Genomic DNA, 57302 nt, shown 5'->3' on the forward strand with positions numbered 1-57302 from the left:
GAGACCTGCCCGCCGGCGAGGCACCGCTCACCCCAAGCGCAGATCCCACGCCCAAACCGCCAACACAACGACGCGAAATGCCAACACGGCGACGCAGAACGCCAACACGGCGACGCAGAATGCTGACACGGCACGAAACCGGGCCCGCGCCACCCCCAAGGGGGTTACTCCAGGCGTCGGGGGTGTCGGCGTCGCGGCCGGTGGCGATGTCGCCGCACTCGACGACCCGGACGTCGGTGCGCCCGCGTAACCACCCACGCGCACCTTGGTCACCAACAGCGTGTTCGGCGATCTCGCCCCACCACCGTCGCCCGAACAACACGGGATGCCCGGGAACCCCGTCGTAGGCGGCCCGCACGACGGCGTCGACCCCGGCACACGCCCGTATCCGCGACACAACTCCGGCCCCGACGTCGGGCAGGTCGACCAACTGCACGAGCACAGCTTCCACCGAGGATCCAGGGCTCCCCTCCCCGCTCTGCCAGGCCTCGAGCGCCGTGAGCCCCGTGCGGAGGGAGGCGCCCATGCCCTCGGCCCAGTCGTCGGCGACGAGCACGATGCCGGACTCCGGCACCAGTGGACGGGCCTCCTCGGCGCGTGCTCCGAGGACGACGAACACGGGGTCGCAGCCCCCCTCGGTCAGTACCCGCACGGCGCGGGCGACGAGCGGTTCGCCGCGGTGGGTGGCGAGGGCTTTCGGCATGCCGAAGCGCCGGCCCTCGCCGGCGGCCAGTACGAGACCCGCCGTCATGTGCCGGGCGGGGCGACGGACGTCAGGTCGGCCTCGATGCGCCGCGCCGCCTCCTGCAGCGGTGGCAGCAACCGCCGGCGCATCTGGTCGGGCGTGGTGCGGGAGGCGTGGGTCGACAGGTTGACCGCGGCGGCGACCCGGCCGTCGGATCCGCGCACCGGCACGGCGATCGACCGCAGGCCGTCCTCCAGTTCCTGGTCGACGAGCGCGTACCCCTGTTCCCGCACGGCCGACAGTTCGGCCCGCAACGCCGCGGCCGAGTCGGTGGTGCGGTCGGTGAACCGGTGGAACGTCGCGGCGTCGAGGTATCCGGCGAGGTCCTCATCGGACAGACCGGCCAGCAGCACGTGCCCCATCGACGTCGCGTGTGCGGGAAACCGGGTGCCCACGCTGATCGTCACCGCCATGATCCGCGACACCGCGACTCGCGCGACGTACGCAATGTCCGTGCCCTCCAGCACCGACATGGAGCTCGACTCGCTCACCTCGCCCGACAGCCATTCCAGGTGCGGTTGGGCGAGCTGCGGCAACGACAGGCTCGACAGGAACGCGTAGCCCAGTTCGAGCACCTTCGCCGTGAGCGAGAAGTGTTTGCCGTCGCTGCGCACGTATCCGAGGTCGGCCAGCGTCAGCAGGAACCGGCGCGCCGCCGCGCGTGTCAGCCCGGTTTCCTTGGCGACCTCGCTCAGCGTGCGCTGCGGGGTGTCCGCGCCGAACGTCCGGATCACCGCGAGGCCACGCTCCAGCGACTGCACGTGGTGCGTGGCGCGTTCCGACTCGTGGGGTGTGCTCATAGGACACTCAACCTACTGGCCGCCCGGCCCGTTCACCGTCAGGCTCCGCGCAGGTGCGTCGTGATGAGCTCGGTGAATCGCTCCGGCTGCTGGACGTTGCCCAGGTGCGAGGCGTCGTCGACGACCTCGAGCCGCGCGCCCGGGACGCGTCGGCGATGACGCTGCCGTGCCCGTCGGGTGGCGTGGCCGGGTCGTCGGCGGTCGCGATCACGAGCGTCGGTGCCGTGACGGCGGGCAGCCGGTCGAGCAGGTCCATGCCGCCGATGGCGTGACAGCACGCGGCGTACCCGGCGGCGGGTGTCGTGGCGACCATGCGGTGGTAGTACGCCCGCTGCTCGGGATGGTCGGCCAGCCAGCCCGCGGTGAACCACCGTCCGACGCTGTCGTCGGCGATCGTCGACATGCCCTGCAGCGCGGTCCGCGCGCGGTCGGCCCACGACTCGGGTGTGCCGAGCGCCGCCGACGTGCAGCACAGCACGAGGCTGCGCATCCGTTCCGGCGCGTGGACACCGAGCCACATGCCGGTCATCCCGCCGAGCGACAGGCCCACGACGTGCGCCCGTTCGGCGCCCAGGTCGTCGAGCAGGGCGACGGCGTCACCGCCGAGGTCGGCCAACGTCGCCGGATGCTCGGGAACCGGGGTGCGCCCGTGCCCGCGGTGGTCGTAGCGCACCACCCGGTATCCGGCGGCGACGAGCGCCGGCACCTGCGGGTCCCACATCTCCAGGCTCGAGCCGAGCGAACCCGACAGCACGACGACCTCACCGTCGGCGGGTCCTTCCACGACACTGTGCACGCGCATGGCTTCTCCTCGCCCGGCTCTCACGCTTCCAGCACGACGGCCAGGCCCTGGCCGACGCCGATGCAGATCACGGCGAGACCGTAACCGCCGCCCGTGCGCGCGAGTTCGTGCGCGAGCGTGCCCAGGATGCGGCCGCCGGACGCGCCGAGCGGGTGGCCGATGGCGATCGCCCCGCCGTTGACGTTGACGATCGCCGGGTCCAGCTCGGGCCAGTCGGCCAGGCAGGCGAGCGACTGGGCCGCGAACGCCTCGTTCAGCTCCACCGCCGCCAGGTCCGACCAGCCGATGCCCGCGCGGCGCAACGCGATCTCCGCCGCCTCCACCGGTCCGATGCCGAACACGTCCGGGTCGACGCCCGCGGCGCCGCGGCCCGCGATCCGCGCGAGAGGTGTCGCCCCGATTCGGTCGGCCGCCGCCCGGTCGCCGAGCAGCACGGCCGATGCGCCGTCGTTGAGCGGTGAGGCGTTGCCCGCGGTGATCGTCCCGTCGCCGCGGAAAGCCGGCCGCAGACCCGCCAGCTTGTCCACTGTGGAGTCACCGCGGATTCCCTCGTCCCGCGTGACATCGGTGCCCGGCACCGGTACGACGTGGCCGTCGTAGAAGCCGGCGTCCCACGCCCGCGCCGCGTTGACGTGGCTGGCAGCGGCGAACGCGTCCTGGGCCTCGCGCGTGATGCCGTACTTCTCGGCGAGCCGTTCGGTCGCCTCGCCGAGCGAGATCGTCCACCGCTCCGGCATCCGCGGGTTCACCAGCCGCCAGCCGAGCGTCGTCGAGTGCAACGTCTGGTTCCCCGCGGGGAACCCCTTCTCCGGTTTCGGCAGCACCCACGGCGCGCGGCTCATCGATTCGACCCCACCCGCCACGACCAGCGACGCATCGCCCGTCGCGATCGTGCGGCTCGCCTGCATCGCGGCGTCGAGGCCGGAGCCGCAGAGTCGGTTGACGGTGGCGCCGGGCACGGACGTCGGCCACTCGGCCAGCAGTGCGGCCATCCGGGCGACGTTGCGGTTGTCCTCCCCCGCCTGGTTGGCGGCGCCGAACAGCACCTCGTCCACAGTCGCCGGATCGAACCCGCCGCGGTCCCGTAGCGCCGCGAGCACGTGCGCGGCAAGGTCGTCGGGCCGTTGGCCGGCCAGTCCGCCGGAGTACTTGCCGAACGGGGTGCGGACGGCATCGAGCACGAACACGTCGGTCATCCCGACGCCTCCTTGAGGGTCCGAAGGGTGGTCAGTTCCTCCGACGTCGGCGCATCGGTGCGGCCCACGTCGGGTGCCACGGTGAGGTCCCAGCCGGTGGCCGCCCGCACGTCGTCGACCTCGACGCCCGGGTGCAGTTCGGTCAGGACGAGTTCCGAGGTGTCGGGATCCGGGCGCAGGATGCCGAGGTCGGTGATCACGAGCGTCGGACCCGCCCCGGGCAGGCCGAGGCGTTGCCGGTCGCCCTTGCCCGCACCGTGCCCGACCGAGGTGACGAAGTCGACCTTCTCGACGAAGCTGCGCGTGCTCTGCCGGACGACGACGAACACCTCGCCGCACGACGCGGCGATCTCGGGCGCGCCCCCGGCTCCGGGCAGCCGCACCTTCGGATCGGAGTAGTCGTCACCGATGACGGTGGTGTTGATGTTGCCGAACCGGTCGAGTTGCGCGGCGCCGAGGAAGCCGACGTCGATCCGCCCCGGTTGGAGCCAGTAGTTGAACACCTCGGGGACGCTGATCACCGCGTCCGCGGTCTCGGCGAGCACACCGTCGCCGATGGACGACGGCAACACGTCCGGTTTGGACCCGAGCGTGCCCGATTCGTAGATGAGCACCAGGTCGGGCGCGTGGGTGCGGCGCGCGACGTTGGCCGCCGTCGACGGCAGGCCGATGCCCACGAAACAGCGGGTGCCGTCGCGCAACGCGCGCGCCGCAGCGATCGACATCATCTCGTCGGACGTCCAGTCCGCCGGCGCGGTCATCGCGTTGCCTCCTTCACCGACTCCTGGCCCAGCTCCCGCACCCAGTTGCCGAACGCCTCCCGGTCGCTGCCGATGGAGTCCCAATGCCGGTAGTAGGCGTTGTCGCGGTCGTAATAGCCCTGCGCGTACGACGGGTGCGCGCCGCGCGGCACCTCGGCGACCGCCGTGACGGCCCAGCTCGGCAGGATCACCTGTCCCGCTACGGGATCCAGTTCGTCCACGACCTCCTCGACGGTGACGAGGCTGCGTTCGGCGGCGAGCACCGCCTCCTTCTGCACACCGACGAGACCCCACATCTGCACGTTGCCCGCACGGTCGGCGCGCTGCGCGTGAATGACGGTGACGTCCGGGTTGATCGCCGGCACCGCGGCCAGTTCCTCACCCGTGAACGGACACGTGACCCACTTGATCGTCGACGTGTGCTCGGGCAGGTCGGTTCCGCGGTAGCCGCGGAGCACCGCGAACGGCAGCCCGCTGGCCCCGGCCACGTAGCGGTTCGCCATCCCCGCGTGACTGTGCTCCTCGATCTCCAGCGGCACCGGCCAACCGCGCTGCACGGCGTCACGGAACCGGTGCAGCGAACCCACACCAGGATTCCCGCCCCACGAGAAGATCAGCTTCCGCGCACAGCCCGCACCGATGAGCTGGTCGTACACGATGTCCGGCGTCATCCGCACCAACGTGAGATCACGACGCCCCTGGCGGATGATCTCGTGCCCCGCCGCATGCGGGATGAGGTGCGTGAAGCCCTCCATGGCGACCGTGTCACCGTCGGCCACCAGATCGCCGATCCCCTCGGCGAGAGTCACGATGTCTGCCACGTTGCCTACCTCGCGTTCCGTGCGCAGTACGCACGATTGTTCTTGTAGTGAACATACGACTGGGGGTGGGTGGGGGTCAAGGTTTGGGGGTTGGATTGGGTGCCGGTTTGGGACATGGAGGGGGCGCCTCGCCGGCTCGGCAGGTCTCCGGGATGAAGGGGGCGGCTGCGCCGCTGTTCCGAAGTGTCATCCCGTCGACCTGCCTTACGGCTATCACGCTGATCCGAGGGCGCAAGGTTTGTGTTTCTGCGTTTCCGTTCTTGCTGTGGGTTGCACCTCGGATCAGCGCGATCGGGCTTCGCCCAGGTCGACGGGATGACACTTCGGGGCGGGTTACACGTTTGGGTGGTGCATTTCGTTGTCTTGTTCGTTATCATTGCGTTATGTCCGATGCGATGTCAAGGGTCCTTCTCGAGCTCGACGCGGTTCGTGCCGCTCGGGCTCGACTGGATGCCCGTGAGGCCTCAATCCTTGCTCAGGCGGCCTCGCTGGAGCGCTGCTCGGCCAGCTTGGTCGACGCGTTGCGGCCTGTGCTGCGAGTGTCGCGTGCGCAGGCCACTGCACGCGTTTCTCGCGCTGTGGCACTGAAAGACCGCCACCCTCGGGTGCTCCAGCGGATGTTCCACGGGGAGATCGACTCCTACGGGGCGCTCCGCATCCTCGCCGCCACCTCGGGGATGTCCGACTCCTCGGCACGGGCCGTCGACACGGCGCTGTCCGACAAACTCGCCGCCGCACCGGCCACCACATTCATGCCCGACAATCGCGCCGCACACACCCGGAAAATCGCCGACCGGCTCGACCCCGATTCCGCCGCCGCGCGCACACGGGCCGCACGCTCGGCACGGAAAGTGGAAATCGTGCACGACGAGAACGTCGTATCACGCATCATCCTGTCCGCGCCCACCGAATCCGCATCCGCGATCTACGCCCGCGTCGACTCACTCGCCCGCGCACTCCGCCGCACCGACCGCACCCGCACCATGGACCAGCTCCGCGCCGACGTCACCACCGACCTGCTCCTCGGCCGCTCCCTCGGCGTCACCGCACCCGACACCGCCGCCACCGTGTCCCTGCACCTGCCCGCGTCCACCGCACTCGGCATCACCGACACCGGCTGCCACCTCGACGGCTACGGAACCATCCCCGCCGCCGTCGCCCGCGACATCATGACCAACCCACGCAGCACCCGGCGCACAGTCCTCTGCGATCCCACCACCGGCACACCTGTCTCACTCGGACGCACGCGCCGACAATCCTCGGCCGCGATCCGCGACCTGGTCCGCATCCGCGACCGCGAATGCGTCGTGCCCTGGTGCCGCCGACCCGCCCGGCACTGCGACTGGGACCACGCCCGCTCCTGGAGCTCCGGCGGCAGGACGTCGGTGGACAACGGCAGCGCACTGTGCCGCCGTCACCACCGGCTCAAACACAACCCCCGCTGGAACACGCGCCGCTCCCCCCACGAACGGCACGACCACCGTGACCACACCACACGGCATCGCCTACACCGGACGCACCGAACCCGTCCTCACACCGCGACCGTCCACACCCGACTCAACGGGCGCACGATGACGGCGCCGCCGGCGGCAGTGCCGACAGCGACAGCAGCGTCAGCGGTTGCCCTCGGGCCGGTCCGACGTGTCCGAGGTCTCCGAGGTCTCCGAGGTCTCCGCCTGCTCGTGCGCACTCTCGTCCGCGCGCTCCGACTCGTCGTCCTTGGCGTCCCGGTCGTCCTTGGCGTCCGGCTCGTCGTCGATGTCGTCGTTGGAGCGCAACGTTTCCGGCGCCTCCCGGTCGCCCCGCGACCTCGCCAACACGAAGTAGGCCACCGCGCCCACGAACAGCAGCGCCGACACCCAGACGTTCACACGCTGGCCCAGGATCTCGTTCGCCGGGTCCGTGCGCATCAGCTCGATCCAGAAGCGGCCCGCCGTGTACCCCGCCACGTACAACGCGAACACCCGGCCGTGACCCAGGCGCAGCCTCTTGTCCAGCCAGATGATCAGCAGCGCGATACCGAGGTTCCACAACAACTCGTACAGGAACGTCGGATGCACGATCTCGATCGGCACATCGTTCAGCGCCACACCGTTCAGCGGGTCCTCGATACCCGGGCTGTCCGGCGACACCCGCCGGTAGATCTCCAACCCCCACGGCAGATCCGTCGGCCCGCCGTACAACTCCTGGTTGAAGTAGTTGCCCATCCGGCCGATCGCCTGGCCGATGATGATGCCCGGCGCCACCGCATCCGCGAACGCCGGCAACGGGATTCCCTTACGGCGACACGCGATCCACGCGCCCACCGCACCCAGGGCGATGGCGCCCCAGATGCCGAGTCCGCCCTCCCAGATGTACAGCGCCCGGATCGGGTCGCGGCCCTCACCGAAGTACAGCTGGTTGTCGGTGATCACGTGATACAGCCGGCCACCGATGAGACCCATCGGCGCAGCCCACACCGCGACGTCGACAACCGTGCCCTTGCTGCCGCCCCTGGCCTGCCAACGCCGCTCGCCCAACCAGATGGCGGCGACGATGCCGAGGATGATGAACAGCGCATACGCGCGCAGCGACAGCGGTCCGACCTCCCAGACCCCACGATCGGGACTGGGAATGGTCGCGAGGAAGACAGACGAGGCGATGCTCACACGGCCACCCTAACGTGGCCGATCAGTGCCGGCTCGGGCGCGTCACACGCGCGGGCGGCGCACACCCTCGGCGAGTTCCTCGGTCAACGCCGTCAGCGCCGCCGTGCTCTCCCCCGCCTTCGTGACCAGCGCCGAACCCACGATCACGGCATCCGCGAACCCGGCCACCTCGGCGGCCTGCTCACCCGAACGCACACCCAGACCCACACCGATCGGCAGATCCGTGTGCTGCCGCGTCCGCTCCACCAGGCCGTGCGCCGCCGCGCCCACGCTCTCGCGCGCGCCCGTGACACCCATGACCGCCGTCGCGTACACGAAGCCGGTCGCCGCCTTCGCCGTCAACGCCAGCCGCTCGTCCGACGAGGACGGCGCCACCAGGTAGATCCGGTCCAATCCGTGCCGCTCCGAGGCCTCGCCCCAGTCCGTGCCCGCATCCGGCGTCAGATCCGGCGTGATCAGGCCCAGGCCACCGGCGGCGGCGAGGTCCCTGGCGAACGCGTCGACGCCGTAGTGGAACACCGGGTTCCAGTACGTCATCACCACGGCCCGGCCGCCCCGGTTCGACACCGACTCGACGACCTCGAACAGATGCTTCAGCCGGAAACCGTTCCGCAGCGCCGTGTCCGCGGCCGCCTGGATCGTCGGCCCGTCCATCACCGGGTCCGAGTACGGGAAGCCGACCTCCACCAGGTCCGCGCCGGCGTCCACCGTCGCGGCCAACAGCTCCTTCGACTCGTCCACCGTCGGATACCCGGCCGGCAGGTAGCCGATCAGCGCGCCCCGGCCCTCGGCACGGGTCTGCGCGAACAGCTCGTCGATGCGGCTCACACGTCCTCCACGAGATTGAAGTACCGAGCCGCCGTGTCGACGTCCTTGTCGCCGCGCCCCGACAGGCTCACGACGAGCAGACCGTCCGGCCCGAGTTCCCGGCCCAGCTGCAACGCGCCCGCCAGCGCGTGGGAGGACTCGATCGCCGGGATGATCCCCTCGGTCTTCGACAGCAGTTGGAAGGCGTCCATGGCCTCGTCGTCGGTGACCGCCCGATACTCGGCGCGGCCGGTGTCCTTCAGGTACGAATGCTCCGGACCCACGCCCGGGTAGTCCAGGCCCGCCGAGATCGAGTACGCCTCGGTGGTCTGGCCGTCCTCGTCCTGCAGCAGGTACGACAACGCGCCGTGCAACGTGCCGGGCGTGCCCTGGCTCAGCGTCGCGCCGTGCTCGCCGCTCTCCAGGCCGTGGCCGCCGGGCTCGAGGCCCACCAGGCGCACGTCCGGGTCGTCGAGGAACCCGTGGAAGATGCCGATCGCGTTCGACCCGCCGCCGACGCACGCCGCGACGGCGTCCGGCAGCCGGCCCGCCTGCTCCAGGATCTGCCGGCGCGCCTCCTCGCCGATGACCTTGTGGAAGTTGCGCACCATCACCGGGAACGGATGCGCACCGGCCGCCGTGCCCAGCAGATAGTGCGTCGTGTCGACGTTCGTGACCCAGTCGCGCAGCGCCTCGTTGATCGCGTCCTTCACGTCCGCGACCCGGTGCCCACCGGGATCACCTCGGCACCCAACAGCCGCATCCGCGCCACGTTCAACGCCTGCCGCTCGGTGTCGACCTCGCCCATGTAGACGACACAGTCGAGGTCGAGCAGCGCGCACGCGGTCGCCGTCGCGACACCGTGCTGGCCGGCGCCGGTCTCGGCGATGACGCGCTTCTTGCCCATCCGCTTGGTGAGCAGCGCCTGCCCCAGCACATTGTTGATCTTGTGCGAGCCGGTGTGGTTCAGGTCCTCGCGCTTGAGGAAGACCCGGGCACCGCCCGCGTGCTCGGCGAACCGCGGGGCCTCGGTGAGCAGCGACGGCCTGCCCGCGTAACCGGACAGCAGCCGCGCGAACTCCTCGGTGAACGCAGGGTCGTGCTGCGCCTTGTCGTACTCGGCAGCCAGTTCGTCGAGCGCGCCCATCAGCGCCTCGGGCAGGAACCGGCCGCCGTAGGGGCCGAAGTGGCCGCGCGCGTCCGGGCCGTGCTCCGTCACGCCGTCGGTCGAGGTCTCACTCACTCGGTTCGGTTCTCCTCAGCGACTGGGTCGCGGGCAGGCCGGGTGGGACCCGGCGGTGACGAGCTGGACGAGCGCCGCCTTCGGGTCGTCCGTGGCGACCAGGCCCTCGCCGACGAGCACGGCGTCCGCGCCGTGCCCCGCGTAGGCCATCAGGTCGCCCGGTCCGCGTACCCCGGACTCGGCGATCTTGAACGTCTCCATCGGCAGGCCGGGCGCCAGCCGGGCGAACACGTCGCGGTCCACCTCGAGGGTGTGCAGGTTGCGCGCGTTGACGCCGATCACCGATGCGCCCGCCTCCAGGGCCCGGTCGCACTCCTCGGCGTTGTGCACCTCGACCAGGGCGGTCATGCCCAGCGACTCGACCCGGTCGAGCAGCGCGACGAGCGCGTTCTGCTCGAGCGCGGCGACGATGAGCAGCACCATGTCGGCGCCGTACAGCCGCGCCTCGTGCACCTGGTACGGGCTGACGATGAAGTCCTTACGCAGGAGCGGCACGTCGACGGCGGCACGCACGGCCGCCAGGTCGTCGAGCGAGCCGCCGAAACGGCGCTGCTCGGTGAGCACGCTGATGACGCGCGCGCCCGCGTCCTCGTAATCCTTCGCCAGCGCGGCCGGATCGTGGATGGCGGCCAGGTCGCCCTTCGACGGGCTCTTCCGCTTGACCTCGGCGATGACGCCGATGCCCGACTCCTGCAGGGACGCCATGACGTCCCGCGGAGCGGCCACGTCGGCGGCACGCTTCTTCAACTCGTCGAACGGCAGCGCCGACTCACGCTCGGCGAGGTCGGTTCGCACGCCCGCGACGATGTCCTCGAGAACGCTCACCGAATGACCTCACCGGGTGTCGGGACCGTTGATTCACTCGCAAGGTGGCTCACAAAAACCTTCCCCTTCCCGCTGAAACGATGCTAACCCGCAGGCTCGTCCAGACCGGGCGCGGGTCGGGAATCGCGTTGTCCACCAGTCGTTCTACCGCGCCTGGCCGGAACCGGAAGGTCCGTTCGGACCAACCCCGCCGGCATCGGTGCCCCCGCGCTCGTCCGTTCGCCCGTCCGTGGGGCCGTCGGTGGGGCCGTCGGTGGGGCCGTCGGTGGGATCATTGCCCTCGGACAGCGCGTCCCACAGTTCGGTGTCCGGGTCGCGCTTGACGCGCTGCGTGCCCGGCGCGGCGTATTTCGCACCCATGCGCGCCATCCGGTGTCCCTTGGCGGCGAGCAGCGCGCCCGCCACGGCGATGAGCGCCCCGCCCGCCACCGCGGCCGCGGGACCCCACACGGTGCGTTCCGGCTCGCCGGAGGAGCCCTCGTACCCGACGGCCCAGCCGGTCCACTCGGGGTCGCCGACGTCGCCGCCGAGCGCCAGGTACCCGGTCCACACACCGGCGGCCAGCAGCAGCACCCCGAGGATCCGGCGCAGCAGCCCCGGGGCCGCGGCGGCCGCCGCGACGGCCGCCAGCGCGAACAGCGCGATCGGCACGGGCCACTGCACGAGATCGGACCCGGCCAGCTCCTCGACCATGCGGCCGTCGACGGTGAAGCCGCGCGGCACGTCGATCCAGACCAGCGCCGATGCGCCCCACAGCGCGGCCGCGCCGAGCAGCAGCGCCACCACCGCGACCCACAGCGTCCGCCGGTCGGCACCGGCGTTCGGCGTCGCTGCCCGGTCGGACTGGTCGAGCTGGTCGGCCTGGTCTGGCTGGTCGCACACGGTCTGGTCGGCCTGTTCGGACGTGGCGGGATCAGACATGGCGGACGTCATCCGTCGCGGCGCGCAGCGTGCCGGCGGCGGCGACCGCCGACAACACCGTGCGCGCCTTGTTGAGCGATTCGTTGTCCTCGTACTCGGCCTCCGAGTCGGCGACCACACCCCCACCGGCTTGCACGTGCGCAACCCCGTCCTTGACGAGCGCGGTGCGGATCGCGATGGCGGTGTCGGCGTCGCCTGCGAAGTCGAGGTAGCCCACGACCCCGCCGTACAGCGCACGCCGGGTCGGTTCGAGCTCCTCGATGAGCTCCATCGCCCGCACCTTCGGCGCCCCGGACAGGGTGCCCGCGGGGAAGCACGCGGTGACCGCGTCGAAGGCCGTCTTGTCGTCGGCCAGCTCGCCGGTGACGGTCGAGACGATGTGCATCACGTGGCTGTAGCGCTCGATGGCGAAGAAGTCGACCACCTGCACCGATCCCGGCTTGCATACCTTGCCGAGGTCGTTGCGCCCGAGGTCGACGAGCATCAGGTGCTCGGCACGTTCCTTCTCGTCCGCGAGCAGCCCCTTGGCCAGCTGCGCGTCCTCCTCCGGATCGGCCCCGCGCCAGCGCGTACCGGCGATCGGATGCGTCGTGGCCTTGCCGTCCCGCACGGTGACCAGCGACTCGGGGCTCGAGCGACGATGTCGAAACCGTCCATGCGCAGCAGGTACATGTACGGGCTCGGGTTGGACGTCCGCAGCACCCGGTAGATGTCGAGCGCGTCGGAACCGGTGCGCATCTCGAACCGCTGCGACGGCACGATCTGGAACGCCTCACCGGCGTGCACGGCCTCCCGCGCCGCCTCGACCGCCGCGTGGAAGTCCTCCTTGGTGCGCCTCCGGTCGAACTCCGGTGCGGGCCGGTCGAACACCGCGTTCGTGGCGGGCGCGGCGCGGCCAGCTGGGCCGTCATCGCATCGAGCCTGCGCACCGCGTCGGCGTAGGCCGCCTCGACCCGCTCGGGGCTGTCGTCCCAGTTCACCGCGTTCGCGATGAGCGTGACGGTGCCCTCGTGGTGGTCGAAGGCCGCCAGATCGGTCGCCAGCAGCATCGTCAACTCGGGGATGTCGATGTCGCGCTCGGCGATCTCGGGGAGCCGCTCGAGCCAGCGCACCGCGTCGTAGCCGATGTAGCCGACCATGCCGCCCGTCAACGGGGGCATGCCGGGCAACGGTTCGGTGTGCAGCATCTGCAGGGTCTCGCGCAGCACCGTCAACGGGTCGCCCTCGGTGGGCAGCCCGGCGACGGGGGTGCCCGTCCACACCGCCTTGCCGTCGCGCACCGTCAAGGCCGACGGGCTGTGCACGCCGATGAACGACCATCGCGACCACGACTCGCCGTTCTCCGCCGATTCGAGCAGGAACGTGCCCGGGCGGTTGTCGGCGAGCTTGCGGTACAGCGCGACGGGCGTGTCGGCGTCGGCGAGCACCCGGCGCACGACCGGGATGACCCGACGGTCCTCGGCCAGCGCGCGGAACTCGTCGGACGACGGCGTCACGGCGCCGAGGCCGACCCGGGCGGCCTCGACGGAATGGGCAGCGACCATGGCTCTCATTGTGCCGCTGAGGCCCGGCGCTCCCGGCGGTGGGATCCGGGGACCGGCCATGGGTGATGATGGCGGGGTGTCGACCGCCCGTGACAATGCCGCCGGAGACGCCTCCGGGAACACCGACCACGCGACCACCCCGGACGCGCCGACGACCCGCCGCGCAGGCGCGGCCGCAGGCCCGCCGGCGAGGACACGCGCGCCGCGTTGCTGGCCGCCGCCAGGGCCGAGTTCGGCGAGAACGGCTACGACGGCGCCACCGTGCGCGCCATCGCCGGCCGCGCCGGCGTGGACCCCGCGATGGTCAACCACTGGTTCGGCAGCAAGGAACAGCTGTTCGCCAAGGCCGTGCTCGACGTGCCGTTCGACATCGCCCAGGTCATCGACGTCATCACCGCCGAGGGACCCGACAACGTCGGCGACCGCATCGTGCGCACCTTCCTCGACCGCTGGGACGGCGTCGGCGGGGAACGGTTCACCGCCCTCATCCGCAGCATCACCAGCCACCCCGAGGCGATGCAGGTCCTCAAGACGGTGTTCGTCAGCCAGATCTTCGCCCGCCTCACCAGCACCATCGACACCGACCGGCCCGAGCTGCGCGCCACGCTGTGCACCACCCAGCTCATCGGCACCGGCATGGCCCGCTACGTCGTCCAGCTCGAGCCCATCCACTCGGCCGACATCGACACCCTCGCCGCCGCGATCGGACCGACCCTGCAGCGCTACCTCACCGGGAACATCGACGGCGAGTGAAGCGGTCCCGGCGGGTTACGCCGGGTCGGCCAGCAACAGGTCCGCGTCGAAGCACGTGCGCGCACCCGTGTGGCACGCCGGCCCCGTCTGGTCGACGCGCAACAGCAGCGTGTCGGCATCGCAGTCCAGGCGCACCTCACGCACGTACTGCGTGTTGCCCGACGTCTCCCCCTTGACCCACAGCTGCCCGCGGCTGCGCGAGAAGTACGTCGCCCGGCGCGTCGCCAGGGTCTGCGCGAGCGCCTCGTCGTCCATCCACGCCACCATCAGCACGTCCGACGTCGCGTGGTCCACGACCACCGCACACACCAGCCCGTCGGCGTTGCGCTTCAACCGCCCCGCGATCCCCGGGTCGAGACCGCCGGCTCCACCGGCTCCGCGATTGTCGCTCATCGGACCTCCAGTGCCTTGCGGGACACCCGCACCCGGTCGGTCCCGATGAGCGCAGCTCCGCAAGCTCCGCGATTGTCGCTCATCGGACCTCCACGTTCCCGGCACGGAGCGCCTGCTTCACATCGCCGATCGTGAACTCGCCGAAGTGGAACACGCTCGCCGCCAGCACTGCGTCCGCGCCCGCCTCGACCGCGGGCAGGAAGTGCTCGACCGCGCCCGCGCCGCCGCTGGCGATCACCGGCACCTGGACCACCTTGCGCACCAGTCGCAGCAGCTCGAGGTCGAACCCGGCCTTCGTGCCGTCGGCGTCCATCGAGTTGAGCAGGATCTCCCCCACGCCCAGCTCCTCGCCACGGGCCGCCCACTCGACCGCGTCGGTGCCCGTGCCCTTGCGCCCGCCGTGCGTGGTGACCTCGAACCCGGACGCGTCGGCTCGCCGCCCTCCGGTACGCGCCGCGCGTCGACCGACAGCACGACGCACTGGGCACCGAACCGCTCGGAGGCCTCCCGGAGCAGTTCGGGGCGGGCGATGGCGGCCGTGTTGATGCTGACCTTGTCCGCGCCGGCTCGCAGCAGCCGGTCGACGTCCTCGGTACTGCGCACGCCGCCGCCGACGGTCAGCGGGATGAACACCTGCTCGGCCGTGCGCCGGACGACGTCGAACGTCGTCTCGCGGTCGCCGGAGGAGGCCGTGACGTCCAGGAACGTCAGCTCGTCGGCGCCGGCGGCGTCGTAGGCGCGCGCGAGCTCCACGGGATCACCCGCGTCCCGCAGGTCGACGAAGTTGACGCCCTTGACCACTCGCCCCGCGTCGACGTCCAGACACGGGATCACCCTCACAGCAACGGACATGGTTTAAAGACTAAGAGGTCGCGCGCAGCGCGTCCGTTTGGGCGGCGGTGGGAGACGGGCGGGCGTAAGAGGTCGCGCGGAGCGCGTCGGTTCGGGCGGTGGGTACGCCGGTGCGGCCGCCAGCGTACCCATCCACCGGAATAAAAAAACGCAAAACAGTAAAAATTACCCCGAACAGATCCCGCCACACGTTAGGACCGGTACGTCCGTAGAATCCAAGAATTGTGACGACCTACCCATCAATGGTCACGACGCAACCGGCCGAAACACCCGGAACCGCCTCGCTCGGGGACCGTGCGGACGTCCCCGAACCGCGCCCCGCCCGCCGGGCCGGCTCGTGGCGGACGAGAATTTCGGCCGTTGCGTCCGTCCTCGGCGGAACCGCGCTGATCACCGCCCACGGCCAGCACTACGGTTTCTGGATCATCGACGACGCGGCGATCTCGTTCTCGTACGCGCGCAGCTTCGCCGAGGGCCTCGGTCCGGTCGTGCAGGACGGAGGGCAGCCCGTCGAGGGGTTCTCCAACGTCACGTGGACGCTGCTGTTGGCCCTCGGCAAGCTGGCCGGCCTGTTCGACCGCGGCACGATCCTCGGGATGCCGGACTACGCGTTCTTCCCGAAGGCGCTGGCTCTCGTGCTGTGCGCCGGAATCCTCACGGCGTGCCATGCGGCGCTGTCGAAGGTGCAGCGCCGGCCGTGGCTCGGCACGCTCGCGGTGGGCGCGTTGCTGGCGAGCACGCCGTCGTTCGTCATCTGGATCGTGTCCGGGCTCGAGAACGCGTTGTACGGCCTGCTCATCACGACACTCGCCGTACTGGTGTTCCGCGCGGCCCTGGACGGCAGGGTGCTGCGCAGCCGACTGGCGATCGCCACCGGGCTCCTCGCCGCGCTCGCGGCGCTCACCCGCCCGGAAGGTCTGATTTACGGCGGGGTGTATCCGATCGTCGTACTCGGAATGCTGTGGAGTTCTGCCGGGCAATCCCGTGATTATTCCGCCGAACAGCCGACGGGACGGTTCACGTTCACCGCGAGTATCCGGCACATTCTGATCTCCGTCACCGCGTTCCTGGTGCCCGTTACCGCGTACTTCACGTGGCGACGCGTCACGTTCGGGGAATGGTTGTCGGCTCCGTCGATCGCGAAATCGCAGAGCCTCCCCGCGCCCGAGGACTTCACGAAGATCGGACAAATCGTCGACTATGCGGGGGCGCCGGCGATCGTATTGGTCGTGCTGATGGCCGGCCTGGTGCTCGCGCGGGCGCTGGTGGCGGCCGGGGCTGCTCGCTCTACTGGTGCCGCTGGGGCTCGCGTTGACCGCGTTCACGGTCCTCGAGGAGGACTGGATGGGCGAGCTGCGATTCGCCACGCCGATCTGGATCCTCGGCGCGCTCGTCACGGTGCTCGTCACGACCGAGGCGTTCCGGCGGATGCGGGTGCGCGGCCGGGTCGTCGCGATCGTGGCGCTCGTGGTCGCGCTCGTGGGCACCGGGGCGACGTTCGTCAACGCCGCGAACGACTTCCGCGCCAACCCGACCCTGTCGGCCTGCCACGTCGCCGACCGCTACGGACGGGCGTTCAACGGCTACGCCGACACGCTCGGCCTGCAACAGGCGAGCCTGTTCATGCCGGACCTCGGCGGCTCGTCGATGACCAGCCGGTTGGAGATCGTCGACATGGCCGGCCTCACCAACATCGAGATGGCGCACCTGATCAGCGATCGCGAGTACGACGAGATCCGCGACTACGTCTTCGAGGAGACCCGACCGACGTTCATCCACACCCGACTGCCGTGGCACAGCCTGCGGGACGACGAACGACTGCAGCGCGACTATCACCAGATCTACGCACTCCCGGGCGACGATGCGTGGCCGGACGGCGACTGGGTCCGCAAGGACGCCGTGCCGAACCGGGAGGCGTTGCAGCGGGTGCGCGACTACGCCGACGAGGTCACCGTGCCGTTGATGAACTACCTGCACGATCCGCTGCGCGCCTGCGGCGACACCATGCACGTCGGGTCCACCCCGCCGCGTTCCGACTAGAGTGTGCGGCCATGAGCGAATCGGCCGAGAACACACCGGAGACGTCGACGGCCGAGCAGCTCGGCGCCGAGAAGTACGTGCTGCTGACGACGTTCCGCCGGTCGGGCACACCGGTGCCGACCCCGGTGTGGATCGCACCGTCCGACGGTGAGCTCGTGGTGTTCAGCGAACGCAACGCGGGGAAGGTCAAGCGGATCCGGGCCGGCGCCGACGTCGAGCTCACCGCGTGCGACATGCGCGGCACGAAGACCCACGGGCCGGCCGTGCGCGGGACGGCACGCGTGCTCGACCACGAGGGCAGCGTGCGCACCAGGACGGCCATCGCCCGCAAGTACGGCCTGTTCGGCCGGCTGGTGCTGTTCGGCAGCCGCCTGCGCGGCGGCACGAACCGCACGGTCGGCATCGCCATCCGCGTCGCGGAGTAACGCCCCCAAAGCTCCCGAGGGCCCCAAAAATCAGGCGGAGGCTACTGCTTCCAGGGCTTCGGGGAGGGTGAAGGCGCGGGCGTAGAGCGCCTTGCCGACGATCGCCCCTTCGACGCCGTCGCACTCGAGGGTCGCCAGTGCGCGCAGGTCGTCCACACTGGACACACCGCCGGAGGCGATGACGGCCGCGTCGGTGCGCGCGGTGACCTCGCGCAGCAGGCCGAGGTTCGGGCCCTTGAGGGTGCCGTCCTTGCTGACGTCGGTGACGACGTACCGCACGGCCCCGTCGGTGTCGAGCCGCTCCATGACCTCCCAGAGGTCGCCGCCGTCCTGGGTCCAGCCGCGCGCGGCGAGCCGGTAGCCGTCCTCGCCGATGCGCACGTCGAGGCCGATGGCGACGCGGTCGCCGTACTCGGAGACGACCTTGGCGCACCAGTCGGGCGATTCGAGCGCCGCGGTGCCGAGGTTCACGCGCCGGGCCCCGGTCGCCAGGGCCGCCTTCAGCGATTCGTCGTCGCGGATGCCGCCGGACAGTTCGACCGCCACGTCGAGCTTCCCCACGACGTCGGCGAGCAGCTCGCGGTTGGAGCCCTTGCCGAACGCGGCGTCGAGGTCCACCAGATGCACCCACTCGGCGCCGTCGCGCTGCCAGTTCAGCGCAGCCTCGAGGGGGGAACCGTAGGACGTCTCGGTGCCGGCCTCGCCCTGCACGAGCCGCACGGCCTGGCCATCGGCCACATCAACGGCCGGAAGAAGTGTCAGCGTCACGAGAGCCCACTGTAAGGCCCGGCTGGGCCGTTCGGGCCACAGGGGCGAGTCCGACACCCGCCGTTCACCGGCACGTCCGACTCACCGCCGCACGCGGTTCAGAGGCGACCGAGCCAGTTCCGCAGCAGCTGTGCGCCCGCGTCGCCGGACTTCTCGGGGTGGAACTGGGTGGCGCACAGTGCGCCGTTCTCGACGGCGGCAACGAAGTCCTCGCCGTGGTTGGCCCAGGTCACGAGGGGCTGCTGACCGCTGAGCTCGGACTGCATGCTCCAGGTGCGCACCGCGTAGGAGTGCACGAAGTAGAACCGCTCGTCGGGGTCGATCCCGGTGAACAGCTGCGAACCCTCCGGCGCGCGGACTGTGTTCCAGCCCATGTGGGGCAGGATGTCGGCCTGCAGCCGTTCGACCGTGCCGGGCCACTCGCCGGTGCCCGCGGATTCGACGCCGTGCTCGACGCCGCGGTCGAACAGGATCTGCATGCGACGCAGATGCCCAGCACGGGCCTGCCGCCGGACAACCGCTTGCCGATGATGCGCTCCCCCTGCACCGAGCGCAGGCCTTCCGCGCACGCGGCGAACGCGCCGACGCCGGGCACGACGAGCCCGTCGGCCTCGACGGCCGCATGCGGATCGGCGGTCACCTCGACGTCGGCGCCGGCGCGCTGGACGGCGCGTTCGGCGCTGCGGAGGTTGCCGGATCCGTAGTCGAGAATCACAACAGAAGGCACGGGTCCAGGTTAACCCTTGCGCCGGGCCGACATCGCCACCGGCAGGAGCGCCAGCGACGACGCGGCGAGCAGGCCGAACGCCACCCCGTAGGTGGAGCCGGCCACCACGGCACCGACGGCGACGGCGCCCACGCCCTGGCCCGCGTCGAACGCGACGTTCCAGGAGATGCTCGCCTTGCCCGCCGAGGTCCGGCGGAACATGGCGACGAGGGACTCGTTCTGCACGGCGCCGAAGCCGATACCGAACACGACCATCGACACCACGACCAGCCACATCGGCCCGGTCTCGGCGAAACCCGCGTACCCGGCGAGGCCGACGCCGACCAGCGCCAGCGCCGGCGTCAGCAACCGGCCCGCCGACCGCGCGCCGATGCGGCCCGCCGCCCACCGCGACAGGGTCGTCGCCAGCGGCATCAGCAGCAGCGCGATCGACGACTCGGGGGTCAGCAGCACGATCGGGGTGAACGTGGTGAGCGCACCGAGGCCGGTGGAGGCGGCGAGCATCGGCAGCCACGGTTTCCACGTGACCCGCGCGGTCGTGAGCAGGCCACCCCCGCCCGCGGGTTCGGTGGTCGGATGTGCGGGCGGCAGCAGGTAGGCCGGCAGCACGGCCAGCGCAGGCAGTGCCGTCGACAGCACGAACACCGCGACGAAGCCCCAGTGCTCGGCGAGCCACGGACCGGCAGGCAGGCCGATCAGCTGGGGAATACCCGTCGCGAGCCCGTAGATCCCCGACCCGCACGACACCGCGGACGACGGGAGCAGTTCGGCGATCAGCGCGCTGCCGCACACGGTGAGCAGGCCGAAACCGATGCCGCGCAGCAGCGAGATGGTCAGGATGCCGGGCGAGGAGGTCCACACGATCAGCAGCGGCGTCGGCACGCCGAGGAACGCGATCCCCCACAACACCGCGATCCGGTAGCCGTACCGCCGTACGAACACGCCGGTGCCGAGTTGGGTGACCACGGTGCTGGCCATGAACACGCCGGTGGCGGCGCCGGCGGCGAACGTGCCCGCACCCTGGTTGACGGCCCACAGGGGAACGACCGGCAACAGCAGCGCATAGCCGCACAGCGCGACCGCCGTCGCCACCAGCGACAACCGGAACGGGCCGTGCCGCCAGGGCGAGGCACCCGCTGATTCCGACCCGCCGGCAGACATAGCGACAGTTCTAGTACGTCCGTACAGTTCTGTCAGCACCCGGGGGTGAGACCCTGCGCACCGGCCGCCCGCCGCGGCCGGTCATCGCCGGGCGGCCCAGGCGACGAGGTCCTCGGCGGAGAGGGTGTTGACGATCCGCTCAGCCGGTACGCCGCACTCCTCGGCCCGCACGCAGCCGAACGCCTGCCACGCCAACTGCCCCGGCGCGTGCGCGTCGGTGTCGATCGCGAACCGGCAGCCCGCGTCCTGGGCCGTGCGCAGCAGCCGGCGCGGCGGATCGCGGCGTTCGGGGCGGGCGTTGATCTCCACCGCCACGTCGCGGTCCCGGCACGCGGCGAAGACGGCGTCGGCATCGAACTCCGACTCCGGCCTGCCGCGTCCCGTGACGAGACGCCCGGTGCAGTGCCCGAGAATGTTCACCCGCGGATTCGCCACCGCCGCCAGCATCCGCGCGGTCATCTCCGGCTTGGGCATCCGCAGCTTCGAGTGCACGCTCGCCACGACGACGTCGAGCCGGTCGAGCAACTCGGGCTCCTGGTCGAGGGAGCCGTCGTCGAGGATGTCGACCTCGATGCCGGTGAGGATCCGGAACGGGGCCAGCGTCTCGTTGAGCTCGGCGACCACGTCGAGCTGCCTGCGCAGGCGTTCGCCCGACAGGCCACGCGCCACGGTCAACCGGGGCGAGTGGTCGGTGAGGACGATGTAGTCGTGCCCGAGCGTGCGGGCGGCCTCGGCCATCTCCTCGATCGAGCTGCCGCCGTCCGACCAGTCCGAATGCGTGTGACAGTCGCCGCGCAGGGCCGCCCGCAGCGGCCCGCCGTCGGGCAACTCCCCCGCGCCGCGCGATTCGAGGTCGGTCAGGTACGCAGGCTCCCTGCCCTCGACGCGTCGGCGATGACCGAGACGGTGGACTTGCCGATACCCGGCAGCTGCGTCAACGTGCCGCGGGCGACCCGGCGCGCGAGCTCGTCCGTCGACAGATCGGCGACGACGGACGCGGCGTTGCGGAACGCCCGCACGCGGTACGTCGGCTCACCGGAGCGCTCCAGGTGGAGCGCGATCTGCCGGAGCACGTTGACCGGATCCATCACCCACCCCTGACCACGACGTCGACCACCAGCCTGACCCTGGACACGAGCACGGCCCAGGCAAGCAGCACGCATATCCGTCCGCTTGCTTGTGCGAATTTCACATTACTACGATCAGATGACACGGGCATCGCGGTTCGGATGCGAACTCGGATTGCCGTCGGACCCCGCCACGGGTGACCGGCACATATACCCGGTGTGAAATCCCCGTCAGCCATCCGGAGCAGTGCGCCATACGACGGGAGTAGTGCCGCAGCCTGCGAAAACGCCACCGGCGACACATACGGGGGCGCGTACAGCGGCGCTGTGCACGGGCCGTATCTTGGCCCGGTAGTCGGGGTCCGTTATCACATACACAGGGCGCGGAGGGGTTGTCTTGCCGCAGGAACCTCGGTGGCCAGAGCCTTCGGAATCTCAGCCGGACGAGTGGCCCGAGTCGCACATCGAGCAGACCGACATTCTGCCTGCCGTGCCGAAGAGCACGGGAGACGCCGAATCGACGGCCGGTGGGTCCGGCGAGACCGGCGCGGGCGACGCAGCCGGTTCGTCCGAATCCGCCGCCGGAGCCACGTCCTCCGCGTCCACCGCGCCGGGAACGTCTTCGGCGGAAGATTCTGCGGTCGACTCCTCTGCGGGCGATGACGCGGCCTCCGACGCGGAAAGCACGCAGTACCTGCCCGCGGCCGGCGCGGCCGGTGCGGGTGCAGGTGCCGACTCGGACGCCACCCAGGAGATCGCCTGGCCGCAGTCCGACGCCGAGGCCACGCAGTACGTCGCCGGTCCCACCGCCGCGAGCGGTGCGGACGCGCCGACGACCCCGGCCGCGCCCGCGCAGACCGGCGCCGAGTCGGCCAACGAGACCACGCAGTACATCGCGCCCGTGCCGACCGACGACTCCCCCACGCCGCAGCACATGACCGCGGCGATGCCGGCCGCCGGTGCGGCGCGTACGGCGGTGCGGCCGCGGCGGCGAGTGGCGCTGGTGGCAGCGGCGGCGCTGCCGACGGGGTCAGCGCCGTCGACGACGGCGACGGTTCCGGCGGCGAGCGTTCGGGCGGCAAGGCCCGCAAGCCGCTGCTCATCGCGGCGGCCGTCGTCGGCGTGCTCGCCGTGGCCTACGCGGTGGACCTGTTCGTCACCTCGGGCGATGTCCCGCGCGGCACGGTCGTGGCGGGCGTCGAGGTCGGCGGCATGAGCCAGAGCGCGGCCGAGGACAAGCTTCGTTCCGAGCTCGAGCCCCGCATGACCCAGCCCGTGCAGTACCGCGCCGGCGAGGTCGAGGGCGAGTTCGACCCCGGCGAGGCGGGGTTGCGACTGAACTGGACCGAGACGCTCGCCGAGGCCGGCGATCAGCCGCTCAACCCGGTCACGCGGATCAGCTCGTTCTTCACCGACCGCGACATCGACCCGGTGACCGACACCGAGCGCAACCAGCTCGAGAACGCGCTCGTCGGCATGCAGGACACGACCGACCGGGAGCCCGTCGAGGGTGGCATCGAATTCGAGGGCGCCACGCCGAAGGCGATCGAACCCGAGGACGGTCAGGAACTGAACGTCGAGCGCGCCGAAGGCATCGTCGTGCGCAACTGGGCCGACGGCCGGCGGCTGGACCTGCCGGTGAACGCCACGCCCGTGTCGATCAGCAAGGACGACGTCGAGACGATGCTCAAGGACGTCGCCGAGCCGGCCGTGTCCGGGCCGGTGCTCGTCCGCGGTGAGGGCGCCGACGGCACCCTCGAGCCGGAGGAGATCGCCGCGGGCCTGAGCTTCGAACCGGAGGACGGCAAGCTCACCCCCAAGATCGACCACAAGGCGATGATCGCCGGCGTCGAGGACGACCTGTCCGACACGATCAAGGAGGGTCGCGACGCCGAGATCGTGTTCGAGGGCGGCCGGCCCACGGTCAAGCCGCACGAGGACGGCAACACCATCAAGTGGGACAAGACCTTCGAACCGCTGATGGACGTGCTCCAGCAGACCGATCGGCGGGAGCTGCAGGCCGAGTACGAGGAGGAGCCGGCCGAGGTCACCACCGAGGAGGCGGAGGGCCTCGGCGTCAAGGAGGTCATCGGCGAGTTCTCGACCGGCGACTTCGCCTCCGACTCCGGCGTGAACATCCGCCGCGTCGCCGAGCAGGTCAACGGCACGATCATCAAGCCGGGTGACACGTTCAGCCTCAACCAGCACACCGGTCCGCGCACGGCCGCCCAGGGCTACATCGAGGCGGGCATCATCGAGGACGGCGCGCCGGGCAAGGCCGTCGGCGGTGGCATCTCGCAGTTCGCGACGACGCTGTACAACGCGTCCTACTTCGCGGGCATGACCGACGCGGGGCACCAGGAGCACAGCTACTACATCAGCCGGTACCCGGAGGGCCGCGAGGCGACCGTGTACCAGACGGCCGACGGTGCCAGCGTGATCGACCTGGCGTTCACCAACGAACTGCCCAACGGCGTCGCGATCCAGACCGAGTGGACGCCCAGCAGCATCACGATCAAGTTGTGGGGCACGAAGAAGTACGACGTGCAGTCCCGCACGGGCGATCGCACCAACGTCACGCCGCCGGAGACCAAGCGGGGTCCGCGCGGGGACGACTGCTCGCCGAGTGAGGGCGCACCCGGCTTCACCGTGACCGACACGCGCGTGCTGCGCGACGTCGAGTCCGGCGCGACCCGCGAGGAAGCGCGCACGGTGCGGTACAACCCGCAGCCGAAGATCGTCTGCGGCGGCCGCGACCGGTAGTCGCACGAACCACGACGAGAGGCGGGCCGGACCCATCGGGGTCCGGCCCGCCTTTCCGTCGGCCAGGGACTCAGCGCAACGTGAGGATCGAGCGCAGGTTCGACACCTCGGACATCCGCCGTTCGGCCAGCCGGTCCGCGGCGGTCACCGGCGGCACGCCCTCCTCGTCGGCGAGTGCGAACACGGCCTTCGCCGTGTCGTACAACGACGTCGCCCGCAACCGGGCCCGATCCGGGTCGAAACCGCGCAGCTCGTCGCTGACCTGGATGGTGCCGCCCGCGTTGACCAGGTAGTCGGGTGCGAACAGCACCCCACGGTCGTGCAGGAGCTTCTCGACCCCGGCGTGTGCGAGCTGGTTGTTGGCCGCGCCGCACACGACCTTGGCCCGCAGTACGTCGACGGTGTCGTCGTCGAGCACGCCGCCGAGGGCGCACGGCGCGAAGATGTCCACATCGGACGCCAGCAGCGTGGCGGTGTCGTCGACCACCTCGACGGACGGATGCACGGCCCGCACGCGGTCCACGGCACGTTCGTCGACGTCGGTCAGCACGATCTCGGCGCCGGCCTCCACGAGATGGCCGACCAGCAGCCGCCCGACCTTGCCGACGCCCTCGACCCCGACGCGCCTGCCCTTCAGCTCGGGGCTGCCCCAGGTGTGCTCGGCGGAGGCGCGCATGCCCTGGTACACGCCGAACGCGGTCAGCTCGGAGGAGTCGCCCGCGCCGCCCTCCTCGCGGGAGCGGCCGGTGGCGAACGAGGTCTCGCGGGCGATGACGTCCATGTCGGGCACGTAGGTGCCGACGTCGCAGGCGGTGATGTAGCGGCCGCCGAGGGACTGGACGAATCGGCCGTAGGCGCGCAACAACGCCTCCGACTTCGCCGTCGCCGGGTCGCCGATGATGACGGCCTTGCCGCCGCCGAGGTCGAGCCCGGCGAGCGCGTTCTTGTAGGCCATGCCCTTCGACAGCGCCAGCACGTCGTCGAGTGCGGAGTGCTCGTCGGGGTACGGGTAGAAGCGGGTGCCGCCGAGCGCGGGCCCGAGCGCGGTCGAGTACACCGCGATGATGGCCTTCAGACCGGTGGCACGGTCATGACAGTGGACAACCTGCTCGTGGCCGCTCTCGCGGCCGAATACACCGTCGGTCACGGTTGTGACTCCCTTGTCGTTCCTCCCGGCCGACCTGTGGGCGCGGCCGGGTACTGGGTGCGGTACTGCCACGGCGTGGCGCCTGCGGGGTCACCGCAGGCCACACCGCCTGTCGGTCAAGATAGACCGGCACGCACCTCGGGGGAAGCGACGTCGGTCGTGCGCCGCCGGACCTGCGCCGGTACCGCGGCGCCCGGGACGACGGTGACCGTGCCGAGCGCCGACCCGACCGCGGCCTGGGCGAGCGCGGCCAGCTCCCCGCGGTCGGCGGCCCGACCGGGGGCGATCTCGGGGCACACGGTCAGTTCCAGGGTGAGGTCCCGCAGCGCCACGACGCGGCGCAGGGAGGCGATGAGCGTCTCGGGGCCGATGAACGCGGCGCGGGTCGTCTCCCGGCCGCCGGCGAGGTAGCGCAGCGCGACCGGCCGGACGGGGACGCCGGCGTCGATGGCCGCCTGGAACGTCGCCGGTGCGAACCGCCCGGACGCCGCACCGCACCACGTGGTGCCCTCCGGGTTGACGGTGACGAGCGAGCCCGACCGCATCGTGTCGGCGAGTTCGGCGACGGCCGCCGGCAACGTCGACAGCCGTTCACGGTCGAGGAACACGGTGCCCGCGCGGGACACGAGCGTGCCGAGCACCGGCCAGCTCGCGATCTCCCGCTTGGCCAGGGCCCGCATCGGACGCACCGCGCTGAGGCCCATGATGTCGACGAACGAGATGTGGTTGCTGACCACGAGCCCACCGCGACCGCTGCCGTCGAGGTCGCCGCGCACGACGAGCCGGATCCCCAAGGCGCGCAACAGGGTGCGGAACACGGTCCGCACCACGCGGTCCCGTCCCGGCAGCACCGCCAGGATCGGCACGATCAGGGCCGCGGCGACGAGCACACCCACCGCGCCGGCCATCCGCAGCGCCCGGCGAACCCGGCCCACGGTGGCCTCGTCGTGCGTCAGGCACGCGTCGCCGCACGGCGAGGCCGGCATCCACGCGTGGCTCATGAGCCGATCCCGAGGAAGAACTTGAGGTAACGCTCGTCCACCCGCTGCAGGTCGAGCAGGACGAAGAAGTCGGCGACGCCGAACGCCGGATCGTGCGCCGGGGCTCCGCACACCTGGGCGCCGAGCCGGACGTACCCGCGCAGCAGCGGCGGCAGCACCGGCCGCGCCGGGCGGGCGATCTCGTCGCCGTCCCACGCGTGACGCGGGCTCACGCGGTGCGCCTCGTCGGCGAAGTGCTTGCTGCGCACGATGTCCCACACGCCCGCGGCCAGCGCGCCCCCGTCGGACAGCGGCACCGAGGCGCAGCCCGCGAGGTAGCGGTGGCCGGACAGCAGCATGTAGCGCGCGATCCCGGCCCACACGAGGCTCACGACCGCGCCGGTGCGATGCCGGGCGTCCACACAGGACCGTCCGGTCTCGACGAGCGAGCCTCTCAACGGGTCGAGGTTGCCGAGGTGGAACTCCGTGTCGGAGTACAGCCCACCCGCGTCCCGCGCCCGGTCCGGCGGCAGCATGCGATACGTGCCGACGATCTCGTCGGTCGCGTCGTCGATGACGACGAGGTGATCGCAGAACTCGTCGTAGTGGTCGACGTCGAGGCCGTCCGATCCGGGTTCGAGCTGGGCGCCCATCTCCTCGGCGAACACCCGGTGGCGCAGGCGCTGTGCCGCGAGCACCTCGTCGGGGTCGGAGGCGACCCGCAACGAGTAGCGCGGCATGTCACCGTCGCTCCGGTCCGTACTGAGCAGTAGCTGTGACCGCGTCATGACAGGGATGCTCGCCCCGCCAGGCAAACCCCGGCCGACATCGACCGTGGCCGACGGCTGCACACCCGGTGAACAGCCCGTTCACACCCGCCTCACACACACGCGGCACGGCCGCCCCTCCCCGTGGGGAAGGACGGCCGTCCCGGTGAAACAGGGTCCGGCGCCCGGCGGGAGGGCCGCCGGCACCGGTGGGCACTCAGCCCTTGCGCTTGCCGACCTCGTCGGTCAGCTGCGGGGCGACGTCGAACAGGTCGCCCACGACACCGAAGTCGGCGATCTCGAAGATCGGGGCCTCGGCGTCCTTGTTGACGGCGACGATCGTCTTCGACGTCTGCATGCCGGCGCGGTGCTGGATCGCACCGGAGATGCCCAGCGCGACGTACAGCTGCGGCGAGACCGTCTTACCGGTCTGACCGACCTGGAACTGCGCCGGGTAGTAGCCCGAGTCGACGGCGGCACGGGAGGCACCGACGGCCGCGCCGAGCGAGTCGGCCAGCTTCTCGACGACCTCGAACTTCTCCGCCGAGCCGACGCCGCGGCCACCGGCCACGACGACCGACGCCTCGGTCAGCTCGGGGCGGTCCCCGCCCACGACCGGCTCGACACCGGTCACCTTGGCGGCCTTGGCGGCGTCCACCGCGGGCAGCGCCACGGTCTCCTCCGCGGCGGCACCGGCGGCCTCCTCGGCCTCGACGGCGCCGGGGCGCAGCGACACGACCGGGGTGCCCTTGGCGGCCTTGGCCTTCACGGAGAAGGCGCCACCGAAGATGGACTGGTCGACCGAGCCGTCGGCGTTGACGCCGACCGCGTCGACGAGCACGCCGCCGCCGATGCGGATGGCGAGCCGGCCCGCGACCTCCTTGCCCTCGGCCGTGGCCGACACCAGCACGGCGGCCGGCGAGGCCTGACCCGCGACGGTGGCGAGCGCGTCGACCTTGGGCGTCACGAGGTAGCCGGTGGCGTCGTCGGACTCGGCGACGTACACCTTCGCCGCGCCGTAGGACGCGAGCGCGTCCTTCACCTTGCCGGCCGTGCCGGGGGCGGCCACGACGACCGCGGACGCCTCACCCAGCGCGCGAGCGGCGGTGAGCAGCTCGAATGTGGACTTCTTGACCTCACCGTCGACCTGGTCGACGAGCACGAGTACTTCAGCCATGGTTCGTCTCCTTGAATGGAATGAGGTCTGTCTCAGATGAGCTTCTGGCCGACCAGGTACTCGGCGACCTTGGTGCCGCCGTCGCCGTCGTCCTCGACCCGCTCACCGGCCGCACGCGGCGGCTTCGGCGCGGCCTCGAGCACGGTCGAGGCGGCACCGGACAGGCCCAGATCGGCGGTGTCGACGCCGAGGTCGCCCACGGTGAGGGTCTCCACCGGCTTCTTCTTGGCGGCCATGATGCCCTTGAAGGACGGGTACCGCGGCTCGTTGATCTTCTCGGTGACGCTCACGACGGCGGGCAGGCTCGCCTCGAGGTTGGTCAGACCGTCCTCGGTCTCGCGGACGACCTTGATGGTCGAGCCGTCGACGGTGACCTCGCGGGCGTGCGTCAGCTGCGGCAGGCCGGCCAGCTCGGCGATCATCGCCGGGATGGCGCCGCCGCGGCCGTCCGAGGCCTCGTTACCGGCGATGACCAGGTCGTAGCCGTCGACCTTGCCGAGGGCGCCGGCGATGACCTTCGCCGTGGCGATCAGGTCCGAGCCCTGCAAGGCCTCGTCGGAGACGTGGATGGCCTTGTCGGCGCCCATGGACAGGGCCTTGCGGATGGCGTCGGTGGCGCGGTCGGGACCGACGCACAGGACGGTCACCTCGCCCTCACCGGCCTCCTTGATCTTGAGCGCCTCCTCGACGGCGCGCTCGTTGATCTCGTCGATCACGGCGTCGGCGGACTCACGGTCCAGGGTGTGGTCACTCTCGTTGAGCTTGCGCTCCGAGTACGTGTCCGGCACCTGCTTGACCAGGACAACGATGTTGGTCATGGAACTCCTTTAGGCGCAATGCAGGGCGTTACTGAGCGGTAGATTATGCGCAAACCCACTGGTACGCGTCCTGAGGTGACCACGTTCACCCGGAATCGCGATTTAGTGGGACGATCGTTCAGATAACTGGCGGATCCAACTTCGTCACTACACCATGCACACGGCTTTTGTCCGAATGTCGCAGCAAGGTCACCCTAATGGGTGTCAACGATGGAAGCGGGCGTTAACCTGTCGACCGTGCCTGTTGCCGTCATTACCGACTCCACCGCCAGCCTTCCGGACAAGGTCGCCAAGCAATGGGACATCTCGGTCGTGCCGGTGCAAGTCGTCGTGGGCGACCAGGTGGACGACGAGAACCGCTGGGACCGCCAGGAACTCCTGCGCCGCCTGCACGCGCAGGAGAACATCAGCACCCAGCCGCCCGACCCCGGCGCCTTCTTCTGGACCTTTCAGGACGCCATCAGCGCCGGAGCGACGGCCATCGTCTGCCTGCATCTGTCCAGCAAGCTGTCCGCCACGGCCGAGGCCGCCCGCGAGGCCGCCCAACAGGTGCGGGTACCCGTCTATGTGCTCGACAGCGGGACGACGAACATGAGCCTCGGGTTCGCCGCCATGTCCGCGGCCCGCACGGCCGCGTCGGGCGCCCGGTGGAACGCGTGATGGCCGCCGCCGACAGCCGCATCCGCGGCAGCAGCGAACTCATCTACGTCGACACCCTCGAGTACCTACGCAGGGGCGGACGCATCGGCTCGGCCGCCGCACTGCTCGGCACGGCGCTCTCGATCCGCCCGTTGCTGACGGTCGCCGACGGCGAGGTCGCTCCCCTCGCGCGCGTGCCCGGGGCCAAGCGAGCCCTGAACAAGATGGTCGACATCGCCGTGGAACGCGCAGGCCAGCAGGCCGTGGACGTCGCGATCACCTGCGCCGAACCCGGCGAACGGGAGCAACGGGTCTCCGGCGAGCTCCGCAGGAGGCTCCCGCAACTGCGCGAGCTGATGCTCGTGAACGGCAGCAGCGTGATCGGCGCCCACGTCGGCCCCGGCGCCCTGGGCATCACCATCGCCCCCGCCCTGTAGATCGGCGCCCTACGGCGGGGGTTTTCGGCGCTATCCTGGCAACGTCGCCCGAGTGAGAGGAACCGGCATGTCCCTGATGAAGAGCGCACTCCGCTTCGCCAAGAGCGCCGCGGGCAGGCGCGCCTTCTACGAGGCCAAGCGGCTCGCCCAGGACCCGCGCACCCGCCAGCAGGCCAAGGAGGCCTTCGACAAGATCCGCAACAAGGGTGGCAACGGTGGCCGGGGCGGCAGCGGCGGCGACGCAGGTGGCCCCAGCGGTGGGCCCCAGCCGCCTGCCGGTCGGTGACGCCGCCGCGACCACGACCCGCTGGTAGCGGCACGGCTACCGGTGAGTACGGCGCCGCGCCGCGGCGGATAGGCTCTCGGCGTGGACACGAGTCGCGCCGAGGCCCTGCATCTCACCGGTGAGCGCACGGTGCCCGGGGTCGCCGAGGAGAACTACTGGTACCGGCGGCACGAGGCGGCCTACCACGTGGTGACGCCCTACTGCGCCGGTGCGGCCGTACTGGAGGCCGGCTGCGGCGAGGGCTACGGGGCGGCCCTGCTCGGTGCGCACGCCGCCCGGGTCATCGCCCTCGACTACGACGAGGTGACCACCGAGCACGTCGCGCGGGTGTACCCGGACGCGGCCACGGTGCGCGGCAACCTCGCCCACCTGCCCCTGGCCGACGCGAGCATCGACGTCGTCGCCAACCTCCAGGTGCTCGAGCACCTGTGGGACCAGTACGGATTCCTCGCCGAATGCCGGCGCGTGCTGCGCCCCGGCGGCACGCTCGTCGTGACCACGCCGAACCGGCTCACGTTCACGCCCGACAGCGACGTTCCGCTGAATCCGTACCACACCCGGGAACTCTCGCCGTCCGAACTGGACGAGATGCTGCGCGAGGCGGGTTCACGGTGCAGCGCCTGGACGGCCTGCACCACGGTGCCGGCGTACGTGAACTCGACGAGCGCTACGGCGGGTCGATCATCGACGCGCAGCTGGAGGTCGTCATGGGCAGCCTGCCCGGCCAGGCGCAATGGCCGGAACAGCTCCTGGCCGACGTCGCGGCGATCACCGCCGACGACTTCGACATCCACGACCGGGACCTCGACGCGAGCCTCGACCTGATCGCCGTGGCGGTCCGCCCGTGACCACGCCCGACACCGGCTCCGAGGGCACCTTCTGCCTGGTGCTGCACAGCCATCTGCCGTGGCTTCCGCATCACGGCATCTGGCCGGTCGGCGAGGAATGGCTCTACCAGGCGTGGGCGCATTCGTACCTGCCCGTGGTCGATCTGCTGCGCCGGTTCGCCGACGAGGGCAGGCGCGACGTGCTGACCCTCGGCGTCACCCCCGTGCTCGCCGCGCAGCTCGACGATCCGTACGCCCTGCGCGCGATGCACGACTGGCTCGGCACGTGGCGCCTGCGCGCCGAGCACGCCGCCACACTGTGGGGCGATGACGAGACGCGCTCCGACCTCGCGGCCTACGAGTACCGCGCCGCCGCCGGCGCGCTGGATGATTTCGGGACAACGTGGCGGCACGGATTCTCCCCGCTCCTTCGGTCGCTTGTGGACGGTGACACGATCGAGCTGCTGGGTGGCCCGCTGACCCACCCGTTCCAACCGCTGCTCGACGACCGGGTGCGCTCGTTCGCGCTGTCGGAAGGACTGGCAGACACCGAGTTGCGACTCGGCACGCGACCCCGCGGCATCTGGGCACCCGAATGCGGCTACGCCCCGGGCATGGAGGCCGGCTACGCCGCCGCCGGGGTGGAACGATTCCTCGTCGACGGGCCCTCGTTGCGCGGCGACACCGCCGCCGCACGCACCGTCGGCGACTCCGACGTCGTCTGCTTCGGCCGCGACCTCGAGGTGACCTACCGCGTGTGGTCGCCCAAATCGGGCTACCCGGGACACGCGCACTACCGCGATTTCCACACGTGGGCCGGCGAGGTCGGCATCAAGGCCTCTCGCGTCACCGGCAAGGAGATCCCGCCGCACGCCAAGGCCCCCTACGAACCGGCCCGCGCCGCCGACACCGTCGGCATGCACGTCAAGGACTTCGTCGACACCGTGGTCGCGCGCCTGCGCTCGCTGCGCGAACGCGACGGCCGGAAGGCGCTCGTCGTCGCCGCCTACGACACCGAACTGTTCGGGCACTGGTGGCACGAAGGTCCACAATGGCTCGAAGGCGTCCTCCGCGCCCTGCCCGAGGCCGGCGTGCACGTCACCACGCTGCGCGGAGCCGCCGACGCCGGCCACGTCGCCGGCCCCGTCGACCTGCCCGCATCGTCCTGGGGCTCCGGCAAGGACTGGCGAGTCTGGGACGGCGAACAGGTCGCCGACATGGTCGAGGCGAACACCGCACTCCAACGCCGCCTGCTCGCCATGGACATCCCCCGCACCCGCCGCGACCCCGTCGCCGACCAGGCCGTCCGCGAGGCGCTCCTCGCCCTGTCCAGCGACTGGGCCTTCATGGTCACCAAGGACTCCGCCGCCGACTACGCCCGCCGACGCGCCCACGAACACACCGACCGCTTCGACCGACTGGCCGCCGGGTACGCGACCGGCGACCCGGCCGTGGCCGGCCTGGCCGAGCGGTTCCGGCGTGCCGCCCCCTTCGGCCGCCTGGACCCCCGAAGCCTCTGACCCCGGTCAGGGGCGCGGGTGCCGCGGGCGCCGTGTCAGCACCCCACGCGGGCGTGTCAGCATCCTGCGTCGCCGTGTCAGCGTTCTGTGGCGACGACACGGCGACCAACGAACCGCCGTTCCAGCCGGTCGCCGTTCCAGCGGATCGCCGTGTCGGGCGGCAGCGGGGCGTTACCAGCGGCGGGTCGGCGACACGACGGCCGCCGAACCACCGCCCTGCCGTTCCGGCTCCGCAACCGCTTGCGCCCTGCCACCGGGCAGGAGCTCGATCGCGGCCACCACACCGATCGACGACGTCTCCGACAGCTCGTGGCCGAGGGCCGTGAGCTCGTCACCGTAGGCGTCGACGAAACCGGGCTCGGCCGTGACCTCGGCCGTGTTGTGCTGGTACGCCCGCGGCGCCGCCACCGCCGACGGCAGATCCATGCCGAGATCCATGCGGTTCAACATCGTCTGCGTGACCGTCGTGATGATCGTCGAACCACCCGGCGAACCCACCGCCAACCACGGCTTGCCGTCCTCGAACACGATCGTCGGCGTCATCGACGACCGCGGCCGCTTACCGCCCTCGATGCGGTTCGGGTCGGTCTCGTCGTACACGTGGCTGAAGTCGGTCAGCTCGTTGTTCAGGATGAAACCCCGGTCCGGCACGGTGATCCCGCTGCCACCGGTCTGCTCGATCGTGAGGGTGTACGACACGACGTTGCCCCAACGGTCGGTGACACTCAGGTGCGTCGTCGACGGGCCCTCCGAGTTGGGCCGATCGGCACGCGGGCCCTCCGCCCCGTCACACGGCGTCGAGTAGTCGCCGTCGGCATCGCCCGACGCCACCGGCTTGTCCGCGGCCCGGTTCGGATCCAGCTCGCACGCCCGCTCGGCCGCGAACTCGTCCGACAACAACTCCTCCAACGGCATGTCCACGAAATCCGTGTCACCGCTGTAGGCCGCACGGTCGGCATACGCCAACGCCGACGCCTCGAGATAGTGGTGCATCGCGTCCGCCTCGGACATCGACGGCACATCGAACTGCTCGAGAATGTTCAACGTCTCCGCCGACGTGTGCCCACCACTGGACGGCGGCGCCATCCCGTAGATCTCGTAACCGCGATACTCGTGGCTCGTCGGCTCCGGCGTGTTCACCGCGTACTCGGCGATGTCCTCCGTCGTCATCTCGCCAGGAGGTACCGGCAGCTCCGTACCCTCCACGACCGGCGGACTCTGCACGGTGGCGGCGATCTCCTCCGCCAAGGCGCCCTGGTAGAAGCCGTCCATCCCCTCGCGCGCCATCAACCGGTACGTCTCCGCGAGATCCGGATTGCGGAACGTCGAACCGACCGCGGGCGGCTCCCCGCCGGGCAGGAACAACTCCGCCGTCGACGAGATCGCCGCGAACCGTTCCTGGTTGTTCGCCGTCATCCGATGGAACGTCTCGTCGACCTCGAACCCGTCCTCCGCCAACGTCGCCGCCGGCTCCAACGCATCCGCCAACGAACCGCTGCCCCACGAATCCAACGCGGCCTGCCACGTGGCGGGCGTTCCCGGCACGCCGACCGAGGCGCCGCTGGTGACCATGTCCGGGAAGAACGTGTACGTCTCCCCTGTCGCCGGATCGATGAACGCGTCCTTCGGCATCGCCGCAGGCGCCGTCTCCCGGCCGTCGATCGTCTCGACCGTGTCGCTCGCCGCGTCGTAATGCACGAAGAACCCGCCGCCGCCGATCCCGAGGCTGTACGGCTCGGTGACCCCCAGCGCGGCAGCCGTCGCGACCGCCGCGTCCGTGGCGTTGCCACCGTTACGGAGCACCTCGATACCCACCTCGGTCGCGTCGGCATCGACCGAACTCACCGCACCGCCGTGCCCCTCGGCGACCCACTGCTTGTCCTGCTTACCCCGCTCCGACGCGCCGACCCCGGCCGCCGCCGGGTCCACCGGGTCCGCCGCACTGGCGGAACTCGCGACGACAACCCCGGCCCCCACGGCCACGGTGGACAGAACGGCCAGCACTCGGGTGCGCGGACGGCGTGCAGACATAGGCGCTCCTTCGGTTCCTTCGCCGCGAAATTGTCGCGCCCCACGTGAATCGGACACAAGGAACTTTCGGAGGCCGTCAGGACTGTTCCGACCCGCTCCCCTCGTCGGCGTCGCCCTCGTCGACGACCGCACCGTCGCGGATCTCGCCGCGCCACCCCTGCTCGCCGTCCTGGTCGAGGATGGTGCGGGTCATCATGTGCCGTTTGATGTGCTTGACCTCCAACCGCACCCGCCGACCCTGCGCGCGCCACAGATTGGCCGTCTTCTCCACGAAACCCTGCGGGTAGTACTCGAGCACCAGCACGATCCGTGTCAGGGTGGGCGCGAGCTCGTGGAAGGTCACAGCACCGTCGACATACCCCTTGGCGCCGGAGGACTTCCACACGATGCGCTCGTCCGGAACCTGCTCCACGATCGTCGACTCCCAATCGCGATGCGAGAGGAAGATCTGCGCCCGCCACCTGAGCTTCTCCTCGGACTCCTGCTCCACCTTCTCGACCTTCCTGGTGAAGCTCGGATAGTCCTCGAACGCGGTCCACTGGTTGTAGGTGACGCTCAACGGCAGGCCGATGTCGCATTCCTCGACGATGTTGACGACCTTGCCACCGCTCTTCGTGCTCCCGCCGCCGACGGCCTGCTTCACCGTGTCGGTCACCGTGTCCTTCACCCGACCCGCGCCCGCCCCGAGCGCGGCCTTCAGCGGGCCCTTCCCTTCAGCAAGACCCTTCACACCAGCCAACGCCGCACCCACCCCGCGCCCGAACCGCCGCCGGACGTCAGCTTTCCGGCCAGGTCGGTCACCCGGCCGGTCAGCGACCCCACCGCACGCGACACCACGGCCTCGAGCAGGTCCTGCCCCGCGTCCGTGAGCCGGTCGAGCGGCAGTTCCTCCAGGACACCGCCCCGTACGGCACCGGAGGACCCCTTGTTCCGGTCGTCCTCGCTCATCGCCCACTCCCTGCCTTGCTCGCACCGCGCTTGCCCGAGCCGGATCCGGCCGTGCGCCCCGGAGTCCGCGGCGCACGCGGCTTGCGCTGCGCACGGCCACCCGACTCTGCCGAGTCGCCGGCATCATCGGAGTCGGCGGGACCGGAGTCGGCGCCGGAGTCGGAGTCCGTAGCCGGGTCGTCCGCGGTTCCGGTATCGGTGTCGTCGATATCGGTGTCGGCGTCGGGTCCGCCGCGGATGCGGTTGGCACGCTCGGTCAGGCTGTTGCCCAGCGAGTCGATGCCGTCGCTCGCCGCGGCGACGGCCGCCGTCCGGGCCGCGCCGACGAGCCGATCGCGCAGGGCATGCGTGACTTCCCCGCCGACCGCTCCCGCAGCGGACCCGCCGTCGCCGTCCGCACGCGAACCACCGCTCGACAGTCGGCGGCCGACCAGGACACCACCGGCCATGAGTGCCAGTTTCATGCGGCGACTGCGCCCCAGCGCATAACCGACCGCCATCGCCAGGGCGGTGCGAGGTGCCTGCTTCATCGTCAACCTCCTGCTGCCGCGATGAGGCAGACGTACCCCCGTGGGCCGCTGTCCAACCACGACATCGGAATCGGAGAATCCCCGCCGGGCAACTGTTTCCCGTGGCTCGCGTTTCACCGGCGCACAGTCGGGAGACCCTCCACACGACCGGGTCGACGAGCGAGGGCGAGGTGGGTATGGCCGACCGCGACGAGGCGGAGGAATCGGAGGAATCCGAGGACGCCGCCGAGCAGGTATCCGACGCCGACGTCCCCACCGGGTCGAGCGCGGAGTTCCCGGACGTCTATCTGGACGTTCCGCAGGTGAAGGTCGACGAGATCAGTCTCGAGGTGGAGAATCTGCGGGCCAAGGTGTCCCTGCAGGCCGAGGTGCTCGACCTGCTCAAGCTCAACGTCGGCGTCGACGCCGAACTCGGGCGGGTGGCGTTGCAGATCACGGGCGTCGAGGCGCAGGCACAACTGACCGTCCGACTCGACAACGTCGCCGGCATCCTCGCGCGCGTGCTGGCAACCATCGACCGCAATCCGCAGATCCTCGAACACCTCACCCAGGGTCTGGGCAGAGCGGCCGAGGAAGTCGGTCAGGGAGCCGGATCGGCGGTCCGCAACATCGGCGAAGGCACCGGCGATGCCGTCGACAACGTCGGCTCCGGCGCGGGCGAGGCAGTGCGCGAGGTCGGATCGGGCGCCGGCAGCGCGGTCGAGAACGTCGGTGAGGGCGCGGGCTCCGGGGTGGAGCAGCTCGGCTCGGGTGCCGGCAACGCCGCCGAGAACATCGGATCATGAGCACGCAAGGCCGACCGGATGTGACCGTGCACGCCGCGGTGCGGGCGCGACGGATCACGTTCCTCGAACAGCCGCGCCCGCACGTCGAGACCACCGGCGACACCGATCCGCAGAAGTCCACATCGGACACCCAACGATCCGGACTGCCCACCCCGGTGGGAACGGGCACCTATGACGACATCCGGGTCGAGCACACCACCGCCGCGCACGTCAGTCCGAACCGGCGTCCGAACCTGCCTCGATGACCGCGCGGTTGCCCGCGGCCGCGGCTTCGACGTCCACTTTGAACACTCGGCGGTCGTAGGTGAGCAGGCCGTTCACCTCGTTCTCCACGTCGGTGGTCTGGGTGTAGATCGCGGCCGACAGGCCCAGATCCCGCACCACACCGAGGAGATCGGCGCTGACCTCGCGGTACCGGCGGGTCAGCTGGTCGGGATCGGACGTCATCTCGTAGGCGATCGGATAACCCGGCCACAGATGGCTGTCGACGACGAGGCCGAGACCGCCGTACTCGCCGGCGGCCGTGGCGCGGTGGTCGACGGCGCGGGGGCGTCCGGGGCCGACGTAGGTGTGGTCGTCGTAGATGTGCCCGGTGCCGGTGTCGGGATGGGAATGACAGCAGTTCACCCCGCTGTCGGCGACGACGAGCCTGCTCGGGTCCGCCGCCATCAGCTCCCCCGTGATCCGCGCCGTGTCGTACTCGCCCCAGCCCTCGTTGAACGGCGTCCACACCACCAACGACGTGACCGACCGCAGCGCCGCGACGAGCTCGGCCAGTTCCGCCTCGAACCGGGTGCGCGCCTCCGGAACGGGCGGGGCCTGCGGTCCGGGCGGGTTGTCGAGCACCACCGGCAGCGACGGCATGTCCTGCCACACCAGGAGACCGAGGCGATCCGCCCAGTAGTACCAGCGGGCCGGTTCGACCTTGACGTGTTTGCGCACGGTGTTGAACCCGTAGGCCTTCGTCTGTTCGAGGTCGAACCGCAGCGCCTCGTCGGTGGGCGCGGTGTAGATGCCGTCCGGCCAATAACCCTGATCGAGCGGGCCGTGCAGGAACGTGACGCGGCCGTTGAGGGTGATCCGCGGCCTGCCCTCGGCGTCCGGGGCCAGACCGATCGTGCGCAGACCGCCGTAACTGCGCACCTCGTCGAGCACCTCGCCGCCGGCGGTGCGCACGCGTGCCGTGATGTCGTACAGGTGCGGATCGTCCGGACTCCACGGCCGCGGCTCCGGAACGTCCACCCGGCCCCGCTGTCCGGACGCCGCCGTCACCGTCACCCCCGCCACCGTGTACTCGACGACGAGATCGGCCGGGCCGGCCGGATCGGTGCCGTCGTACAGCTCGGCGGTGAGGTCGAAGCCGGTCAGATCGGGGGTGACGTCGAGCCTGCGGACCCCGCGGGTGGGCACCGCTTCGAGCCACACGGTCTGCCAGATTCCGGACGCGCCGGTGTAGAGGATCCCGCCGGGCTGGTTGGCCTGCTTGCCCACGGGGAACGTGCCCCGGTTGCCGGTGTCCTCCACCCGCACGACGAGCTCCTGGTCGCCGCTCGCGCGCAGCACGCCGGTGACGTCGACGTCGAACGGCGTGTATCCGCCCTCGTGCCGCGTCACGAACTGGTTGTTGACCCACACGGTCGCCACCTGGTCGACCGCGCCGAAGTGCACCAGGACGCGTCCGCTGCGCCAGTCGTCCGGCACCTCGAACGTCCGGCGATACCACATCAGCTCCACCCGACGGCCGATTCCGGACAGTGCCGACTCGGGCGGGAACGGCACGACGATCTCCTCGCGGCGCACCGTGCCCGCCGGCGAGGGGTCTGCATTCGCGGTCGCGGTCGGGTCGTGCGTGGTGCCGTCGACGGCGAGGCTGGTGAACTCCCACCTGCCGTTGAGCGAGCGCCACCGGTCGCCGCGGGTCAGTTGCGGACGCGGGTGCTCGGGCAGCGGCGCGTCCGGGTCGAGGTCGTCGGTCCACGGCGTCGACAGCGGCGGAACGGGCGGCGTCCCGGCCGGCCGGCTCGTCGACGACAGGGGCTGGTTCACGGGTTCGGCGTCTTCGACACTCATCGGCGCCGATTCTCACCCGCGGTCCGGACACCACGACTACCGACTCGCGAGTAACCTCCCCAACCATGCGCGTGTTGATGCTCTCGTGGGAGTACCCACCGGTCGTCGTCGGTGGGCTCTCCCGGCATGTCCACGCCCTGGCCAGGCATCTCGTGGCCGCAGGACATGACGTGACGGTGCTGTGCCGGCACGTCGCGGGCACCGACGCCACGACCCACCCGACGTCCCGGCAGGTCGTCGACGGGGTGCGCATCGTGCGGGTCGCCGAGGACCCGCTGCACGTCACGTTCGAACGCGACCTCGTCGCCTGGACCCTGTCGATGGGTCATGCGATGACCCGCGCCGGCTACGGCCTGCTCAAGGATTGGCAGCCCGACGTGGTGCACGCGCACGACTGGCTGGTCACCAACCCCGCGGTGGCGCTGGCCGACGCCGCCGGCGTGCCGCTGGTGGGCACGATCCACGCCACCGAGGCGGGCCGGCACTCGGGATGGCTGTCCCATCCGCTCAACCAGCAGGTCCATTCGGTCGAATGGTGGCTGGCCAATCGGGCCGACGCCTCATCACCTGCAGCCGCGCCATGCGCACCGAGGTGGCCCGGCTGTTCGACCTCGACCCCGAGACGATCAGCGTCATCCACAACGGCATCGAGGAACGCAGCTGGCAGGTCTCCGACGAGGAGATCGCCACCGCCCGCACCCGGCACAGTCCCGACGGCGGCCCGCTGCTGCTGTACTTCGGCCGCCTCGAGTGGGAGAAGGGCGTGCAGGACCTGCTGGACGCCCTGACCGGCGTACGGGCCCGGCACGAGGGCACCCGGCTGGTGGTCGCCGGCGTCGGCAGGCACCACGACGAACTCGTCGACCAGGCCGCGCGGCTCGACATGGCCGAGCAGGTCGACTTCGTGGGCCACCTGTCCGATCGGCGACTGCGCGCCGTGCTCGCCGCCGCCGACGCGTGGTGCTGCCCAGCCGGTACGAACCGTTCGGGATCGTCGCGCTCGAGGCCGCGGCGGCCCGCAGGCCCCTGGTCGCCTCGACCGCGGGCGGTCTCGGCGAGGTCGTCCTCGACGGCGAGACGGGCCTGGCGTTCACGCCCGGTGACGTCCCGGCCATCACGCAGGCCGTCAACACCGTCCTCGCCGACACCGGCGCCGCCGAGCGGCGCGCGATCGCCGCCCAGTCGCGGCTGGCCGTCGACTTCGACTGGGCTCGGATCGCCGAGCGCACCACCGACGTCTACCGGCGCAGCACCCCCGGCGGGGCCCAGGACTTCAGCCGTCCGAAGATCCCCACGGGCAACGTCTTCGACCTCGAGCAGCGCTGACCCAAGGCTGGCACAGGGCTGACCGACCACGCCGGCCGGGCGGGAACGCACCGGGCGCCCCACCCGACCGGCCCGGCGTCGATCAGCGCAGCTGCTGGCCGATCTCGTCGGCGTAGCTGCCGACCCGGGCGTAGACACCCGGGTAGTCGGGCCGGGCGCAGCCTGGCCCCACGACACGACGCCGACCAGCACACCGTCGGCGACCAGCGGACCACCCGAGTCGCCCTGGCACGCGTCCACGCCGCCCTCGGGCAGGCCGGCGCACACCATGCTCGCGGGGTCGTACTCGCCGCTGTAGGACGACGCGCAGTCCTCGTCGGAGGTGATCGGCACGGTTGCCTGCAGCAGGCTGTCGGAGCTCTGGCCGCCCTCGGACGTGGTGCCCCAGCCGGCGACGGTCGCGTCGGTTCCCGGGCTGTAGACCGGGGCGTCCGCGCTCGAGGCCAGTTCGATCGGCTCGGCGTCGGCCGGCGCGGACGAGAGGGTCAGCACGGCCACGTCGCGCCCGCGGTGACGGAGCTGTAGTCCGGGTGCACCCAGATGTCGCTGACGGAGGTCTCGGTGCCCTCGCTCGTGGTGAGGTCGGTGCGGCCGGTGACGGCCGTGACGTCCGACGGGGAGTCGCCGTCGACGCAGTGCGCCGCGGTGAGCACCTTGTTGTCGTCGATGAGCGAACCGCCGCAGAACTGGAAGCTGCGGGGTGGTGAGCGCGACGGCGTACGGGAAGTCGGCGATGTCCGCGGGCGAACCGCCGACGACGTACGGCTGGACCCCGCCCGCGCCGGTGTCGGTCTCGTCCGCGCCGGCCGCGTTGGCTGTGGCCAGCGAGCCGAGTCCGAGGGCGAGGGCGAGGGCCGCCACGCCCACGCCCGCGGTGCGGGCCAACGTGCGTGCGCTTCGAGCCATGGGTGGTACCTCCATCGATGAGGGCCGGGTGGATTGTCCGTGTGGCCGGCCAGAGGGAAAGTCACTGACCGCGCAGCCATGGCAACGCAAAAATCCGAGCCCGACAAGCGACGTAAGTAGTGGCAAAACAGGGCATTGCCTGCACCGAGGAAATGTGCTTATCACCGAATCCTGACCCGAATCCGCTGGTCAGGGGCAGCGCAACGCGCATCCTTCGACAGCCGGGCCCGTGCGACGGCGTGACGCGAAATGGATCACGTGTGCCACGCTCGGCCGACGTGAACGGCACGTTCACACCACACCGAAAGTCCCCACAAAACGGACAGCACCCGGCCGGCCACCCGGCCGGCACGGAATCAGGACCGGTAGATCGCCTCGTAGTCGGCCCAGGTCTGCGCGTCGGCCTTCTTGGCGTTCTCGCGACGGATCGCCCGCGCCTGGCCGTAGGCATAGCCGTGCTTGGCGACCCGCAGCTCGATGCTCTCGTCCCCGTAGGCCTGCGAGTAGAACACGCCGACGATGATCGCCATCAGCGCCAGCGACAGCCGCAACCCGAGCGGCCCCGGCAGCAGCAGCCACACCGCCGCGAGCGCACGACGTACACGCAGTTGCGCGCGGCGAGGCGCCAGCGCCAGCCGCGGGCGGTCGCGTCCCGCAGCACCCACGGGGCCAGGTGCTCCGGCAACCGTCCGCCGACCGAGTACCGCAGCCACTGCCACGGAGTGGGCCGGACCCGGTCTGCTCGTCGTGCCATGCCCCCAGGCTAACCGCCGCATCGCCACCGGTTCGGACAAGGAGAAGGGGCACCGTCTGCCGCGAGGCGGGCGCGGCAGACGGTGCCCCTGGGGGTCGCGCTGCTCAGACCGTGGCGTTGGTCAAATAGCGCGCGTACGCACCCGTAGTGAGGAAGCTCGGAAGCTTCTCCCCGAGCGCGGTCTCGACGAAGATCTCGCGAGCGTGCGGCAGCCGGTTCTCATCCCCAAGAACGACACGCACCGCTGCGAGTTCCTCGTCGAGCCACTCCGTGACCAGCTCGGCCGTCAGCGCGGTGCCGTCGGTGAGCTTGGTGTCGTGCCGCAGCCACTGCCACACCTGGCAACGGGCGATCTCCGCCGTGGCCGCGTCCTCCATCAACCCGTGGACGGCGACGGAACCCGTGCCGCGCAGCCACGCGTCCAGGTACCGCAGCGCGACGTTGATGTTGCCGCGCACGCCCTCCTCGGTGACCTCGCCGCCCGCGCTGGCGACGTCGAGCAGGTCCTCCGCCGTGACGTCGACGTCGTCACGCAGCACGTCGAGCTGGTTCGGCGCGTCGCCGAGCACGCCGTCGAACACCGCACGGCACGTCGGGACCAGGTCGGGGTGCCCGACCCACGAACCGTCGTAGCCCTCGGCGGCCTCGCGGGCCTGGTCCTGGCGGGCCAGTTCCAGTGCGGTCGCACCGGCCTCCGGGTCCTTGCTCGGCGCAACCGCGGTCATGCCGCCGATCGCGTGCGCCCCGCGCCGGTGGCAGGTCTGCACCAGCCGCTCGGTGTAGGCGCGCATGAACGGCACGGTCATCGTGACGTCGCCGCGGTCGGGCAGGACGAAGTCCGCGCCGGCGTGGGCGAAGGTCTTGACCATCGAGAAGATGTAGTCCCAGCGGCCCGCGTTCAGTCCGGCCGAGTGCTCGCGCAGCTCGTAGAGGATCTCGTCCATCTCGAACGCCGCGGTGACAGTCTCGATGATCACCGTCGCGCGGATGGTGCCCTGGGGCAGTCCGATCTCGCGCTGGGCGAGGCGGAACACGTCGTTCCACAGCCGTGCCTCGTGGTGGCTCTCGAGCTTCGGCAGGTAGAAGTACGGGCCGAGGCCCTTGGCGACGAGCCTCTTGGCGTTGTGGAAGAAGTACAGGCCGAAGTCGAACAGGCTCGCCGACACGGGCCGCCCGTCGATGCGGACGTGCTTCTCCACCAGGTGCCAGCCACGCGGCCGCGTGACGGGCGTGGCCGGGCTCTCGCCGATGATGTAGCGCTTGCCGTCGGCCTCGAAGTCGATGTCCCGGCGGATCGCGTCGTAGAGGTTCAGCTGACCGCCGACGACGTTGTGCCAGGTCGGCGACGTCGCGTCCTCGAAGTCCGCCAGCCACACCTCGCGCCCGAGTTGAGCGCGTTGACCGTGGTCCGCCGCCCGGGAGGCCCGGTGATCTCGACCCGGCGGTCCTCGAGGCCCGGGGCCGGAGCTGCTACCTGCCAGGAGGAGTCCTCACGGATCGCGGCGGTCTCCGGCAGGAAGTCGAGCTTCTCCTCGCCGGCGGCGATCCGCTCGCGGCGGCGGCGCCGCTCGTCGAGCAGTTCCCTGCGGCGCTCGGCGAAGGCGTTGTCCAGCTTCGCGACGAACGCAAGGGCGCCGGGGGTGAGGATCTCGTCGAACCGTTCGGCAGTCTCGCCGGTGACGGTCAGCCTGTGGTCGAACCTGTCAGCCATGATCGGACCCCTCTCGGGCGGGCACTGGGCGGGTACGTCACGTACTCGGGCAGTGGTGGGAAATAGCCGGGGTGGGCCGGTCCGGTGGACGTGACCGGCCCACCCCGCACTAGGGGGTGTTACCTCAGAACTGCGCTTCCTCGGTCGAACCGGTGAGCGCCGTGGTGGAGCTCTCCGGGTTGAGGGCCGTGGAGACCAGGTCGAACCAACCGGTGCCGACCTCACGCTGGTGCTTGGTGGCGGTGTAGCCGCGCTCCTCCGAGCCGAACTCCTTCTCCTGGAGGTCGACGTAGGCCGACATGCCGTTGCGGGCGTAGCCGTGGGCCAGGTCGAACATGGAGTAGTTCAGCGCGTGGAAGCCGGCCAGCGTGATGAACTGGAACTTGAAGCCCATGGCGCCGAGCTCGCGCTGGAAACGCGCGATCGTGTCGTCGTCGAGGTGCTTCTTCCAGTTGAACGACGGCGAGCAGTTGTAGGCCAGCATCTGGTCCGGGTACTCGGCCTTGACCGCCTCGGCGAACTTGCGGGCGACCTCGAGGTCCGGCGTGCCGGTCTCCATCCAGATGAGGTCGGAGTACGGCGCGTAGGCCTTGGCACGCTCGATGCAGGGCTCGATGCCGTTGCGGACCTTGTAGAAGCCTCCGACGTGCGCTCACCGGTGATGAACTGCTGGTCGCGCTCGTCCACGTCGCTGGTCATCAGCGTCGCGGCCTCGGCGTCGGTACGGGCGATGATCAGCGACGGCACGTCCATGCGTCCGAGGCGAGTCGCGCGGCGTTCAGCGTCCGCACGTGCTGCTTCGTCGGGATCAGCACCTTGCCGCCCAGGTGGCCGCACTTCTTCTCGGAGGCCAGCTGGTCCTCCCAGTGCACACCCGCCGCACCGGCGTTGATCATGCCCTTCATCAGCTCGAACGCGTTGAGCGGGCCACCGAAGCCCGCCTCGGCGTCGGCGACGATCGGCGCGAACCAGTCGATGCTGGTGTCGCCCTCGGCCCAGGTGATCTGGTCGGCGCGGCCCAGCGCGTTGTTGATGCGGCGCACGACGGCCGGCACCGAGTTGGCCGGGTAGAGGCTCTGGTCCGGGTAGGTCTGGCCGGAGAGGTTGGCGTCGGCCGCGACCTGCCAGCCGGACAGGTAGATCGCCTTCAGGCCGGCGCGGATCTGCTGGACGGCCTGGTTACCGGTGAGCGCGCCGAGGGCGTGCACGTAGTCCTCGGTGTGCAGGAGGTCCCACAGCTTCTCGGAACCGCGGCGGGCGAGGGTGTTCTCCTCGATCACGCTGCCGCGCAGCTTGGCGACCTCGGCAGCGGAGTAGGTACGCTCCACGCCCTTCCAGCGGGGGTCGGTCTCCCACTTCTTCTGCAGCTCTGCAGCCAGCTGCTCCAGGTTCTGTGCCATCAAACTCTCCACCTTTGCGAACTTTGCGATTGACTCGCTGTGTAGAAGGACCATGACATGCGCTGCGAAAACTCCGCCACATATCCAATTTGCAAATTTATGCGAAGTTTCCGTAGGATGTTGCGAAGGTTGTGAACGGAGCGTTCACACCATCGGGAAAAGGCAGCGACTGAACCGGTTACTTGACCGTTTCGGTCCGGAAGATCTACGGAACGTGAGGCTGCGGTGGACAAGACTTTCGCCGGCGGGAAGCTGCGTCATCTGCGGGAGAGCCGCTCGATGAGCCAGGCGGACATGGCCAGACTGCTCGAAATCTCCCCCAGCTACCTCAATCAGATCGAGCACAACTCCCGTCCGCTGACGGTTCCGGTGCTCCTGCGCATCACCGAGGCGTTCGGGGTCGACACGGAGTTCTTCTCCAACACCGACACCGCGCGACTGGTCGCCGACGTCAAGGAAGCCCTGCTCGACGAGGCGATCGGGGTGGAGGCCACGACCAGCGAGCTCAACGAACTGGCCTCCAACCTGCCCAACGTGGCCTCGGCGCTGGTCAAGCTGCACCGCAACTACCGCAACGCCGTAGAGACCACGGCCGCGCTGGTCACCGAGAACGGCATGGGCCAGCACGGCAGCGCCGCCGCTCCCCTGCCCCACGAGGAGGTCCGCGACTTCTTCTACGAGCGGGAGAACTACGTCGGCGAGCTCGACGAACGCGCCGAACGCATGGCCGCCGACATGGGGCTGAGGCGCGGCGAGACCGTGCACCGCACGCTGCTGGACCGGCTCACCGACCACTACGGCGTGCAGGTCACCAGCGACGGCATCGACGAATCGGCCGGTCAGCAGCACCGGTACGAACCGGATGCGAAGGTGCTGCGACTCGCGCCGAGCCTGCGCATCGGACAGCGCGCGTTCCGGATGGCCTCGCAGATCGCCCTGCTCGAGTACGACGACCTGATCACCGAGCTCGCCGACTCGTGGGCGTTCTCCGGCCCCGCGGCGCGCTCACTGGGCCGGGTCGGGCTGGCCAACTACTTCGCGGGTGCGCTGATCCTGCCGTACGGGCCGTTCCTGTCGATGGCCGAGAAGTACCGCTACGACATCGAACGGCTCTGCGACGAGTTCGGCGTGGGCTTCGAGACGGTGTGCCACCGGCTGTCGACGTTGCAGCGGCCGAAGGCCCGTGGCGTGCCGTTCTCGTTCGTGCGCGTCGACCGGGCGGGCAACATGTCGAAGCGGCAGTCGGCGGCGGGGTTCCACTTCTCCCGCGTCGGCGGGGCGTGCCCGCTGTGGAACATCTACGAGGCGTTCACCTCGCCGGGCAAGGTCATCACGCAGGTCGCGACACTGCCCGACGGCAAGAGCTACTTCTGGATCGCGCGCACGATCTCGCGCAACGTCGGCGGGTACGCCAGCCCCGGCAAGACGTTCTCCGTGGGCCTCGGCTGCGAGCTGCGGCATGCGCGGCGGCTCGTGTACTCGGCCGGCCTCGACCTCGACGACCGCTCGGCCGCCACGCCGATCGGCATGGGCTGCAAGGTCTGCGAACGCCCGGCCTGCCCACAGCGCGCCTTCCCGCACATCGGCAAGCAGCTGACCGTCGACGAGAACACCAGCACGTTCGTCCCCTACCCCGCCGTACCCAAACCGGAGGAATGAGCACGGCACCCGCCTTGCCGCGCACCGTGCGCGGCAGCAGGATCGAGGCATGGCGAACGCTCCCGCGAACATCGACGCGGTACTGGCTTCCTTCCAGCAGCGGTGGAGCCCGCGGATCCTCACACAGGTCAACGACTACGACGTCCGCGTGGCGAAGGTGGAGGGCACCTTCGTGTGGCACTCCCACCCGGACACCGACGAGTTGTTCGTCGTGCTCGACGGGCGGCTCGACATCCGGCTGCGCCAGGACGGCACGGAATCGGTGGTGCACCTCGCGCGGCACGACGTGTTCGTCGTGCCGCGCGGCGTCGAACACCGCCCGGAGTCGCCCGACGGCGCGTCGATCCTGCTGCTCGAACCGACAGGAACACTGAGCACCGGCGACTACGACGGCGAGGTACCCGACCACATCACCTCGACAACCGGCCTGCCCACATAACCCGCCCACACGGACGGGGCGGGGCAGGTCACGCAGCCGCGATCGGCTCGATGTCGTCGAGCTGCTCCCCGAGCGCGTCGCGGGCGACGTCGACGTCGTAGGACTCCTGGAGCCGCGTCCAGTAGTGCTCACCGAGACCGAAGTACCGCGACAGCCGCAGACCGGTGTCGGCCGTGATCGCGCGCCGCTCCTTGAGGATCTCGCCGATCCGCGACTCGGGCACGCGAATGGCCTTGGCCAGCGCGTACGCGCTGATCCCCATCGGGACGAGGAAGTCCTCGCGCAGGATCTCACCCGGGTGAATCGGGTCGTGAGCCTTATCGGTGGTAGTCAACGATCTCAACTCCTTCCGGTCCGTCATATGTCCAGCGAAAACAGATGCGCCACTGACGATCGATGCGGATGCTGTACATCCCGGCACGATCACCTTTGAGCTGTTCGAGCTGGTTCCCAGGCGGTACCCGCAGTTCGATGAGCCTGTCCACGACATCGAGCTGACGAAGCTTCCGGTGCCCGACTCGTTGCACCTCAGGCGGAAGACCGCGAACCCGTTGGCGATTCCACACCTGTTCGGTGCGCTTGTCGGCGAACGATCGGATCACCGAAGCCATACTAACGCGCCGCGTATGCACACGCAACGCGTTAGTAGCCCACGGACGGGCGGGGCGGCGCTCCGGGTTTCCGGTGCACCGCCCCGCCCTGGTTCCAGCGGTGCGTTACGGCTCGTCGACCGTGGTGGCCGTGCTGCCGATGCTCGGCCCGCGCGGCGGGATCGCGTCGTAGTCGGCCGGGTCGAGCTTCTCGACCTCACCGGTGGCGATCGAGGTCAGCATGCCGTCGAGACCGGTGTTGACGGTCTGCGTCAGCTGCTCGCGGTACTTCTGGCCGAGGGTCTGCGTCTGACCGCGGACCTCGTACAGCACCGAGCCGCTGCCGTTCAGCGCGAACGAGCCCAGGCCCGTACCGGGCAGGTTGATGTCCTGCGGGTACAGCGTGATGTTGCCGAACAGCGGGTTCTTGTCCGACTTGTCCTGCAGGGCGTCGTAGGTGGCGACGTTGAGCTGCTTGGCGTAGTCGAGGTCGTAGTCGTCGGCGTACTGCTCGTAGCCCGGCGTGGTGGCCGGGTCGTCGACGAACTTGCCCGACAGCGACAGCGTGACCCACTTGTTCGGGTCGTCCGGCATGACGTAGCAGGCGCCTGGTGGTGCAGGTCGACGTAGGTGTCGACGTTGCCGAACTCGTCGGACAGGTCGACGTAGAGGTCACGCACGGCCTGCGTCTCCGGCGACAGGAACCAACCGGTCGAGGCGGAGTCCCCGGGGAAGTCCTCGGGCTGCGGTTCGTACGTCAGGTCCGGGTTGTAGTCCCGGTTGATGTCGAAGCCGTGCCGCTCGGAGTAGTCGTGTCCCTGCCGCGGTTCGGTGTAGTAGTTCCACGCGGGCTCGGAGTCGGCCAGCTGCGGGAAGTCCTCGACGACCTCGTCCCAGGTCATGTCGTTGGCACGGCGGTTGAGCTCGGCGCCGTCGGGGTTCATCTTCGGCACCGCGACGATCGTCAGCTCCTCGCGCCACGCCTGGGCCTTGGGGCTGTCGCTCGTGCCGACGTAGTCGAGCAGGCGCAGGATCGCGTCCGTGCCGACCTTCTCGTTGCCGTGGATCTCGCTGGTGATCAGAACGGACTTGGGTCCGTCGCCGACGCGCGCGGACCAGATCTCCCGGTCGCGGTTGCTCCTGGCGATCTCCTCGACCTCGACGACCCCGTCGGAGACCCTCTCGATGCGGTCGAGCTCGATGCCGAGTTCACGGTGGTCGGTGAACTCGTTGATGGGCAGGTCCTGCGGCTCGTCGCTGCAGTTGCCCGCAGCGGGCGGGCCGCCGCCCGGCTGCTGGGTGGGGTTCAGCTGCTGCGCCGTCGCGGGCGCGCGGTGGCCAGGGTCAACGCGGTGACCCCGGCGAGCACGGCCGCCGACGAACGTGTGGATCTGGGCACGGCACTCCTCACACATGATCGGCCGATCCCGCGGGCCGGCCGCGGGATCGAGCACGGATATGAGTGGTGGCGCCACCGTGAACGTTAGTTATAACAGCTAACCATCTGCCGCGGAAGAGACGCGACGTCCGAATCGCGACAAACCACCTCCGCCGAACACCCCATCGCCGTAACCGATCCGGTCCACAACGAACCAGGCACTGCGCTGGGAGCGCGGCGGGGTTACGGAGCGGGGTTACGACTCGTCGAGGGTCTGGCGGAGTGCCTCGTCGGCCTTGCGGGCCATGTCGCGGACCGCTTCCCTGCGTTCGGCGTCGGCCTCGTAGTCGGCCCTGCGGTCGCGCACCACGCGCGCGGGCGCGCCGACGGCGATGCCGTAGTCCGGGATGTCGCCGCGGACGACCGCGTGCGCGCCGAGCACGCACCCGCGACCCACCCGGGTCCCCTTCAGCACCGACACCTTCGTGCCGATCCACGTGTCCGGGCCGACCCGCACGGGCGCCTTGACGATGCCCTGATCCTTGATCGGCAGGTTGATGTCGGTGGTCACGTGGTCGAAATCGGTGATGTACACCCAGTCGGCGATGATCGACGACCCGCCGACCTCGATGTCGAGGTAGCCGTTGAGCACGTTCTGCCGGCCGAACACGGTCTTGTCGCCGATGCGCAGCGAACCCTCGTGGCAGCGGATCGCGTTCCCGTCACCGATGTGGACCCACCGGCCGATCTCCATCCGCCCGTACCCGGCGCGCGCGTGGATCTCGACGTCCTTGCCGAGGAACACCATGCCGCGCAGCACGATGTGCGGGTTCGTGAGGCGGAACTTCAGCAGCCGCCAGTACCGCACGAGGTACCACGGGGTGTAGGCACGATGACGCAGGACCCAGCGCAGGGACTCCTTGGTCAGAAAACGGGCCTGGTTGGGATCGTTGCGCGTCCGGCGCCAGGCCTGCACCCGATGCAGCACCGGCGAACCCCACATCGACGTCATGCGGCCGAGAGTAGCGGCCCGCATAGCCTGATCGACGAAACACCCTTGAGGCGAGCGAGGAGAACACGTGCCCACGAAGTTGATCATCGACACCGATCCCGGCGTGGACGACGCCTTCGCCATCGCGCTGGCCGCCCTCGCCGACGACGTCGAGCTGCTCGGTGTGACGTCGGTGTACGGCAACGTCCCGCTGTCGGCGACGACGATCAACGCCCGCCGGGTGCTGGCCCTGTGCGGACGGCACGACGTACCGGTGGCGGCCGGGGCGGAGCGTCCTCTGGTGCACCGCCATCCGAACGAGGCCCGCTACGTCCACGGGGCCGACGGCCTGTCGGGCCGTTCGCACGCCCTGCCCGAACCGACCCGCGACCTCGACGAACGCGACGCGGTCACCCTGCTGGCCGACCTGTTGGACGCCGCCGACGAGCCGGTCACGATCGCGCCGATCGGACCGTTGACCAACATCGCCACGCTGCTGGCCGCGCATCCACGGCTGGCCGGGAAGATCGCGCGCATCGTGATCATGGGCGGTGCGCTCGGGCACGGCAACAGCACCGCCGCCGCCGAGTTCAACATCTGGAGCGACCCGGAGGCCGCCCACCGCGTACTGGCCGGCGGCCAGGCTCCGTGCGTGCTCGTGCCGATGGACCTGACCTATCGCTGCGCGGTCGACGCGGTCTGGATGACCGAACTCGCCGGGTCCGGACCGATCGGCGCGGCGCTCGACGCGCTCACCCCCGACTACCGCGAGCACTACCGCGGCGCACTCGGCTGGGACGGCATGGTGCTGCACGACGCGGTCGCCGTCGCCGAGGCGATCCGCCCCGGCACGCTGCAGACCGAACGACTTCCCGTGCAGGTCGAATGCGGTTTCGGACCCGGACGCGGCGCCACCCACGCCGACCGCAGGCTGCCCGCGCTGCGCGCCTCGTCGGCCGAACCGGACGCCGCCCCCGAGATCGACGTCGCCGTCGACACCGACCTCGACGGCCTGCGCGCGCAGTTGCTTTCGGCCTTGCGTGTGAACTCGAGGGTGCCGGGCGAAGATCCGCTCCGTACTCTGTGACACAGGGCATTGGGGAACGGAACCGGCAGCCCGGACAACCGATACCGAAACGACGGCACTGACCGCTCTCGAGACAACGGAGTCGACGCACGTGACCAACGCACACGGCCACAGCCGCTTCGCCGCACTGCTCGCCGTCGCGACCGCGGTCGTCATGGCCGCGGGCGTGGTCACGGTGGTCCAGCTGTCCCCCGTCGACCAGGATGGGGTGTCGACCGCGGCCGCCTCCGACGGCATGGCCGCCGGTGCGCGCGCCGCCGCGCCCGGCGGCGACCCGTCGACACCTCAGCCGACCCCGCCCCGGGGCGCCGAGGCCGGCGCCGGGGCCCAACCCGAACAGCAGGTCCCCGACGGCAACGACGGCCCGCAGTTCGAGCAGTGGGTCGACGACGTCGCCGGTTGGCTCGACATCCCCCGCAACGCCATGCACGCCTACGCCTCGGCCACCGTGCGCATGGGCGACGAGCAACCCGAGTGCAACCTCTCGTGGGTCACCCTCGCCGGCATCGGACGCACCGCCAGCGACCACGGCCGCACCGGCGGCGGACACATCACCGACGACGGCACCCCCACCGAGCCGATCGACACCATCGAACTGCGCAACTTCGACGGCGACGTCATCTCGCAGGCCGGTGCCGCCGGGCCCATGCAACTCTCCCCCGCCGTGTGGGAGCAGTGGGCGGCCGTGTCGGACACCGCCTCCGGCGACGCACCCAACATCCAGAACCTCGAGGACGCCGCACTCACCGCCGGCCGCGCCCTCTGCGACAGCGGCCGCGACCTCGACCAGGGCGAACACTGGCTCGCCGGCGTCTCCGCACTCCACGACGAACCACTGTTCCTGCACCGCGTGCTCGCCACCGCCAACGTCTACGGCACCGTCGGCATGGAGGGCGAACCGCCCAACGAGAAGGTCATCCAGGCCGTCACGTTCGCCATCGAGCAGATCGGCCTGCCCTACGTGTGGGGCGGCAACGGCCAGGAACAAGGCCACGCAGGCTTCGACTGCTCCGGCCTCACCACCGCCGCCTACGGCTCCGCCGGCGTATCCCTCCAGCGGACCGCCCACTGGCAGTACGGACAGGTACCCCTCATCGGCCCCGACGAGGAACCCCGCCTCGGCGACCTCATCTTCTACGGCAACCCCGACACCAAGATCCACCACGTCGGCATCTACATCGGCAACCAACAGATGATCGACGCCCCCACCTTCGGCCAGGCCGTCCAGGTCCACAACTACCGCTCCAGCGGCGACTCCTACGCCGGCGCAGGCCGCCCGGTGGCCTAGCCCGGGGGTCCCCGCGAGGGGGCCGGGGGCCGTGTGGCGTCGTGTTGGCGTTCTGCGTCGCCGTGTCAGCGTTTCGCGCGGCCGTGTTGGCATCTCGCGTCGCCGTGTTGGCATCTCGCGGCGCCGTGTCAGCAGGCTGCGTCGTCGTGTTGTTGCTTGGGGGTGAACCGCCTCGCCGGCTGGGCAGGTCTCCGAGATGGTGGGCGGATTTGTGGGTGACTTGTGGGCGGGGCGGGTTTGGCCTTGCTTCGCTTCGGCAGGTTCGGTATTTGGGGTGACGGTGGTGGGGTTACTTTGCATGGGGGTTCTTTGTCATGCTTGTGGGTGATCGCTGTCGACCATTTGTTCGGTATTATGGTTGCGCGACAGGCATTGAGGAAATTGTCGATCGCGCTCGTTCGGTGCTTGCCTTGCGGGCTCGGGCTGATGCTGCCGAGGTGGAGTTTCTTGCTTCGCTCGACTCCGGGTCCGAGTCTGATTCGCTGGAGCGACGGTCGTTGGCTGAGGCATTGGCTCCTGAGCTTCGACTGCCACCTCAGGGGGTTTGGGATCGGATTCACACCGCGCTGGCGTTGACCTATCGCATGCCGCGACTATTGCAGGCCATGCGCGAGGGGCAGGTGGATCGGTATTGCACGGAGCGAGTGCTGAACGTTGTTGCACCGGTTTCCGACTCCGATACTCTCGAGGTCGATCGGCTACTCGAAGAGAAACTTTCCCGGCTGTCGCTTACGGCGTGGCAACCGCGGAATACGGCCTGGCACGCTTCGCGAATCGTCCAGCAGGTCGATCCTGGTGCCGAGACCGCCGCTGCTCGCATGGCTCATGAAAGGCGGAAGGTCACGTTGGACCACGGGACGTCATCGGTCACGACGCCACTCGGCGTCACCTACACCTCCACCCACCACACGGTGCTCGACCCGAACCCCGCCGTTCCAGTCAGTCCGGTGGTTCGACCGCGCCCGCGTCATGGGTGACGTCGTCGTCCTCCCGCACCGACCGCCCTACACCCTCACCCTGATCACCCGGCAGATCCGGCGTGATGTCGTCGCGGTTCGGCGGCTCCGGGACGTCCTCGGTGCCACCCAGCACGTCGCGGTTCGGCGGGGTGGGCACGTCCGGCGACAACGGCGGAGCCGGATGCTGCTCCTGGTCCTGGTCGTCCTCGAACGGGGAACGGTCGGGCTGACGGTGATCGCGCATAGTCGAGGTGTACCCGCAACCCGCCCACCATGTCACCCACCGGACCGGCGAACCCGGCGACTATCCTTCGCGGCGTGGGCAAACGACGTCAGCGGATATGGCCGCCGTGCCAATGCGGCGAGGCGTCCTCGTTCGCCGAACACATGCCCGCCTGCGGCAAACCCACCTGCCTACGCCGCTGGTGGAGCCTGGTCGGCACACCCTCCCTGCTCGTGCTCGCCGCCCTCGTCACCGCCGGCATCCTCATCGGCCCCGGCCACGACCACACCTGCCCCGACGACATGACCGCCAAAGCCAACGGCGTATGCGTCCAGACCGGCGCCGAATAACTCACCTCGACGCCGCAGCAACCCCCGACGACGTCCACGCCTGCACCACATCGGCCAACACCGACAACGGCAACGCGCCGCCACCCAACACGACGTCGTGGAACGCGCGAATGTCGAACCGCTCCCCCAACGACTCCTCGGCCTGCTTGCGCACCCGCTCGATCTCCAACCGGCCCACCATGTACGCCAACGCCTGACCAGGCCAATTGATGTACCGATCGACCTCCGAGACGATCTCCACCTCGGCCATCGGCGTGTTCTCCACCAGGTAGTCGATCGCCTGCTGCCGGCTCCACCCCTTCGCATGCAACCCGGTGTCCACCACCAACCTGCCCGCGCGCATCGAATCGTTGCTCAACATCCCCAACAACGCGACGTCACCCGAATACAGGCCCATCTCGTCCGCAAGCCGCTCCGAATACAACCCCCACCCCTCGGCGTACGCCGTGAACCTGCCCAACCGCCGCAACAACGGCAAATCGGTCAACCCCAACGCCAAGCTCAACTGGAAATGATGCCCCGGCACCGCCTCGTGGAACGCCGTCGCCTCCGCCGTGTGCCGGAACCGCTCCCCCGCCTTGTACGTGTTGGCGAAATACGTCCCCGGCCGCGAACCATCCGCCGCGGGCTGCATGTAGAACGCGGGCGGAGCACCCGGACTCTCCGCCTCCGGAACCGGCTCCACCACACACTGCTGCGACGGGATCAACCCGAACCACTCCGACGTCACCTGCTCGGCCCGCGACACCGCCGCCCTGGCCGCATCCAACAACTCGCCGCCATCGCCCCACCGCAACTCCGGATCGGTCCGCAACCTGCGGAAGATCTCCCGCAAATCATCGGTACCGAACACGCGTGCACCGACCTCGCGGTACTCCCGCGCCAACTCGCCGATCAGCCGCAGCCCCGTGTCGTGCAGATCGTCAGCCGTGCGATCCGACGTCGTGTGCACCCGGATCAACGAGCGGTAGATCGTGTCCCCACCCGGGATGTGACACAGCCCGACCTCCTCGTCCGGCCGGCCCTTCGGCAGGATCTCCGTCTCCAGCACGTCCCGATACCGCCGGAACGCCGGCCGCACCCGCTCCGCCAGAATCCGGGCGCGCTCCTGGTCGAAATCGACCGCGCCCTCCGGCGCCACCTGCCGCAACAACGGATCGGACTGCGGATGCGCCAGATACCGGTCGACATGCCCGATCGCGTCCCGCACTCCACGCGCCACCGGCCGCCTGCCGGAGATGATGCCCACCCGGTGCCGCTCCGCGGCCTGCTCCAGGTACGTCGGCAACTGGCGCAACCGCTCCAGATGCGCCGCGGCCTGCGCCGGCGTCGTCACCGGGATCATCGGCAACACCGTCAGGATGCTCGACGCCGGGGCCTGCATACCGTCGCTGACACAGAACTCCACCGTCTTCGCGTCCAGCGACTCCAACTGGGCCTGCGCCGACGTGAGCAGCACATCGCGAGTCGTGCGGTCCTGGTCGGACAACCGCGACGGATCGATCGCGCGGACTCGCGTGACGATGTCGGTGAGCGCCCGCCACAGGCGCAGCTCGGCCTCCTCGCCCAGATCCTCCAGCCCGGTCCGCTCCGGATCGAGCCCGAGCACCGCAGGAGTCACCGGGTCGGCATCGAACGTCAGGTCCATGTACTCATCGGCGAGCGCCACGACGTCATCCATGAGCGCCGAGCATAACCACACCGACGCCATCCGGCTGAGCAGATTTCGACGGGTCAGCCGGGTGGCCGAACCTACGACTCCGACCGCAGGATGCCGAGCGCGTGCTCGAGATCGTCCGGGTAGTCGGTCGTGAACTCGACCCACCTGCCGTCCGCGGGATGGGCGAACCCGAGCCCCCGCGCGTGCAACCACTGCCGCGTCACGCCGAGCCTGCGCGCCAACACCGGATCGGCGCCGTAGGTCAGATCACCCACGCACGGATGCCGCAACGCCGAGAAATGCACGCGGATCTGATGGGTACGGCCCGTCTCCAACTTGACGTCGGCCAGTGACGCGGCCCGGAACGCCTCGATCACCTCGTAATGCGTCACCGACGGACGCCCGCCCGCGACGACCGCGAACTTGTAGTCGTGCTTCGGATGCCGGTCGATCGGCGCGTCGATCGTGCCCCGCATCGGATCGGGATGCCCCTGCACCAGGGCGTGATAGCGCTTGTCCACGGTGCGTTCCTTGAACGCCCGCTTCAACACCGTGTAGGCGTGCTCGCTCTTGGCCACCACCATCACCCCGGTGGTCCCCGCGTCCAGCCGGTGCACCACGCCCTGCCGCTCGGCGCGCCCGACGTGGAGATCCGCAGACCCGCCGCCGCGAGACCGCCGATCACCGTCGGCCCCTCCCAGCCCGGGCTCGGATGCACCGCCACCCCGACCGGCTTGTCGACCACGACGATGTCGTCGTCCTCGTGCAGCACCACCAAACCGTCCACCGGCTCGGCCACCACCTGCGGCGGCTCCTCCGGCTCCGGCAACGTCACCTCGAGCAGGCCGCCCGCCACGAGCGATCCGACTTGCCCGCCGGAGCGCCGTCCAGCAGCACGTTCCCCGCGCCCGCGAGCTCGGCGACGACCGTGCGCGACAGGCCGAGCAGCTTCGCCAGACCCGCGTCGACCCGCATCCCGTCGAGCCCGTCCGGCACGGGCAGCATCCGCGCGCTCACGACGAACGCCCGCTGGTGTCGTTCTCGCTGGTGTCGGTGTCGGCGCTGGCGTCAGCGCTGTCTCCGTCGCTGTCGTTCTCGTTGTCGTCGTCGACGTTCTTCTTCGGGCCGCGGGTGATGGTGCCGTCGTAGTCGCGGCCGAGGAACGTCAGCAGGACGATGAGGATCGCGCCGACCGTGATGGCGGAGTCGGCGGCGTTGAACACCGGGAAGTAGCGCCCGTCGGGGCCGAACACGGACACGAAGTCCACGACGTGGCCCTGCATCGGGCCGGGGGCGCGGAACAGCCGATCGGTGAGGTTGCCGAGCGCACCCGCGAGGATCAGACCGAGACCGATGGCCCAGCCGGTCGACCGCAGCTTGCGCGCGAACCAGATGATCGCACCGACGACGATGATCGCCACCAGTGCCAGCAGCCACGTGCCGCCGAAGTCCATGCCGAACGCGGCGTACGGGTTGCGCAGCAACTGCAGGTACACGGCGCCGCCGAGGATGCGCACCGGCTCCTCGCCCTCGAGCCCGGCCGTCGCGACGACCTTG

Annotated in this window: 47 protein-coding genes and 15 pseudogenes (1 of these 62 running past the window's edge); 19 read left to right on the forward strand and 43 right to left on the reverse strand. The window is 70.3% G+C overall.

Features of this window, described 5'->3' with window-relative positions; genetic code table 11:
- From BJF85_RS02290 to BJF85_RS02315, 6 genes and pseudogenes are all read right to left on the reverse strand, one after another.
- A partial coding sequence (locus BJF85_RS02290) for a nucleotidyltransferase family protein (protein ID WP_075845565.1) occupies positions 1-751 on the reverse strand: 751 nt, incomplete at its 3' end.
- Positions 748-1545 carry an IclR family transcriptional regulator C-terminal domain-containing protein gene (locus BJF85_RS02295; protein WP_075845566.1) on the reverse strand — a complete coding sequence of 266 codons (798 nt, stop codon included), beginning with the start codon at positions 1543-1545 and terminating at the stop codon, positions 748-750. The genes BJF85_RS02290 and BJF85_RS02295, both read right to left, overlap by 4 nt.
- A 38-nt stretch (positions 1546-1583) precedes the next feature.
- Positions 1584-2347, reverse strand: a pseudogene (gene pcaD, locus BJF85_RS02300) (3-oxoadipate enol-lactonase).
- A 20-nt stretch (positions 2348-2367) separates the two neighbouring features.
- Positions 2368-3543, reverse strand: a complete 1176-nt coding sequence (locus BJF85_RS02305; protein ID WP_075845567.1) for a thiolase family protein — start codon at positions 3541-3543, stop codon at positions 2368-2370.
- The gene (locus BJF85_RS02310) at positions 3540-4304 is read right to left on the reverse strand and encodes a CoA-transferase subunit beta (RefSeq protein ID WP_075845568.1); all 765 of its coding nucleotides are present in this window, start codon (positions 4302-4304) and stop codon (positions 3540-3542) included. The genes BJF85_RS02305 and BJF85_RS02310 overlap by 4 nt, the downstream gene beginning before the upstream one ends.
- On the reverse strand, positions 4301-5125 hold the full coding sequence (locus BJF85_RS02315) for a CoA transferase subunit A (RefSeq protein WP_075845569.1): 825 nt from the start codon (positions 5123-5125) through the stop codon (positions 4301-4303). The genes BJF85_RS02310 and BJF85_RS02315 overlap by 4 nt, the downstream gene beginning before the upstream one ends.
- 395 nt (positions 5126-5520) lie before the next feature.
- Between BJF85_RS02315 and BJF85_RS30990 the strand changes: the two are divergent.
- Positions 5521-6360, forward strand: a pseudogene (locus tag BJF85_RS30990) (DUF222 domain-containing protein); the annotation flags it as partial.
- A 378-nt stretch (positions 6361-6738) separates the two neighbouring features.
- Here BJF85_RS30990 and lgt read toward each other — a convergent pair.
- The 6 genes and pseudogenes from lgt to BJF85_RS02350 form a co-directional block, all read right to left on the reverse strand.
- Positions 6739-7773, reverse strand: coding sequence for a prolipoprotein diacylglyceryl transferase (gene lgt, locus BJF85_RS02325; protein WP_075845570.1), 1035 nt, complete (start codon positions 7771-7773; stop codon positions 6739-6741).
- Positions 7774-7815: 42 nt separating this feature from the next.
- On the reverse strand, positions 7816-8601 hold the full coding sequence (gene trpA / locus BJF85_RS02330) for a tryptophan synthase subunit alpha (protein ID WP_075845571.1): 786 nt from the start codon (positions 8599-8601) through the stop codon (positions 7816-7818).
- Positions 8598-9823 (reverse strand): annotated as a pseudogene (trpB, locus tag BJF85_RS02335) (tryptophan synthase subunit beta). The gene trpA and the pseudogene trpB overlap by 4 nt, the downstream one beginning before the upstream one ends.
- Before the next feature lie 15 nt (positions 9824-9838).
- On the reverse strand, positions 9839-10648 hold the full coding sequence (trpC, locus tag BJF85_RS02340) for an indole-3-glycerol phosphate synthase TrpC (protein WP_075845572.1): 810 nt from the start codon (positions 10646-10648) through the stop codon (positions 9839-9841).
- Positions 10649-10792: 144 nt separating this feature from the next.
- A complete protein-coding gene (locus tag BJF85_RS02345; RefSeq protein ID WP_075845573.1) occupies positions 10793-11569 on the reverse strand; it encodes a Trp biosynthesis-associated membrane protein in 777 nt (258 codons plus the stop codon).
- Positions 11562-13113 (reverse strand): annotated as a pseudogene (locus tag BJF85_RS02350) (anthranilate synthase component I). Before BJF85_RS02350 ends, BJF85_RS02345 begins: the two are co-directional and overlap by 8 nt.
- 207 nt (positions 13114-13320) lie before the next feature.
- Between BJF85_RS02350 and BJF85_RS02355 the strand changes: the two are divergent.
- Positions 13321-13866, forward strand: coding sequence for a TetR/AcrR family transcriptional regulator (locus BJF85_RS02355; protein WP_075845574.1), 546 nt, complete (start codon positions 13321-13323; stop codon positions 13864-13866).
- A 15-nt stretch (positions 13867-13881) separates the two neighbouring features.
- Here BJF85_RS02355 and hisI read toward each other — a convergent pair whose 3' ends face one another.
- The 3 genes and pseudogenes from hisI to BJF85_RS27020 all read right to left on the reverse strand — a co-directional run bounded on the left by hisI (position 13882) and on the right by BJF85_RS27020 (position 15985).
- Positions 13882-14259 (reverse strand): phosphoribosyl-AMP cyclohydrolase, encoded by a 378-nt coding sequence (gene hisI / locus BJF85_RS02360; RefSeq protein ID WP_075845575.1) that lies wholly within the window; start codon positions 14257-14259, stop codon positions 13882-13884.
- A gap of 79 nt (positions 14260-14338) precedes the next feature.
- Positions 14339-15111: pseudogene (gene hisF / locus BJF85_RS02365) on the reverse strand (imidazole glycerol phosphate synthase subunit HisF).
- 604 nt (positions 15112-15715) lie between these two features.
- Positions 15716-15985, reverse strand: a complete 270-nt coding sequence (locus tag BJF85_RS27020) for a hypothetical protein (protein WP_139320423.1) — start codon at positions 15983-15985, stop codon at positions 15716-15718.
- 419 nt (positions 15986-16404) lie between these two features.
- Here BJF85_RS27020 and BJF85_RS27025 point away from each other — a divergent pair, with 419 nt between their 5' ends.
- Together BJF85_RS27025 and BJF85_RS02375 are read left to right on the forward strand one after the other, a co-directional pair.
- Positions 16405-17151: a hypothetical protein gene (locus BJF85_RS27025; RefSeq protein ID WP_139320424.1), complete on the forward strand. Its 747-nt coding sequence runs from the start codon at positions 16405-16407 to the stop codon at positions 17149-17151.
- 11 nt (positions 17152-17162) lie between these two features.
- Complete coding sequence (locus BJF85_RS02375; RefSeq protein ID WP_075845576.1) at positions 17163-17576, forward strand: PPOX class F420-dependent oxidoreductase; 414 nt, start codon at positions 17163-17165, stop codon at positions 17574-17576.
- A gap of 30 nt (positions 17577-17606) precedes the next feature.
- On the opposite strand, the gene priA is transcribed toward BJF85_RS02375, so the two are convergent.
- The 4 genes and pseudogenes from priA to BJF85_RS02395 all read right to left on the reverse strand — a co-directional run bounded on the left by priA (position 17607) and on the right by BJF85_RS02395 (position 21320).
- Entirely contained in the window at positions 17607-18344 is a 738-nt protein-coding gene (gene priA, locus BJF85_RS02380) for a bifunctional 1-(5-phosphoribosyl)-5-((5-phosphoribosylamino)methylideneamino)imidazole-4-carboxamide isomerase/phosphoribosylanthranilate isomerase PriA (protein ID WP_075845577.1), read from the reverse strand.
- Between the two features lie 98 nt (positions 18345-18442).
- Positions 18443-19071 (reverse strand): annotated as a pseudogene (gene hisH, locus BJF85_RS02385) (imidazole glycerol phosphate synthase subunit HisH).
- A gap of 9 nt (positions 19072-19080) precedes the next feature.
- Positions 19081-20232, reverse strand: a complete 1152-nt coding sequence (locus BJF85_RS02390) for an MFS transporter (protein WP_075845578.1) — start codon at positions 20230-20232, stop codon at positions 19081-19083.
- An 81-nt stretch (positions 20233-20313) separates the two neighbouring features.
- Positions 20314-21320: pseudogene (locus BJF85_RS02395) on the reverse strand (PHP domain-containing protein).
- 469 nt (positions 21321-21789) lie between these two features.
- Between BJF85_RS02395 and BJF85_RS29450 the strand changes: the two are divergent.
- A complete protein-coding gene (locus tag BJF85_RS29450) occupies positions 21790-22515 on the forward strand; it encodes a hypothetical protein (protein ID WP_255375334.1) in 726 nt (241 codons plus the stop codon).
- A complete protein-coding gene (locus BJF85_RS02400; RefSeq protein WP_369822051.1) occupies positions 22431-24062 on the forward strand; it encodes a VanW family protein in 1632 nt (543 codons plus the stop codon). Before BJF85_RS29450 ends, BJF85_RS02400 begins: the two co-directional genes overlap by 85 nt.
- A 70-nt stretch (positions 24063-24132) precedes the next feature.
- Here BJF85_RS02400 and BJF85_RS02405 read toward each other — a convergent pair whose 3' ends face one another.
- The 5 genes from BJF85_RS02405 to BJF85_RS02425 form a co-directional block, all read right to left on the reverse strand.
- On the reverse strand, positions 24133-25209 hold the full coding sequence (locus tag BJF85_RS02405; protein ID WP_075845580.1) for a Glu/Leu/Phe/Val dehydrogenase dimerization domain-containing protein: 1077 nt from the start codon (positions 25207-25209) through the stop codon (positions 24133-24135).
- A gap of 116 nt (positions 25210-25325) precedes the next feature.
- The gene (locus BJF85_RS02410) at positions 25326-26210 is read right to left on the reverse strand and encodes a 1-acyl-sn-glycerol-3-phosphate acyltransferase (protein WP_075845581.1); all 885 of its coding nucleotides are present in this window, start codon (positions 26208-26210) and stop codon (positions 25326-25328) included.
- Complete coding sequence (locus BJF85_RS02415; RefSeq protein WP_075845582.1) at positions 26207-26977, reverse strand: GNAT family N-acetyltransferase; 771 nt, start codon at positions 26975-26977, stop codon at positions 26207-26209. Before BJF85_RS02415 ends, BJF85_RS02410 begins: the two co-directional genes overlap by 4 nt.
- A 196-nt stretch (positions 26978-27173) precedes the next feature.
- Positions 27174-28133, reverse strand: coding sequence for an electron transfer flavoprotein subunit alpha/FixB family protein (locus BJF85_RS02420; RefSeq protein WP_075845583.1), 960 nt, complete (start codon positions 28131-28133; stop codon positions 27174-27176).
- Positions 28134-28165: 32 nt separating this feature from the next.
- Positions 28166-28951, reverse strand: a complete 786-nt coding sequence (locus BJF85_RS02425) for an electron transfer flavoprotein subunit beta/FixA family protein (RefSeq protein ID WP_075845584.1) — start codon at positions 28949-28951, stop codon at positions 28166-28168.
- A gap of 210 nt (positions 28952-29161) precedes the next feature.
- Between BJF85_RS02425 and BJF85_RS02430 the strand changes: the two are divergent.
- The 4 genes and pseudogenes from BJF85_RS02430 (at position 29162) to BJF85_RS02445 (ending at position 32660) form a co-directional block, all read left to right on the forward strand.
- A pseudogene (locus BJF85_RS02430) lies at positions 29162-30027 on the forward strand (DegV family protein).
- A gap of 67 nt (positions 30028-30094) precedes the next feature.
- Positions 30095-30313, forward strand: coding sequence for a hypothetical protein (locus tag BJF85_RS02435; RefSeq protein ID WP_075845585.1), 219 nt, complete (start codon positions 30095-30097; stop codon positions 30311-30313).
- Between the two features lie 81 nt (positions 30314-30394).
- A pseudogene (locus BJF85_RS02440) lies at positions 30395-31161 on the forward strand (class I SAM-dependent methyltransferase).
- Positions 31158-32660, forward strand: a complete 1503-nt coding sequence (locus BJF85_RS02445) for a glycoside hydrolase family 57 protein (RefSeq protein WP_075845586.1) — start codon at positions 31158-31160, stop codon at positions 32658-32660. Before BJF85_RS02440 ends, BJF85_RS02445 begins: the two are co-directional and overlap by 4 nt.
- A 171-nt stretch (positions 32661-32831) precedes the next feature.
- Here the strand turns inward: BJF85_RS02445 and ggt are convergent, their stop codons facing one another.
- The 4 genes from ggt to BJF85_RS02465 all read right to left on the reverse strand — a co-directional run bounded on the left by ggt (position 32832) and on the right by BJF85_RS02465 (position 36169).
- Positions 32832-34691 carry a gamma-glutamyltransferase gene (gene ggt, locus BJF85_RS02450; protein WP_075845587.1) on the reverse strand — a complete coding sequence of 620 codons (1860 nt, stop codon included), beginning with the start codon at positions 34689-34691 and terminating at the stop codon, positions 32832-32834.
- 76 nt (positions 34692-34767) lie between these two features.
- The gene (locus tag BJF85_RS02455; RefSeq protein WP_255375335.1) at positions 34768-35421 is read right to left on the reverse strand and encodes an SRPBCC family protein; all 654 of its coding nucleotides are present in this window, start codon (positions 35419-35421) and stop codon (positions 34768-34770) included.
- Positions 35418-35639: a hypothetical protein gene (locus BJF85_RS29455; RefSeq protein ID WP_075845589.1), complete on the reverse strand. Its 222-nt coding sequence runs from the start codon at positions 35637-35639 to the stop codon at positions 35418-35420. Before BJF85_RS29455 ends, BJF85_RS02455 begins: the two co-directional genes overlap by 4 nt.
- Complete coding sequence (locus BJF85_RS02465) at positions 35636-36169, reverse strand: hypothetical protein (RefSeq protein ID WP_075845590.1); 534 nt, start codon at positions 36167-36169, stop codon at positions 35636-35638. Before BJF85_RS02465 ends, BJF85_RS29455 begins: the two co-directional genes overlap by 4 nt.
- A 170-nt stretch (positions 36170-36339) precedes the next feature.
- Between BJF85_RS02465 and BJF85_RS02470 the strand changes: the two genes are divergently transcribed.
- Together BJF85_RS02470 and BJF85_RS02475 are read left to right on the forward strand one after the other, a co-directional pair.
- Positions 36340-36954 (forward strand): hypothetical protein, encoded by a 615-nt coding sequence (locus BJF85_RS02470; RefSeq protein ID WP_139320425.1) that lies wholly within the window; start codon positions 36340-36342, stop codon positions 36952-36954.
- Positions 36951-37199, forward strand: a complete 249-nt coding sequence (locus BJF85_RS02475; protein WP_139320426.1) for a hypothetical protein — start codon at positions 36951-36953, stop codon at positions 37197-37199. Before BJF85_RS02470 ends, BJF85_RS02475 begins: the two co-directional genes overlap by 4 nt.
- Here the strand turns inward: BJF85_RS02475 and BJF85_RS02480 are convergent.
- Positions 37165-39024: a glycoside hydrolase family 2 protein gene (locus BJF85_RS02480; protein WP_075845593.1), complete on the reverse strand. Its 1860-nt coding sequence runs from the start codon at positions 39022-39024 to the stop codon at positions 37165-37167. The genes BJF85_RS02475 and BJF85_RS02480 overlap by 35 nt on opposite strands.
- Before the next feature lie 65 nt (positions 39025-39089).
- Between BJF85_RS02480 and BJF85_RS02485 the strand changes: the two are divergent.
- Positions 39090-40350, forward strand: a pseudogene (locus tag BJF85_RS02485) (glycosyltransferase family 4 protein).
- Between the two features lie 207 nt (positions 40351-40557).
- Here the strand turns inward: BJF85_RS02485 and BJF85_RS30995 are convergent.
- The 5 genes and pseudogenes from BJF85_RS30995 to aceA form a co-directional block, all read right to left on the reverse strand.
- Positions 40558-41336, reverse strand: a pseudogene (locus BJF85_RS30995) (trypsin-like serine protease); the annotation flags it as partial.
- Positions 41337-41612: 276 nt separating this feature from the next.
- Positions 41613-41786 carry a DUF5313 family protein gene (locus BJF85_RS29470; protein WP_255375337.1) on the reverse strand — a complete coding sequence of 58 codons (174 nt, stop codon included), beginning with the start codon at positions 41784-41786 and terminating at the stop codon, positions 41613-41615.
- Positions 41786-42010, reverse strand: coding sequence for a DUF5313 family protein (locus BJF85_RS29475; RefSeq protein WP_255375338.1), 225 nt, complete (start codon positions 42008-42010; stop codon positions 41786-41788). Before BJF85_RS29475 ends, BJF85_RS29470 begins: the two co-directional genes overlap by 1 nt.
- A gap of 104 nt (positions 42011-42114) precedes the next feature.
- Positions 42115-43721: pseudogene (gene aceB, locus BJF85_RS02500) on the reverse strand (malate synthase A).
- Between the two features lie 124 nt (positions 43722-43845).
- A pseudogene (gene aceA, locus BJF85_RS02505) lies at positions 43846-45121 on the reverse strand (isocitrate lyase).
- A gap of 225 nt (positions 45122-45346) precedes the next feature.
- On the opposite strand from aceA, the gene BJF85_RS02510 reads away from it, so the two are divergent.
- Entirely contained in the window at positions 45347-46780 is a 1434-nt protein-coding gene (locus BJF85_RS02510) for a short-chain fatty acyl-CoA regulator family protein (protein ID WP_075845594.1), read from the forward strand.
- A gap of 49 nt (positions 46781-46829) precedes the next feature.
- The gene (locus tag BJF85_RS02515; RefSeq protein ID WP_075845595.1) at positions 46830-47219 is read left to right on the forward strand and encodes a cupin domain-containing protein; all 390 of its coding nucleotides are present in this window, start codon (positions 46830-46832) and stop codon (positions 47217-47219) included.
- 28 nt (positions 47220-47247) lie between these two features.
- Here BJF85_RS02515 and BJF85_RS02520 read toward each other — a convergent pair whose 3' ends face one another.
- From BJF85_RS02520 to BJF85_RS02535, 5 genes and pseudogenes are all read right to left on the reverse strand, one after another.
- Positions 47248-47553: a HigA family addiction module antitoxin gene (locus BJF85_RS02520; RefSeq protein WP_255375339.1), complete on the reverse strand. Its 306-nt coding sequence runs from the start codon at positions 47551-47553 to the stop codon at positions 47248-47250.
- Positions 47537-47830, reverse strand: coding sequence for a type II toxin-antitoxin system RelE/ParE family toxin (locus BJF85_RS02525; protein WP_369822052.1), 294 nt, complete (start codon positions 47828-47830; stop codon positions 47537-47539). The genes BJF85_RS02520 and BJF85_RS02525 overlap by 17 nt, the downstream gene beginning before the upstream one ends.
- A 105-nt stretch (positions 47831-47935) precedes the next feature.
- The gene (locus BJF85_RS31000; RefSeq protein WP_369822056.1) at positions 47936-48403 is read right to left on the reverse strand and encodes a hypothetical protein; all 468 of its coding nucleotides are present in this window, start codon (positions 48401-48403) and stop codon (positions 47936-47938) included.
- Between the two features lie 68 nt (positions 48404-48471).
- Positions 48472-49224 (reverse strand): annotated as a pseudogene (locus tag BJF85_RS31005) (M14 family zinc carboxypeptidase); the annotation flags it as partial.
- A gap of 219 nt (positions 49225-49443) precedes the next feature.
- Positions 49444-50199, reverse strand: a complete 756-nt coding sequence (locus BJF85_RS02535) for an acyltransferase (protein ID WP_075845597.1) — start codon at positions 50197-50199, stop codon at positions 49444-49446.
- 67 nt (positions 50200-50266) lie between these two features.
- Between BJF85_RS02535 and BJF85_RS02540 the strand changes: the two genes are divergently transcribed.
- The 3 genes from BJF85_RS02540 (at position 50267) to BJF85_RS31010 (ending at position 53530) form a co-directional block, all read left to right on the forward strand.
- Positions 50267-51265: a nucleoside hydrolase gene (locus BJF85_RS02540; RefSeq protein WP_075845598.1), complete on the forward strand. Its 999-nt coding sequence runs from the start codon at positions 50267-50269 to the stop codon at positions 51263-51265.
- Between the two features lie 154 nt (positions 51266-51419).
- On the forward strand, positions 51420-52553 hold the full coding sequence (locus BJF85_RS02545; protein WP_083665868.1) for a bifunctional lysozyme/C40 family peptidase: 1134 nt from the start codon (positions 51420-51422) through the stop codon (positions 52551-52553).
- A 314-nt stretch (positions 52554-52867) separates the two neighbouring features.
- Entirely contained in the window at positions 52868-53530 is a 663-nt protein-coding gene (locus BJF85_RS31010; RefSeq protein ID WP_083665855.1) for a DUF222 domain-containing protein, read from the forward strand.
- On the opposite strand, the gene BJF85_RS02555 is transcribed toward BJF85_RS31010, so the two are convergent.
- Entirely contained in the window at positions 53493-53756 is a 264-nt protein-coding gene (locus tag BJF85_RS02555; protein ID WP_075845601.1) for a hypothetical protein, read from the reverse strand. The two genes, BJF85_RS31010 and BJF85_RS02555, sit on opposite strands and share 38 nt — an antisense overlap.
- A gap of 74 nt (positions 53757-53830) precedes the next feature.
- On the opposite strand from BJF85_RS02555, the gene BJF85_RS02560 reads away from it, so the two are divergent.
- Entirely contained in the window at positions 53831-54085 is a 255-nt protein-coding gene (locus BJF85_RS02560; RefSeq protein ID WP_139320427.1) for a hypothetical protein, read from the forward strand.
- Between the two features lies 1 nt (position 54086).
- Here the strand turns inward: BJF85_RS02560 and BJF85_RS02565 are convergent, their stop codons facing one another.
- The 3 genes and pseudogenes from BJF85_RS02565 to lspA all read right to left on the reverse strand — a co-directional run.
- Positions 54087-55766 carry a DUF885 family protein gene (locus tag BJF85_RS02565; RefSeq protein ID WP_075845634.1) on the reverse strand — a complete coding sequence of 560 codons (1680 nt, stop codon included), beginning with the start codon at positions 55764-55766 and terminating at the stop codon, positions 54087-54089.
- Positions 55767-55837: 71 nt separating this feature from the next.
- Positions 55838-56762: pseudogene (locus tag BJF85_RS02570) on the reverse strand (RluA family pseudouridine synthase).
- Positions 56759-57302 carry the 3' portion of a signal peptidase II gene (lspA, locus tag BJF85_RS02575; RefSeq protein WP_255375340.1) on the reverse strand. Its footprint extends 101 nt past the window's final position, so only the last 544 of its 645 coding nucleotides appear in the window; its start codon lies beyond the right edge, outside the window; it ends in the stop codon at positions 56759-56761. The pseudogene BJF85_RS02570 and the gene lspA overlap by 4 nt, the downstream one beginning before the upstream one ends.

The sequence above is a fragment of the Saccharomonospora sp. CUA-673 genome (genome assembly GCF_001942305.1).
In the GTDB taxonomy this organism is placed as follows: Bacteria; Actinomycetota; Actinomycetes; order Mycobacteriales; family Pseudonocardiaceae; genus Prauserella.

Bases quoted from the DNA above. Each gene is read 5' to 3' on its own strand.
- BJF85_RS02410 (WP_075845581.1), bottom strand. From the start codon at position 26,210: ATGAGCCACGCGTGGATGCCGGCCTCGCCGTGCGGCGACGCGTGCCTG.
- BJF85_RS02465 (WP_075845590.1), bottom strand. From the start codon at position 36,169: ATGAAGCAGGCACCTCGCACCGCCCTGGCGATGGCGGTCGGTTATGCG.
- BJF85_RS29470 (WP_255375337.1), bottom strand. From the start codon at position 41,786: ATGGCGATCATCGTCGGCGTGTTCTACTCGCAGGCCTACGGGGACGAG.
- BJF85_RS02310 (WP_075845568.1), bottom strand. From the start codon at position 4,304: ATGACCGCGCCGGCGGACTGGACGTCCGACGAGATGATGTCGATCGCT.
- BJF85_RS02565 (WP_075845634.1), bottom strand. From the start codon at position 55,766: ATGGATGACGTCGTGGCGCTCGCCGATGAGTACATGGACCTGACGTTC.
- BJF85_RS02480 (WP_075845593.1), bottom strand. From the start codon at position 39,024: ATGAGTGTCGAAGACGCCGAACCCGTGAACCAGCCCCTGTCGTCGACG.
- BJF85_RS02415 (WP_075845582.1), bottom strand. From the start codon at position 26,977: ATGACGCGGTCACAGCTACTGCTCAGTACGGACCGGAGCGACGGTGAC.
- BJF85_RS02305 (WP_075845567.1), bottom strand. From the start codon at position 3,543: ATGACCGACGTGTTCGTGCTCGATGCCGTCCGCACCCCGTTCGGCAAG.
- BJF85_RS02545 (WP_083665868.1), top strand. From the start codon at position 51,420: ATGGCCGCGGGCGTGGTCACGGTGGTCCAGCTGTCCCCCGTCGACCAG.
- hisI (WP_075845575.1), bottom strand. From the start codon at position 14,259: ATGAGCGACAATCGCGGAGCCGGTGGAGCCGGCGGTCTCGACCCGGGG.
- BJF85_RS29475 (WP_255375338.1), bottom strand. From the start codon at position 42,010: ATGGCACGACGAGCAGACCGGGTCCGGCCCACTCCGTGGCAGTGGCTG.
- BJF85_RS29455 (WP_075845589.1), bottom strand. From the start codon at position 35,639: ATGAGCGAGGACGACCGGAACAAGGGGTCCTCCGGTGCCGTACGGGGC.
- BJF85_RS02555 (WP_075845601.1), bottom strand. From the start codon at position 53,756: ATGCGCGATCACCGTCAGCCCGACCGTTCCCCGTTCGAGGACGACCAG.
- BJF85_RS02435 (WP_075845585.1), top strand. From the start codon at position 30,095: ATGTCCCTGATGAAGAGCGCACTCCGCTTCGCCAAGAGCGCCGCGGGC.
- BJF85_RS31000 (WP_369822056.1), bottom strand. From the start codon at position 48,403: ATGCCGGACGACCCGAACAAGTGGGTCACGCTGTCGCTGTCGGGCAAG.
- BJF85_RS02390 (WP_075845578.1), bottom strand. From the start codon at position 20,232: ATGTCTGCCGGCGGGTCGGAATCAGCGGGTGCCTCGCCCTGGCGGCAC.
- BJF85_RS02535 (WP_075845597.1), bottom strand. From the start codon at position 50,199: ATGACGTCGATGTGGGGTTCGCCGGTGCTGCATCGGGTGCAGGCCTGG.
- BJF85_RS02525 (WP_369822052.1), bottom strand. From the start codon at position 47,830: ATGGCTTCGGTGATCCGATCGTTCGCCGACAAGCGCACCGAACAGGTG.
- BJF85_RS02515 (WP_075845595.1), top strand. From the start codon at position 46,830: ATGGCGAACGCTCCCGCGAACATCGACGCGGTACTGGCTTCCTTCCAG.
- BJF85_RS02295 (WP_075845566.1), bottom strand. From the start codon at position 1,545: ATGAGCACACCCCACGAGTCGGAACGCGCCACGCACCACGTGCAGTCG.
- BJF85_RS02420 (WP_075845583.1), bottom strand. From the start codon at position 28,133: ATGGCTGAAGTACTCGTGCTCGTCGACCAGGTCGACGGTGAGGTCAAG.
- ggt (WP_075845587.1), bottom strand. From the start codon at position 34,691: ATGTCTGCACGCCGTCCGCGCACCCGAGTGCTGGCCGTTCTGTCCACC.
- BJF85_RS31010 (WP_083665855.1), top strand. From the start codon at position 52,868: ATGCTTGTGGGTGATCGCTGTCGACCATTTGTTCGGTATTATGGTTGC.
- BJF85_RS02425 (WP_075845584.1), bottom strand. From the start codon at position 28,951: ATGACCAACATCGTTGTCCTGGTCAAGCAGGTGCCGGACACGTACTCG.
- BJF85_RS02345 (WP_075845573.1), bottom strand. From the start codon at position 11,569: ATGTCTGATCCCGCCACGTCCGAACAGGCCGACCAGACCGTGTGCGAC.
- BJF85_RS02475 (WP_139320426.1), top strand. From the start codon at position 36,951: ATGAGCACGCAAGGCCGACCGGATGTGACCGTGCACGCCGCGGTGCGG.
- BJF85_RS02375 (WP_075845576.1), top strand. From the start codon at position 17,163: ATGAGCGAATCGGCCGAGAACACACCGGAGACGTCGACGGCCGAGCAG.